Annotated in this window: 52 protein-coding genes and 1 pseudogene (1 of these 53 running past the window's edge); 19 read left to right on the top strand and 34 right to left on the bottom strand. The window is 70.9% G+C overall.

Going from position 1 to position 57671, the window contains the following annotated elements; genetic code table 11:
• The 5 genes from VG899_04880 to VG899_04860 all read right to left on the bottom strand — a co-directional run.
• A protein-coding gene (locus VG899_04880; protein ID HWA65686.1) for a hypothetical protein crosses the window boundary here: on the bottom strand, positions 1-471 show its 5' portion. Its footprint begins 465 nt before the window's first position; the window shows 471 of its 936 coding nt (coding positions 1-471); the start codon lies at positions 469-471; the stop codon falls past the left edge of the window.
• Between the two features lie 79 nt (positions 472-550).
• Positions 551-1015, bottom strand: coding sequence for a hypothetical protein (locus VG899_04875; protein ID HWA65685.1), 465 nt, complete (start codon positions 1013-1015; stop codon positions 551-553).
• Positions 1006-2895: a DUF4012 domain-containing protein gene (locus VG899_04870; GenBank protein HWA65684.1), complete on the bottom strand. Its 1890-nt coding sequence runs from the start codon at positions 2893-2895 to the stop codon at positions 1006-1008. Before VG899_04870 ends, VG899_04875 begins: the two co-directional genes overlap by 10 nt.
• Complete coding sequence (locus VG899_04865; GenBank protein ID HWA65683.1) at positions 2892-3407, bottom strand: FABP family protein; 516 nt, start codon at positions 3405-3407, stop codon at positions 2892-2894. Before VG899_04865 ends, VG899_04870 begins: the two co-directional genes overlap by 4 nt.
• Positions 3408-3417: 10 nt before the next feature.
• Positions 3418-4557 carry an acyl-CoA dehydrogenase family protein gene (locus tag VG899_04860; protein HWA65682.1) on the bottom strand — a complete coding sequence of 380 codons (1140 nt, stop codon included), beginning with the start codon at positions 4555-4557 and terminating at the stop codon, positions 3418-3420.
• 112 nt (positions 4558-4669) lie between these two features.
• Here VG899_04860 and VG899_04855 point away from each other — a divergent pair, with 112 nt between their 5' ends.
• The 3 genes from VG899_04855 to VG899_04845 are packed head-to-tail and all read left to right on the top strand — an operon-like array spanning position 4670 to position 7915.
• Positions 4670-5836, top strand: coding sequence for an acyltransferase (locus VG899_04855; protein ID HWA65681.1), 1167 nt, complete (start codon positions 4670-4672; stop codon positions 5834-5836).
• 1 nt (position 5837) lies between these two features.
• Entirely contained in the window at positions 5838-6824 is a 987-nt protein-coding gene (gene cysC / locus VG899_04850) for an adenylyl-sulfate kinase (GenBank protein HWA65680.1), read from the top strand.
• Entirely contained in the window at positions 6821-7915 is a 1095-nt protein-coding gene (locus VG899_04845; protein ID HWA65679.1) for an acyltransferase, read from the top strand. The genes cysC and VG899_04845 overlap by 4 nt, the downstream gene beginning before the upstream one ends.
• A 33-nt stretch (positions 7916-7948) precedes the next feature.
• Here VG899_04845 and VG899_04840 read toward each other — a convergent pair whose 3' ends face one another.
• From VG899_04840 to cysD, 4 genes and pseudogenes are all read right to left on the bottom strand, one after another.
• Positions 7949-8788, bottom strand: coding sequence for an SDR family NAD(P)-dependent oxidoreductase (locus tag VG899_04840; GenBank protein ID HWA65678.1), 840 nt, complete (start codon positions 8786-8788; stop codon positions 7949-7951).
• 6 nt (positions 8789-8794) lie between these two features.
• The gene (locus VG899_04835; GenBank protein HWA65677.1) at positions 8795-9556 is read right to left on the bottom strand and encodes a 3'(2'),5'-bisphosphate nucleotidase CysQ; all 762 of its coding nucleotides are present in this window, start codon (positions 9554-9556) and stop codon (positions 8795-8797) included.
• Positions 9557-9558: 2 nt separating this feature from the next.
• Positions 9559-10794, bottom strand: a pseudogene (locus VG899_04830) (GTP-binding protein).
• A 16-nt stretch (positions 10795-10810) separates the two neighbouring features.
• Entirely contained in the window at positions 10811-11722 is a 912-nt protein-coding gene (gene cysD / locus VG899_04825) for a sulfate adenylyltransferase subunit CysD (GenBank protein ID HWA65676.1), read from the bottom strand.
• Positions 11723-11794: 72 nt separating this feature from the next.
• Between cysD and VG899_04820 the strand changes: the two genes are divergently transcribed.
• Genes VG899_04820 through VG899_04795 form a run of 6 tightly spaced genes read left to right on the top strand, consistent with a single transcriptional unit; the run spans position 11795 to position 17736 of the window.
• Positions 11795-12694: a glycosyltransferase family 2 protein gene (locus VG899_04820; protein ID HWA65675.1), complete on the top strand. Its 900-nt coding sequence runs from the start codon at positions 11795-11797 to the stop codon at positions 12692-12694.
• A complete protein-coding gene (locus VG899_04815) occupies positions 12691-13893 on the top strand; it encodes a glycosyltransferase family 4 protein (GenBank protein HWA65674.1) in 1203 nt (400 codons plus the stop codon). Before VG899_04820 ends, VG899_04815 begins: the two co-directional genes overlap by 4 nt.
• Positions 13890-14927, top strand: coding sequence for a glycosyltransferase family A protein (locus tag VG899_04810; GenBank protein ID HWA65673.1), 1038 nt, complete (start codon positions 13890-13892; stop codon positions 14925-14927). Before VG899_04815 ends, VG899_04810 begins: the two co-directional genes overlap by 4 nt.
• A gap of 42 nt (positions 14928-14969) precedes the next feature.
• Positions 14970-15659, top strand: a complete 690-nt coding sequence (locus VG899_04805) for a sugar phosphate nucleotidyltransferase (protein ID HWA65672.1) — start codon at positions 14970-14972, stop codon at positions 15657-15659.
• Positions 15647-16633, top strand: a complete 987-nt coding sequence (locus VG899_04800) for a GDP-mannose 4,6-dehydratase (GenBank protein HWA65671.1) — start codon at positions 15647-15649, stop codon at positions 16631-16633. Before VG899_04805 ends, VG899_04800 begins: the two co-directional genes overlap by 13 nt.
• A gap of 11 nt (positions 16634-16644) precedes the next feature.
• Positions 16645-17736 (top strand): glycosyltransferase family 4 protein, encoded by a 1092-nt coding sequence (locus VG899_04795; GenBank protein HWA65670.1) that lies wholly within the window; start codon positions 16645-16647, stop codon positions 17734-17736.
• 66 nt (positions 17737-17802) lie between these two features.
• Here VG899_04795 and VG899_04790 read toward each other — a convergent pair whose 3' ends face one another.
• From VG899_04790 to VG899_04770, 5 genes are read right to left on the bottom strand one after another with little or no spacing between them, the layout of a single operon-like run.
• On the bottom strand, positions 17803-19311 hold the full coding sequence (locus VG899_04790) for a glycosyltransferase (protein ID HWA65669.1): 1509 nt from the start codon (positions 19309-19311) through the stop codon (positions 17803-17805).
• Positions 19308-20600, bottom strand: coding sequence for a sulfotransferase (locus tag VG899_04785; protein HWA65668.1), 1293 nt, complete (start codon positions 20598-20600; stop codon positions 19308-19310). Before VG899_04785 ends, VG899_04790 begins: the two co-directional genes overlap by 4 nt.
• On the bottom strand, positions 20597-21787 hold the full coding sequence (locus VG899_04780) for an ABC transporter ATP-binding protein (protein HWA65667.1): 1191 nt from the start codon (positions 21785-21787) through the stop codon (positions 20597-20599). Before VG899_04780 ends, VG899_04785 begins: the two co-directional genes overlap by 4 nt.
• On the bottom strand, positions 21784-22722 hold the full coding sequence (locus tag VG899_04775) for an ABC transporter permease (GenBank protein ID HWA65666.1): 939 nt from the start codon (positions 22720-22722) through the stop codon (positions 21784-21786). Before VG899_04775 ends, VG899_04780 begins: the two co-directional genes overlap by 4 nt.
• Before the next feature lie 48 nt (positions 22723-22770).
• Positions 22771-23925 (bottom strand): methyltransferase domain-containing protein, encoded by a 1155-nt coding sequence (locus VG899_04770; GenBank protein ID HWA65665.1) that lies wholly within the window; start codon positions 23923-23925, stop codon positions 22771-22773.
• Between VG899_04770 and VG899_04765 the strand changes: the two genes are divergently transcribed.
• The gene (locus VG899_04765) at positions 23912-25000 is read left to right on the top strand and encodes a glycosyltransferase (protein ID HWA65664.1); all 1089 of its coding nucleotides are present in this window, start codon (positions 23912-23914) and stop codon (positions 24998-25000) included. The two genes, VG899_04770 and VG899_04765, sit on opposite strands and share 14 nt — an antisense overlap.
• Here VG899_04765 and VG899_04760 read toward each other — a convergent pair.
• Both VG899_04760 and VG899_04755 read right to left on the bottom strand, forming a co-directional pair.
• The gene (locus VG899_04760; protein HWA65663.1) at positions 24973-25929 is read right to left on the bottom strand and encodes a glycosyltransferase; all 957 of its coding nucleotides are present in this window, start codon (positions 25927-25929) and stop codon (positions 24973-24975) included. The genes VG899_04765 and VG899_04760 overlap by 28 nt on opposite strands.
• Positions 25926-26876: a glycosyltransferase gene (locus tag VG899_04755; protein ID HWA65662.1), complete on the bottom strand. Its 951-nt coding sequence runs from the start codon at positions 26874-26876 to the stop codon at positions 25926-25928. Before VG899_04755 ends, VG899_04760 begins: the two co-directional genes overlap by 4 nt.
• A gap of 49 nt (positions 26877-26925) precedes the next feature.
• Here VG899_04755 and VG899_04750 point away from each other — a divergent pair, with 49 nt between their 5' ends.
• Together VG899_04750 and VG899_04745 are read left to right on the top strand one after the other, a co-directional pair.
• Positions 26926-27561 carry a hypothetical protein gene (locus tag VG899_04750; protein HWA65661.1) on the top strand — a complete coding sequence of 212 codons (636 nt, stop codon included), beginning with the start codon at positions 26926-26928 and terminating at the stop codon, positions 27559-27561.
• Between the two features lie 26 nt (positions 27562-27587).
• On the top strand, positions 27588-29459 hold the full coding sequence (locus tag VG899_04745; protein ID HWA65660.1) for an O-antigen ligase family protein: 1872 nt from the start codon (positions 27588-27590) through the stop codon (positions 29457-29459).
• Here the strand turns inward: VG899_04745 and VG899_04740 are convergent.
• Complete coding sequence (locus VG899_04740) at positions 29446-30489, bottom strand: glycosyltransferase (GenBank protein HWA65659.1); 1044 nt, start codon at positions 30487-30489, stop codon at positions 29446-29448. The genes VG899_04745 and VG899_04740 overlap by 14 nt on opposite strands.
• Positions 30486-31676, bottom strand: a complete 1191-nt coding sequence (locus VG899_04735) for a glycosyltransferase (protein ID HWA65658.1) — start codon at positions 31674-31676, stop codon at positions 30486-30488. Before VG899_04735 ends, VG899_04740 begins: the two co-directional genes overlap by 4 nt.
• Positions 31677-31794: 118 nt before the next feature.
• Here VG899_04735 and VG899_04730 point away from each other — a divergent pair, with 118 nt between their 5' ends.
• On the top strand, positions 31795-32688 hold the full coding sequence (locus tag VG899_04730; GenBank protein ID HWA65657.1) for a glycosyltransferase: 894 nt from the start codon (positions 31795-31797) through the stop codon (positions 32686-32688).
• Positions 32685-33731 carry a glycosyltransferase family 1 protein gene (locus VG899_04725; GenBank protein ID HWA65656.1) on the top strand — a complete coding sequence of 349 codons (1047 nt, stop codon included), beginning with the start codon at positions 32685-32687 and terminating at the stop codon, positions 33729-33731. Before VG899_04730 ends, VG899_04725 begins: the two co-directional genes overlap by 4 nt.
• Here VG899_04725 and VG899_04720 read toward each other — a convergent pair.
• Genes VG899_04720 through VG899_04705 form a run of 4 tightly spaced genes read right to left on the bottom strand, consistent with a single transcriptional unit; the run spans position 33634 to position 38603 of the window.
• Positions 33634-34869 (bottom strand): glycosyltransferase, encoded by a 1236-nt coding sequence (locus tag VG899_04720; GenBank protein HWA65655.1) that lies wholly within the window; start codon positions 34867-34869, stop codon positions 33634-33636. The genes VG899_04725 and VG899_04720 overlap by 98 nt on opposite strands.
• Positions 34870-34873: 4 nt before the next feature.
• Positions 34874-35800, bottom strand: a complete 927-nt coding sequence (locus VG899_04715; GenBank protein ID HWA65654.1) for a glycosyltransferase — start codon at positions 35798-35800, stop codon at positions 34874-34876.
• The gene (locus VG899_04710) at positions 35793-36887 is read right to left on the bottom strand and encodes a glycosyltransferase family 4 protein (protein HWA65653.1); all 1095 of its coding nucleotides are present in this window, start codon (positions 36885-36887) and stop codon (positions 35793-35795) included. The genes VG899_04715 and VG899_04710 overlap by 8 nt, the downstream gene beginning before the upstream one ends.
• A gap of 18 nt (positions 36888-36905) precedes the next feature.
• The gene (locus tag VG899_04705) at positions 36906-38603 is read right to left on the bottom strand and encodes a glycoside hydrolase family 5 protein (protein HWA65652.1); all 1698 of its coding nucleotides are present in this window, start codon (positions 38601-38603) and stop codon (positions 36906-36908) included.
• A gap of 53 nt (positions 38604-38656) precedes the next feature.
• Between VG899_04705 and VG899_04700 the strand changes: the two genes are divergently transcribed.
• Positions 38657-39433 carry an SDR family NAD(P)-dependent oxidoreductase gene (locus VG899_04700; protein ID HWA65651.1) on the top strand — a complete coding sequence of 259 codons (777 nt, stop codon included), beginning with the start codon at positions 38657-38659 and terminating at the stop codon, positions 39431-39433.
• 23 nt (positions 39434-39456) lie between these two features.
• Here the strand turns inward: VG899_04700 and VG899_04695 are convergent, their stop codons facing one another.
• From VG899_04695 to VG899_04685, 3 genes are all read right to left on the bottom strand, one after another.
• Complete coding sequence (locus VG899_04695) at positions 39457-39909, bottom strand: GtrA family protein (protein HWA65650.1); 453 nt, start codon at positions 39907-39909, stop codon at positions 39457-39459.
• Positions 39910-39990: 81 nt separating this feature from the next.
• Positions 39991-40290: a DUF1416 domain-containing protein gene (locus tag VG899_04690; GenBank protein ID HWA65649.1), complete on the bottom strand. Its 300-nt coding sequence runs from the start codon at positions 40288-40290 to the stop codon at positions 39991-39993.
• A 3-nt stretch (positions 40291-40293) separates the two neighbouring features.
• A complete protein-coding gene (locus tag VG899_04685) occupies positions 40294-41127 on the bottom strand; it encodes a sulfurtransferase (GenBank protein ID HWA65648.1) in 834 nt (277 codons plus the stop codon).
• 255 nt (positions 41128-41382) lie between these two features.
• Here VG899_04685 and VG899_04680 point away from each other — a divergent pair, with 255 nt between their 5' ends.
• Entirely contained in the window at positions 41383-43158 is a 1776-nt protein-coding gene (locus VG899_04680) for an MFS transporter (protein ID HWA65647.1), read from the top strand.
• A 7-nt stretch (positions 43159-43165) separates the two neighbouring features.
• Here VG899_04680 and VG899_04675 read toward each other — a convergent pair whose 3' ends face one another.
• Genes VG899_04675 through VG899_04665 form a run of 3 tightly spaced genes read right to left on the bottom strand, consistent with a single transcriptional unit; the run spans position 43166 to position 46740 of the window.
• A complete protein-coding gene (locus VG899_04675; protein HWA65646.1) occupies positions 43166-45220 on the bottom strand; it encodes a hypothetical protein in 2055 nt (684 codons plus the stop codon).
• Between the two features lie 35 nt (positions 45221-45255).
• Complete coding sequence (locus VG899_04670; protein HWA65645.1) at positions 45256-45933, bottom strand: DUF2993 domain-containing protein; 678 nt, start codon at positions 45931-45933, stop codon at positions 45256-45258.
• A gap of 9 nt (positions 45934-45942) precedes the next feature.
• Positions 45943-46740, bottom strand: coding sequence for an alpha/beta fold hydrolase (locus VG899_04665; protein HWA65644.1), 798 nt, complete (start codon positions 46738-46740; stop codon positions 45943-45945).
• A gap of 113 nt (positions 46741-46853) precedes the next feature.
• Between VG899_04665 and VG899_04660 the strand changes: the two genes are divergently transcribed.
• Positions 46854-47594 (top strand): response regulator transcription factor, encoded by a 741-nt coding sequence (locus tag VG899_04660; GenBank protein ID HWA65643.1) that lies wholly within the window; start codon positions 46854-46856, stop codon positions 47592-47594.
• Positions 47595-47625: 31 nt separating this feature from the next.
• Entirely contained in the window at positions 47626-48525 is a 900-nt protein-coding gene (gene mshD / locus VG899_04655) for a mycothiol synthase (protein HWA65642.1), read from the top strand.
• A 65-nt stretch (positions 48526-48590) separates the two neighbouring features.
• Here the strand turns inward: mshD and VG899_04650 are convergent, their stop codons facing one another.
• From VG899_04650 to VG899_04640, 3 genes are all read right to left on the bottom strand, one after another.
• The gene (locus VG899_04650) at positions 48591-48953 is read right to left on the bottom strand and encodes a hypothetical protein (GenBank protein HWA65641.1); all 363 of its coding nucleotides are present in this window, start codon (positions 48951-48953) and stop codon (positions 48591-48593) included.
• Positions 48954-48979: 26 nt separating this feature from the next.
• Positions 48980-49540, bottom strand: a complete 561-nt coding sequence (locus VG899_04645) for a hypothetical protein (GenBank protein HWA65640.1) — start codon at positions 49538-49540, stop codon at positions 48980-48982.
• 76 nt (positions 49541-49616) lie between these two features.
• Complete coding sequence (locus VG899_04640; protein ID HWA65639.1) at positions 49617-50741, bottom strand: C40 family peptidase; 1125 nt, start codon at positions 50739-50741, stop codon at positions 49617-49619.
• 273 nt (positions 50742-51014) lie between these two features.
• Between VG899_04640 and VG899_04635 the strand changes: the two genes are divergently transcribed.
• The gene (locus VG899_04635; GenBank protein HWA65638.1) at positions 51015-52271 is read left to right on the top strand and encodes a cytochrome P450; all 1257 of its coding nucleotides are present in this window, start codon (positions 51015-51017) and stop codon (positions 52269-52271) included.
• A 158-nt stretch (positions 52272-52429) separates the two neighbouring features.
• Here VG899_04635 and VG899_04630 read toward each other — a convergent pair whose 3' ends face one another.
• The 3 genes from VG899_04630 to VG899_04620 all read right to left on the bottom strand — a co-directional run.
• Positions 52430-54271, bottom strand: a complete 1842-nt coding sequence (locus VG899_04630) for a substrate-binding domain-containing protein (protein HWA65637.1) — start codon at positions 54269-54271, stop codon at positions 52430-52432.
• Between the two features lie 41 nt (positions 54272-54312).
• Entirely contained in the window at positions 54313-55290 is a 978-nt protein-coding gene (locus tag VG899_04625; protein ID HWA65636.1) for a sortase, read from the bottom strand.
• Positions 55287-57671: hypothetical protein (locus tag VG899_04620; protein HWA65635.1), on the bottom strand; the 2385-nt coding region annotated here is incomplete at its 5' end. The genes VG899_04620 and VG899_04625, both read right to left, overlap by 4 nt.

Here is a 57671-nt window from a genome sequence, read left to right as displayed (position 1 = left end):
GGTGGCGGCGCAGGTCTTCGTCGGCGTGGGCGTCGGCGACGCCGAGTGGCACTTGGTCGGGTCCGGCGGCGCGCTGTAGGTGACCTGCGAGGTGGCGGGCTTTCCCGTCGCGTCGGTTCCGGTGGCGACGATCGTCTGGCTGACCGTGCTGCGGCAGGCGCTCGAGACGGGGATCGTCGTACAGCCCGCACCGGTCGCGTCCGTGTGGATCGTCTTGCTGACCCCGGTCAGCCGGTTGACCACGACGACGTCGCTGTTCGGCGCGTAGTTCGAGACGCAGTAGGTCACCGAGCCGGCGCTGGTCGCCTCGATGGTCGACGTCGGTACGCCCGGGGTGGCACTCGTGTCGCTCGCGGCTGCGGGCAGCGAAGTCGCGAAGGCGACGGCTGGGGCACCCGTCATCACGGCAAGTGCCGCCAGCACCGAAACCACGAGATAGCGCCGTGCTCCGCGGCGCACCCGAGCGCCCATCTTGCTCTCCGTCCGGACCGTCGTCCCCCTGGCAAAGTGTCGCATGTCACAACAGCTCGCGCATTGGGCTGAACGGAGGTCAGCCCTCGGCGGCTCGGCGACGCCGCAGCAGGAGGGCGAGCGCGAGCCCCCCGGCGACCACCACGGCCGCCACCACGATCAGCACGGTGCTCGCCGTCGACAACCCGCCCCCGGCGGCGGCGTGGGCGCTCGGGGTCGGTGCGCACGTCGCCGGCCGCGCCAGCGTCGCGGGCGTCGCCGAGGAGGTGGCCGGGTTCCCGTCCGCGCCCACGCCGGTCGCCACCACCGCACGTCCGGCTCCGCCGCACACCACGTCGTAGGGAAGCACCGTGCAAGCCGCGCCCACGTTGTTGGTGTGGATCGAGACGGTGTCGCCGTTCGGCTCGGCAACGCTCACCGGCGAGCTCGGCGCGTAGCTCCGCACGCAATACCGAAGCTGGGTCGGGCCGAGCACGTGCGTCGTCGAGCGGGGTACGCCGGGCGTCTGAGCGTGACGGGCGGCGTCGAGATCATTCACGCGCATTTGGGCACATCCAGGGTCGTCTGCTGCGGGCGAGCAAGCGGCTGCACCTGAGTCGTCGCCGCTCCCGACGTCGTCGGCTCGGACAGGTGCAGCACGATTGTGCGAGGTAGGTCGGGACTCAGTTTCACCGACACGAAGTAGACCGGATGCCCGCGCTCGACACCTTCACCCACCGCGACCGGGTGGCCGTCGAGGGTGGCTCGTTCCAGCGCCGCGCCGTCGGTGGCGTGGATGAACACGAACAGCGTGTTGTTCGGGACCTGCTCGACCGCGGGCTCCCCGCCGGGGAGGGTGATGCTCCGAACGTACTCGGGCAGCCCGTGGCGAGGCGCGGTGTTGTCGAGAGTCACCGTGATCGTCGACTCGCGTCGTGACGAGCCGCAGCCGCCGGCCTGGTAGGTGAGCGACCGGTCGAGGTAGTAGTCGAGCTTGGACGACGTCGCGTTGTCGACGCTCAGCGACGCGAACGGCGCCGTCGTCGCCGGAAGTGCTCCCGCAAGCGGGGTGCCGACGATCTGCCCTTCCTCGCTGTCGTTCATCGACCACAGCGACAGGTGGCCGCCGCCGGCGGCGCTGCCCAGCGCCGAGGCGATCGCCTGCGCATCGCCGGCACCCGAGAGCATCTTCTTGATCACCGCGTCACCGACGTCACCGAGGAAGTTCTTGCGCCGGGTGTTGTCCAGACCGGGAAACGCGACGTACTCCGTCGACTCGATGAACGTCGCGAGGTTCGACCCGCTGAACTCGCCCGGGTACCCGTGGACGGTCACCGGGCCGACCGCGCCGAGGATCTGCGCCAGCCCGACCGGGTCGACGCCGAAGGTGCCGTCGATGTGCTCGCCGGTCTGCTCCTCCCACAGATGCGCCCAGATGTCGGCGGCCACCGGAAAGTCCGGTGACACGTTGCTGGTGATCCAGCGCTGCGCCGGTTCGTAGTTGCCGTACTCGTGCGCATAGTCGGCGTCGAGCGGGATCACCGGCTTCGCGGCGGTGAACGCCTGGAGCTTTCCGTCGTTGCCGTGCTCCACGACGTGGATGCGGCCGTGGTCGGCGGTGACGACGGCGTACGCCGCGACCAGCCCGCCGGTCGCTCGGGCCTCTGCGTTGTTCTGGATGCCGACGAAGTAGCGCCGCGGGCCGTGCAACCCGAGCATGTCCGGTCCGGCCGTCGCGAACCGGGCCACGTCGTCGACCGAACCGGCCAGAGAGGTCAGCTCGGTGAGCACTTTGCTGCGAGCGGTCGAGATCAACCCGATCCACCCGCTGGGCAGGCTCGCCACCTCGGTGCGGGCGAGGATCGCCGCCGCCGCTGCCTGGCGCATCGTCGGCGCGGCGGCGACCAGCGGCGCCAGGGCGATGTGGTTCGGCCCGATCCGAAGCTCGCCCGGACTCAACCGGCTGCCCACCTGCACGACGTCGGGCAGCGCCTGAGTGGCGAGGGTGTCGAGTGCCGTGGTGATGCCCCGCACGGTCTTCACCGGCGGCAGCCAGGAGGCGGCGTCCCAGATCAGGTCGTGGGTGTCACTGTGTGCGGCCAGCGCGTCGTGCTGCGCGGCGAGCATGTCCGCCTCCGCGCTGCGCCCGGCGAGCAAGTCGGCCCGCACCCGATCGATGTCGGTGCGGGCGTCGGCCAACCGGCCCGTGGCGTCGAGGGCGTGGATGAACATCCACACCGCGGCGGCCAGCACCACCACCACGGCGATCACGCCGAGCTGCAGGCAGATCGCGACGGCGCGCCCGAACCGCGCGCGGCGGGAACGACGCCGCCGCCGGCGCCGGTATGCGTTGTACCGAGGGAGCCTGTGCTCCTTCTGGATCTGCTCGGTCTCGCGCAGATACTTCTCGGTCGCGCGGCGGGACCGATCGTCCCCGTAGGTCACGTCGTGACGGGATCGAGCGCGGCCGCGAGATGGGGCACCAACCCGGCCTCACCCGTCGCCATGTCGATCGCGTACATCAGCTTGCCGCCGCGCACCGCGTACATCCGCCGGTCGGCGGCGACCGCCGGGGCACTCGGCGTACGCGCTACGACGTCACTGGCCACCTCGAGGTGTACGCCGTTGGCACCGTCGACGAGCTCGCCGACCAGCACCTCGACGACGCCGGTGGCGTGTGCCAGGACCATCTCGACGGCGATCTTGCCGTCCTCGTCAGCCGGCTTCGGGCGCCACCAGCCGAGCTCGGTGTGCATCGGACGGCCGGTCTCCGGGTTGCTGGTGCGGCTGGCGTACTCGATCCAGGGCATGCCGTTGCACCGCAGGGTGAGCTCCTCGCGATACGGGAAGTCCGGCGCGAGCCCGCCCGGCACCGCACCGGCGCCCTCGCCGTGCCACGTCCCCAGGAACTCCGCGAGCGGGCGAACCGCCTCCGGGAGGTCATCGCGCTGTGTCATGCCGGTCCGCTCAGTCGCCCAGCAGCAGCCGGCTGATGATGAGCTTCTGGATCTCGGAGGTGCCGCCGCCGATCGTCGCGAGCTTCGCGTCCCGCAGGCTGCGCTCGACGTTGAAGTCACGCAGGTAGCCATAGCCGCCGTGGATCTGGATCGCGTCGAGCGCGTTCTGCACGCTGTACTCGCCGATGAGGTACTTCGCGATCGACGCCTCCATCTGGTGCTCGACGCCGGTCTGCTTGAGGTACGCCGCGCGGTAGACCGCGGTGCGGCACGCCTCCAGCCGGATCTTCATCTCGGCCAGCTTGTGGGCGATCGCCTGGAAGGACGCGATCGGCCGGCCGAACTGCTTGCGCTCCTTGGCATAGGCGATGCAGGTGTTGAGCGTGCCCTGCATGCCGCCGATGCCGCTGGCGATCATGACGGTCCGCTCCCAGTCGAAGCACTCGAACGCCACTCGCCACAACGCCTGGTCGACCTCGCCGAGGACGCTGTCGCCGGGAACCCGGCAGTCGACCAGGGCGATCTCGGCGGTCGGGGACGACCGGCAGCCCATCTTGTCCAGCTCCTTGCCGACCTGGAACCCAGGGTTCGTCGTGTCGACGATGAACGCGGTCGCGCCCTTCTCGCTGGTGCGCGCCAGCACGTTGCAGACGCCGGCGATCGGACCATTGGTGATGAAGATCTTGTTGCCGTTGAGGATCCAGTCCTCGCCGTCACGGACCGCTTTGGTCTGCAGACCCGCCGCGTCGGACCCGGCCTCGGGCTCGGTCGATGCCCACGCGCCGACCATCGAGCCGTCGCACAGACCGGGCAGCCAGCGCCGCTTCTGCTCCTCGGTGCCGTGCAGCCAGATCGGCACCGCGCCGATCACCCAGTGGGCGCCCATCGACAGGTTGAAGCCGCCGTCGTGACCGCCTTCGGCGATCGCCTCGTTGGCGATGACGCAGTCCATGACCGAGGCGCCGGCACCGCCGTACTCCTCGGCCACCGGCAGACCGGCCAGGCCCTGCGCGCCGAGGGACTTCCAGATCTCGGGATCCCAGCGACCCTCTCGGTCGCGCAGCGCGGCCTCCGGCGCAAGCGTTGCCGCGGCCCAGTCGTGCGCGCTCGCGCGAAACGCCTTCTGCTCTTCGGTCAGCGAGAAGTCCACGCGACCGAGTCTGCCCCAAAGACCGCGTGATCGTGACGCCTGTCGCTCGTTGATGCTGCTAGAGAAGACAGACCCCTACAGTTCGAAGATCGACGAAACGAAGGATCGGCTCATGGGACGGCGCCGCGACCTCGACGGGATTCGTGGGATCGGCATGATCGGCGTCCTCGGCCTGCACGGCGGCAAGATCCCCGGTGGCGACTTCGGGCTCATCGCGTTCTTCGTGCTGTCGGGCTACCTGATCACGACGTTGCTGCTCAGGGAGCGTGACAAGACCGGCCGCATCGACGGCGGGCACTTCTACCTTCGACGTGCGGCGCGGTTGCTCCCCGCGCTCGTGCTCGCCCTCGGCGGCTTCATCGCGGTCTCCGGCCGGCTCGGCCAGTCCATGGGCTCGGCGCTCGGCAACGCCGCGGTCGCGATGTTCTACGGGATGGACATCAAGGTCGCCTACGTCGCGCACGCGTCGAACCCGGTGTCGTGGGCGTGGTCGTTGTCGGTCGAGGAGCAGTTCTATTTGCTGTGGCCGTTGATCCTCGGCGTCGCGCTGTGGCGCAAGCGGGTCGGTGTCGCAGCGGCGATCGCCGGCGTCGGCGTGATCGAGCCGATCGTGTACCGCATCGCGACCGCGCCGAAGACGAGCTACGTCCTGCTCGACCCGAACGGGTTGCGCTGGACCTACCGCACGTACTTCGGCGTCGACACCCGCATGGACGCGCTGTTCGTGGGCTGCCTGCTCGCGCTCGCCCTGTGGCGCTGGCCGCATCTGCTCAATCGCGCGGTCGGGATCGTCCTGGGGACCGCGGGCCTGACGATCCTCGGGTTCGCCTACGCCGACACCAACGTCTTCACGCGCTCGACCTACACGGTCTGGTTCCCCGTCACGGCCTTCGCCTCGGCGGGCCTCATCTACGGGCTGCTCGGGGCGCCGCGCTGGATCGTGTCGCGGCTGCTCGCCTGGCGACCGATCTCCTACCTGGGCGAGATCTCCTACGGCGTCTACCTGTGGAACAGCACGCTCGGACTGTTGGCCGGCACGCTCGTCAGCCGCAACCATCAGTTCGAGCGGGGGACGCTGTGGCTGGCGATGACGGCGTTCGCCGCCGTGACCAGCTTCCATCTCGTCGAGCGGCCGATCCTCGACCGGGTCTCCCGCCGCGTCACGCTGCCACCGAGCCCCGCCGAGATCGGGCGGCAGCGCGACGGGCGAGCGCTCGACCCCGCCATGAGGGCCGCCATCACCGGCCAGCCGTTCGACGACAGGCAGTTAGTGTCCTGACGTGCCTGTAGTCACTCTCGACGACGCCGGACTCGCTCAGCTCGACCAGGTGTTGCTGGGGCTGCTCCCACCGGATGCGCTTCCCGGTAGCGACGGAGACGACTACCTCGACGAGGAGGGCACGCCGGTCGCGCGCCACGACGGCGGCGCCGTCGTCGGGCTGCGGGCCCCGCGCTGGCAGCGGCCGGAGGATGTGTTCAGCGCCGCACCCGTCGTCGTCGCGGTTCCCGAGGCGGTGCCGGCCGGACCGCTGCCCGACGGCGCGATCCTGCTGCTCGCGTCGGCCGGCGTCCGAAGCGACGACGCTCGCCACCGCGCATGGGCGGGCGCATGGCGGTCGGCCGCGACAGCGACGGTCGAGGTCCCGCTCGCCCCGGCGGACGCGGCCACGCGCGGCCGGGAGATCGCCTCGAAGTACAGCTCCGGGGAGCAGCTGTCGGTCGACACGGTTCCCCAGCCGGCGAACGGCGGCCGGACCGTCTTGTTGAGCGGGCTGTCCGGGTCGGGCAAGTCGACGATCGCACGAGCGCTCGTCGACGAGCTCGCCACCCGACGCGCCGTGACGCTGCTCGACGGCGACGTCGTGCGCACCCACCTGTCGCGCGGCCTCGGGTTCTCCAAGGTGGACCGCGACATCAACATCCGCCGGATCGGCTGGGTCGCCGCAGAGGTGACCAAGCACGGCGGGGTGGCGGTGTGTGCGCCGATCGCGCCGTACGACGCGACCCGCCGCTGGGTGCGCGGCATCGTCGAGGCGGCCGGCGGTCCTGGCGCGTTCGTCCTCGTCTGGGTGTCGACACCCATCGAGGAGTGCGAGCGGCGCGACGTCAAAGGGCTGTACGCGAAGGCGCGGGCCGGCGAGATCAAGGGCTTCACAGGCATCGACGACCCGTACGAGGCACCGACCGACGCCGAGCTGGTCATCGACACGACCGAGGTCGCCGTCCCCGACGCCGTTGCCCGCATCCTGGCGCTGCTCGACCAGTGACCAGCCCGCCGGAGCAGAAGCTCGGCTACCGACCCGAGCTCGACGGGGTCCGAGCGCTCGCCGTGCTTGCGATCCTGCTCTACCACCTGACCTTCCTCGTCCCGTGGCTCACGCACGTCGGGCGCGGCGGGTTCCTGTCGGTGGACCTGTTCTTCGTGCTGTCCGGGATGCTGATCACCGACATCCTCGTTGCCGACGCGCAGCGGCGCGGGCGCATCGACCTGTGGGGCTTCTACCGGCGCCGGGCGCGCCGCCTGCTCCCTGCGCTGTTCACCTTCATCGTGCTCGCGCTCGGCTACTACCAGCTCGCCCACAGCGACGGGAAAGCGCAGGCGCACGGCCTGGCTCGCGTCCTCACCTACACGCTCTACGGGAAGCCGCACGCGTCGAACTTCCCGTTCGGGCTCTCCCAGGTCTGGACCCTGGTGGTCGAGTGGGAGTTCTACATCGCGTGGTCGATCGCGCTGCTGCTCCTGTTGTGGCTCGACGTGCCGAAGCAGGTGATCGGCTGGCTCGCGGTGCTGGGCGTTGCCGGGTGCTCGCTCGGCCGCATCTGGCTGCTGCACCACAACGGCAACGTGGTGCTCAACTACCACCTCGGCCTGTTGCGCTTCCAGGACATGCTGGCCGGCTGCGCGATCGCGCTGCTGCCGATGTCACGCCGGATCCCGAACCTGGTCCGCTCCGCGGGCGTGGTGTTCCTGATCGTCGCGACCATCCGCGCGAGCTACCTCGCGTCGTGGGTCTATCAGTACGGTTTGCTGCTGACGGCGCTGTCGACCGCCGTCATGATCGCGCCGCGGAACCGTCCGTGGTGGTTCGACCGGTTCCTCGCCAGCAAGCCGATCGTGTGGGTCGGCGTGATCTCGTACTCGCTGTACCTGTGGAGCGTGTTCGCGGTCAGCGAGGTGGGCGGGCACACCCGGTCGTGGCCGCTCGCGCTGCGCGCGCTCGCCGTCCTCGCGGTGGCCTTCGCACTCGCGTCGCTGTCGTACTACCAGGTCGAGCGACGCTTCCGCGCCCGTTCGCGCCGCGCCGAGCCGGGCGGCGCGCACCTCGAGGAGAAGGCCGAGGCCAACACGGCGCCGTAACACCCGACCCCCGCGTGAGCCGAGGAGCCGAAGCTAGCTGCGGTGCTTGATTCCCGAGTGGCTGCGAATGACCGCGTCCAGCACGCGGGTGGGGAGCAGCCGGGACGTCCGGTACTGCAACCGCGGCATCGCGCCGACGATGTAACGAGGTCGCGGCTTGCGCTCGGTGAGCGCCCGGAAGATGCAGTCCGCGACGTCGGCGGCCGGCGTCGCGAGCTTCTGTGACTTCGGGATGGCTCTGCGAAATCCCTCGATGTGCTGGGCGTAGAGCTCTCGCTGGTGCTGCGGCACCGCGGCCACCGACTCCTCGAGCTGGTCGTCGGCGTGGCGCCACATGTCCGTGTCGGTCTGCGCCGGCTCGACCACTGAGACCTCGATGCGCCAGGGCCACAGCTCCATCCGCATCGCGTCGGCGATCGCCTCCAGGGCGAACTTCGAGGCGTTGTAGGCGCCGGTCATCGGCGTCACGATGCGCCCCGATACCGAGGACACGAACACGATCCGGCCGCGTGAGCGCCGCAGCCGGGGGAGGACCAGCTGGGTCACTGCGACCTGACCGACGAGGTTGACCTCGAGCTGGCGGCGCAGCTCGTCGAGGGCCACGGCCTCGACCGGGCCGCCGACGACGATGCCCGCGTTGTTGACGACCGCGTCGAGCGCCTCGGGCAGGCGGCTGTCCAGCGACGCCAGCTGTTTCGGGTCGGCGATGTCGAGCAACACCGGCTGGACCCGCACGCCGAACTCGTCGACCAGCGACGAGGCGTCGCTGTCCCGCCGTACGGCGGCGACGACGGTCCTGCCTTCCCGGACCAGCCGCTCGACGGTCGCGCGCCCGATGCCGCGCGACGCCCCGGTGACGAGAACGGTTGGCATCGCGAGCTAGTAGAGCTTGGCTCCGGCCGAGGCCGAGATGAGCGCCTCGCTGAGCGACGGGTGGCAGATCAGCAGCTGCTCGGTGAGCCGTGACGGCTTGTTGAACTCCAGCGGCGAGCCATCGAGCTGGCTGGTGTGCAGACCGGCGGCGGCGGCGACCACCACAGGCGCCGCGGAGTCCCACTCCTTCATCCGGCCGCTGTGCAGGTAGCAGTCGGTCTCGCCCAACACCACCGACATCGCCTTCATCCCGGCGCTGCCGATCGGGGTGAGCGCGCCGGACACTTTCTCCGCGACGTCGACCACCCACGGCGGACGGCGGGTGCGGCTGACCGCGAGCCGCGGCTCGCGCGCCGGGTCGCCTCGCGTCGGCAGCGGGTCCGCCGTCGACAGCGTGATGCCGCGCGCGGGCAGCGCGACGGCGCCGTCGGTCAGCCCTTGGCCGCGCTGCCACAGCGCGACGTGAACCGCCCAGTCGGTGCGGTCCGGCTCGCCGAACTCCGTCGTGCCGTCGAGCGGGTCGATGATCCAGACCCGATCCGCCTCGAGGCGGCGCTGGTCGTCGGCCGACTCCTCGGACAGCACGATGTCGTCGGGCCGCGCCTCGGCCAGCAGCTCGAGCAGGTGCACGTTCGAGTCGTGGTCGCCGGCGTCCCGCAGCTTCCACGGGTCGCTGAAGCCACGGTCGGCGCGCAGCTTGAGCAGCAGCTTCCCGGCGCTGGTGGCCAGGTCGCGCGCGAGCTCGGAGTCCGTGCGGGAGTCGCTCACAGGACGAGCCCGGCGCCGACGGTGGCGCCCGACGACTCGTCGATGACGAGGAAGGACCCGGTGGTCCGGTTGCGGCGGTACTCGTCGGCGAACAGCGGCACCGTCGTACGCAGCTTGACGCGACCGATCTCGTTGAGCGACAACGAGTCCGCGCTCTCGTCGCGGTGCAACGTGTTGACGTCGATCCGGTAGTCCAGGCCCCGCACCTGTGCCCGCGCCGCGCGGGTCGTGTGCTTGATGGCGTACATGCCGCGCTCGCGCATCGGCTCGTCGGCGAGCCAGCAGATCGTGGCGTCGATGTCCTGGCTGACGGTGGGCTGGTTGTGCGGCCGGCAGATCATGTCGCCGCGGGACACGTCGATGTCGTCGGTCAACCGCACGGTCACCGACATCGGCGGGAACGCCTCGGCGACCTCACCCTGCGCGGTGTCGATCCCGGCGATGGTGGCCTTCATGCCGCTGGGCAGCACGACGACCTCGTCACCCGGCTTCATCACGCCGCCCGCGACCTGGCCGGCGTAGCCGCGGTAGTCGTGGTAGGCCGTCGACTGCGGACGGATGACGTACTGGACCGGGAACCGTACGTCGATCAGGTTGCGGTCACTGGCGATGTGGACGTCTTCGAGGTGGTGCAGCAGGGAGCTGCCGTCGTACCACGGCATGTTCTCCGACCGATGGACGACGTTGTCGCCGTGCAGCGCGCTGATGGGGATGAAGGACAGGTCGCCGATGTCCAGCTTCGCGGCGAAGGAGCGGAACTCGTCCTTGATCCGGTTGAACACGCGCTCGTCGTAGTCGACGAGATCCATCTTGTTGATGCAGACCACCAGGTGGGGCACTCGCAGCAACGAGGTGATGAACGCGTGCCGGCGCGACTGCTCGACGATGCCGTTGCGCGCATCGACCAGCACCAGCGCAAGGCTCGCGGTCGAGGCGCCGGTCACCATGTTGCGGGTGTACTGGATGTGGCCGGGGGTGTCGGCGATGATGAACGACCGCTTGGGAGTCGCGAAGTAGCGGTAGGCGACGTCGATGGTGATGCCCTGCTCGCGCTCGGCGCGAAGCCCGTCGGTCAGCAACGCCAGGTTCACGTGCTCGTCGCCACGGGCGCGGGAAGTCCGCTCGACCGCCTCGAGCTGGTCTTCGAAGATCGACTTGGTGTCGTAGAGGAGCCGGCCGATCAGCGTCGACTTGCCGTCGTCGACGCTTCCGGCGGTCGCGAATCGCAAGAGCTCCATCAGTGGTTCGTCCGCATCAGAAGTAGCCCTCGCGCTTGCGGTCTTCCATCGCCGCCTCGGTCAGCCGGTCGTCGGCGCGGGTAGCCCCACGCTCGGTGATGCGGGTCGCCGAGACCTCGGCGATGACCTCTTCGTAGGTCCTCGCGGTCGACTCGACGGCGCCCGTCACGGGGATGTCGCCGACGGTGCGATAGCGAACCGTGAGGGTGACGACCTCTTCGCCCTCGCGCGGCCTGGTCAGGTGACTGACCGGCAACCACATGCCGTCGCGCTGGAACACCTCGCGCTCATGGGCGAAGTAGATGCTCGGCAGCTCGACGTTCTCGCTGGCGAGGTAGCTCCAGATGTCGAGCTCGGTCCAGTTCGACAGCGGGAAGACCCGGATGTGCTCACCCTTGTGGTGCCGCCCGTTGTACAGCGACCAGAGCTCGGGCCGCTGGTTCTTCGGATCCCACTGACCGAACTCGTCGCGGAAGCTGAAGACGCGCTCCTTGGCGCGGGCTTTCTCCTCGTCGCGCCGGGCGCCGCCGAAGACCGCGTCGTACTGGCCCTCGTTGATCGCGTCGAGCAGGGTCACGGTCTGTAGCGGGTTGCGGATCCCGTCCGGCCGCTCGCGGACGCGGCCCTTCGCGATCGACTCCTCCACGCTGCCGACGACCAGGCGCAGCCCGAGCCGCTCGACGGTGCGGTCCCGGAAGTCGAGGACCTCCGGGAAGTTGTGCCCGGTGTCGATGTGCATGACGGGGAACGGGATCGGCGCCGGCCAGAACGCCTTCGACGCGATGTGGAGCATGACCACGGAGTCCTTGCCGCCCGAAAACAGCAGAACCGGACGCTCGAACTCCGCGGCGACCTCACGGAAGATGTGGATCGACTCGGCTTCGAGTGCCTGTTGCGAGCTCAGCTCGTACGTCGAAGGCATGCTCATGACCGCAGACAGGATAGACGGCTGCGCCGGGTCGCGGCCGTCCGGAGGTCCAGCGGCGCTTAGATAGGCCCCATGCCGGTCACCGGGCCTGCGGTCGACGTCGCAATGGTGACCTGGAACACCCGCGACACGACGCTGGCTGCGCTCGCCGAGCTCTTCGCCGCCACGCCGACTGGGATCCGGGTGCTGGTGCGCGACAACGGGTCCGGCGACGGTACGGCGCAAGCGGTCGCCGCGGCGTACCCGCAGGTGGAGCTCGACGCCGGCGGAGACAACCTCGGGTTCGCCGGCGGGGTCAACACGATCTTGCGTCGGTCGAGCGCGCCGTGGGTGCTGCTGCTCAACTCTGACGCGTGGCCCGAGCCCGGCGCACTCGACCGGATGGTGTCCTGCGCGCAACGCCATCCGCGGGCGGCGGCGGTCACCCCGACGCTGCGCCGCCCCGACGGGACGCGGGAGGCGAGCGCGTGGCCGTTCCCGTCCATCCGGGTGACCCTCGCCAGCAACCGCCCGGGCTACGACGCGCTGCGCGGACACGAGGTGGAGCGCCAGGTGGACTGGGCGGTGGGAGCCGCAGTGCTGCTGCGCCGCGCGGCGGTCGACGAGCTCGGCGGGCTCGACGAGTCGCTGTTCATGTACGGCGAGGACCTCGAGTGGTGCTGGCGAGCCCGCGAAGCGGGCTGGGAGGTTTGGCTCGCGCCCGACGCCGTCGTACGCCACATCGGCAACGCTTCCGGGGCGCAGCGCTACGGCACCCGCTCCCCCGCGGCGTGGATCCCCAACAGCGTCGTGGTCTACCGGCGCCACCACACCGCGGCCGCGACCCGGTTGTGGCAGGCGACGAACGCGCTGGCGTGCCGTCGCGTCGCGCGATCGGCGAGACGCCGCGGCGACGTGACCCGCGCCGAGATGTTCGATCTGCAGGCGCAAGCCTGGGCTCACCCCGATCGGTTCGCGGAGCGTCAGCCGTGAAAGTCCTCGTCCTGATCAACTTGTACCCGCCGCACGCGGTCGGTGGGTACGAGCTGTCCTGCCGCGACACCGTCGAGTCGTGGCGGGCGAACGGCCACGACGTCACCGTGCTGACCACGACCACGACGTTCCACGATCCGGCGCAGGACGAGGCCGAGGCGCACGTCCGCCGCCTCCTGGAGTGGTACTGGCACGACCATCAGCTGCGCCGGCCGCCGCCGCGCGAGCGACTGCGGATCGAGCGCGAGAACCAGCGCCACCTGCAAGAGGTGCTGGCGGAGGTCGAGCCCGACGTCGTGTCGCTGTGGGCGATGGGCGGCATGTCGGTCGGCCTCGTCTGGACGTGCGTCGAGCGTTCGTACCCGATCGTCGCGGTCATGGAGGACGACTGGCTGGTCTACGCGCCGAACGTCGACGCGTGGACCGCCGCGTGGGGCAGGCGCCCTCGCTGGCTCGGCTCGCTGGTCACCCAGCTGACCGGGCTCCCGACGGCGGCGCCGAAGCTGCCGCCGACCGCGATCGTCGCGTTCGCCAGCGACTACCTGCGACGGCGGGCCAAGGCCGAGGCGACGATCACCTTCTCGAAGTCGCAGATCGTGCCGCTCGGCACCGACCCGGCGGACTTCCCTGCCCGCCGACCGACGCCGCGACCGTGGACCGGCAAGCTGCTGATGGTCGGGCGCGTCGAGCCACGAAAGGGCTTCGACATCGCCGTACACGCCCTCAGCGACCTGCCTGACGCGACCCTGCACATCGTCGGCGCGGGCGACGGCCGCCACCGCGAGGAGCTGTTGGTGCTGGCCCGCCACCTCGGCGTCAACGACCGGCTGACCTGCGTCGACTTCGTCGCCCGCAACGAGCTCGCGGGCGTGTACGCCGCGGCCGACGCGCTCCTGTTCCTGTCGCGGTGGGAGGAGCCGTTCGGCCTCGTGCCGCTCGAGGCGATGACGCAGGGCACGCCCGTCGTCGCGACCCGGCGCGGCGGCTCGGCGGAGTTCTTGACCGACGGGTTGAACTGCCTGGAGGTCCCGATCGACGCACCGGACGCCGTCGCGGCGGCGGTGCGAGCGCTCGGCTCCGACGAGGCGCTGCGGCGGCGGCTCATCAACGGCGGCCTCGCCACCGCCGCGAACTACCGCGTCGACCGCTTCGCGAACACCTTGGAGGACATCCACCTCGCCGCTGCGGGGACGTCGTGACCGAACCCCGGATGGCGAGCGCCGTACCGATCGCCACCGCGGAGAGCCCCAGCTTCGCCGGCGCGGCGCCCGCGGTGTCCGTCGTCGTCTCCAGTCACAGCAGGGCGAGCCTGCTCGCCGGCCTGCTCGATGCGCTCGCGGCGCAGGACCACCCCGACTTCGAGGTGGTGGTGTCCGACAACGGCTCCGAGGACGGCACGTGGCAGGTGCTGACCGAACGCTGCGCGCAGGACGCGTTGCGGTTGCGGGCGCTGCGGCTGGCGTTCCACGACGGACCCGCCGTCCCGCGGAACACCGCGATCGCGCAGTCCCGGGCGCCGCTCATCGCGTTCACCGACGACGACTGCCTGCCGACCCCTGGATGGCTCACCGGGCTGGTCGGCGCCTTCGACGACTCGATCGACATCGTGCAAGGCCGGACCAGCCCGGAGCCCGGCGGCTGGGCCGGGCCGTGGGGGCGCAGCCTCGACGTGCCGAACCCGTCCGGCTTGTACGAGACGGCCAACCTCGCCCTCCGGCGTGACGCGTTCGTGCGGGCGGGCGGTTTCGGGGCGAAGCGGCTGCTGTCCGGACGGGCGTTCGGTGAGGACGTCGTCCTCGGCGCCACGGTCGCGGCGACGGGTGGCTTCCGCTTCGCGCCGGACGCGCAGATGCATCACCGCGTGATGCCGGGCACGTACGCGAGCTTCGTGTCCGAGCGGCGACGGCTTGCCGGGTTCCCGCAGCTGCTGCGCCTGGTGCCGCAGCTGCGCTCGCGGGCCTACCTCGGTGTGTTCCTCGGCAAGCGGCGGGCGATCACCGACCTCGGGGTGGCCGGCTTCCTCGTCGCGGTCGGGCTCGCTGCCGCTCAGCTGTGGGTCGGGCTGGTCGCCCTGCTGCTCATGCTGCCGTGGGGACGGACGCTGTGGCGCGAGGCTGTCGGCTACCCCGGCGCCCCTCGTCCGGTGCGGGCGATGCAGCTGCTGGTGGCGGACGTGGTCGGCTGCGCGGCGCTCGTCAGTGGAAGCGTGAGAGCCCGCCGCCTCCTCCTATAGGGCGATACGGATGTGCCATCCGCTCTTCCCTATTCTCAGCGGGTGCGCGTGCTCATCCTGTGCGGCGGGCGAGGGGTCCGCGCGTGGCCGGCTACCGCCGACGTGCCCAAGCCGATGCTCCAGGTCGGCGACCGTCCCGTGCTGCACCACGTGATGGACATCTACGCCCGTCACGGCTTCACCGACTTCGTCCTCGCCGCCGGCTACCGCCACGACGTGATCGAGTCCTACCGCGGGTGGCCGACCGAGTGGACGGTCGACGTCGTCGACACCGGCGACGAGGCCGACACCGGCGACCGGGTCGTGGCCTGCCTCGACCGCGTCGGTGACGAGTTCTTCGCGACGTACGGCGACGGCGTCGGAAACGTCGACATCGCCGGGCTCGCCGCGCGCCACACGGCACACGGCGGCGGCGCGACGGTCACCGTGGTCCCGCTCCCCTCCCAGTACGGGACGCTGGTCGTCGACGAGGCGGGTCAGGTCACCGACTTCCGCGAGAAGCCGGTGCTGACCGACCACCTCATCAACGCCGGGTTCTTCGTGTTCGACCGAGACGCCGTACGGGACTGCGCGGGAGGCAGCCTCGAGCGCGACATCCTGCCGTCGCTCGGGGCCCGTGGTGCGCTGTTCGTCTACCGTCACGATGGCTTCTGGAAGTCGATGGACACCCAAAAGGACGTGAGCGACCTCGACGCTCTCGCCCGAAGAGAGGAACCACCGTGGCTGGCGTAGACAGCGCACTCGCGGGCAAGCGGGTGCTGGTGACCGGTGCGTCCGGCTTCATCGGTTCGCACCTGACCCGCCGCCTCGTCGCCGACGGCGCGATCGTGCACGCGCTGACGAGCACCGTGTCCTCGGTCTACCCCGCGCGGCTGCTGGACATCCGCGAGTCGCTGTCGATGCACGAGGCCTCACTCGACGACCGCGGCGCGATGGAGCTGCTCGCCGACGAGGTCCGCCCGGAGTACGTCTTCCATCTCGGCGCCTACACCCACGTCGGCAAGTCGTGGAACCGCGTCGACGAGTGCATCCAGACCAACATCCAGGGCACGGTCAACCTGCTGATGGCGGTCGAGCGGGTCGGCTTCACCCGCTTCCTCAACACCGGTACGTCGGAGATCTACGGCGACATCGACGTGCCGTTCCGCGAGGACGCGACCGTCCACCCGATCTCGCCGTACTCGGTGTCCAAGCACGCCGCGGAGGAGTACTGCCGCCTGTTCGCCGACGCCCGGGACCTGCCGCTGGTCCGAGTTCGGCCGTTCAACGCCTACGGACCGATGCAGTCGCCGGACCGAGTGATCCCCGAGATCATCTCCCGGGCGGTGCAAGGCCAGCCGCTGAAGATGACCCAGGGCAGACAGACCCGCGAGTTCAACTACGTCGAGGACCTCGCCGACGGGTTCGTGGCACTCGCGACGGCTCCGGGCATCGACGGCGACCTGTTCAACCTCGGCTGCGGCCGCGAGGTGTCGATGCGCGAGATCGCCACGACGATCCTGGAGCTGATGGGCAACCCGATCGAGGCGGAGTTCGGCGCCCTGCCCGAACGCCCGATCGAGATCTACCGCATGCACGCGGACGTGACGAAGACCCGCGAGCGGGTGGGCTGGACCTCGACGGTCTCACTCGAAGACGGGCTCGAGCGCACGATCAACTGGTACCGGGACGCGCTGGCCTCCGGCACCTCGCCGTTCGCCAGCTAGCCGGGTCCGCCTTGCGGATCGCGGTCGTCCACCCGTTCACGTGGGCCGACGTCCGTCGCGGCGGTGAGCGCTACGCCCACGACCTGGCGTGGTGGCTGGCCGCGCAGGGACACGCCGTCGACTACGTGACCGGCGGACCGGCGCACGGAGTCACGACCGACGGCGGGGTGCGGATGGTGCGGCTGCACCACCGCCACGGTGACCGGCTCACCGGCTGGGGCCTGGACAAGACGCAGACGTTCGGGGTCACCGTGCTGCCGTGGCTCGCCCGACACCGCTACGACGTGGTCCACGCGTTCGTGCCGTCCGCCGCGGTCGCCTCCCGCATGGCGCGCCAGCGGACGGTGTTCACGGCGATCGGTCACCCCACCCCTCACAACGTCGGCTCCGCGCGCCGGCTGCTGGTCGCGGCGAGCCGGGCGGCGCACGTGACGACGGCCCTTTCCCAGTCGGCCGCCGACGGCCTGGCCGCAGTGGTGGGGCGTACGCCGCTCGTCCTGCCGCCCGGCGTACGCGCGGACGTCTTCACTCCCAACATCGCACCGCGCCTCGGCCCCGCCCGTCTGCTGTTCGCGGCACAGGCGGGCGCGCCTCACAAGCGCCTGACCGACCTGCTCGCCGCGATGCCACAGGTGCTGGCCGCCCAACCGCAGACCCGACTGGTCATCGGCGGGGGCGGCGCCGTACCCGGCGGGCTGCCCGCCGAGGTGGCTGCCGCCGTCGACGACATCGGGACCGGCAGTCTCGACGACGTGCCGCAGCGCTACCGCGACGCGACCGTGACGGTCCTGCCGTCACAGGACGAGGCGTTCGGGCTGGTGCTGGTCGAGTCACTCGCCTGCGGTACGCCGGTCGTCGCGGCGCGGTCCGGCGGGATGCCCGAGATCGTCGGCACAGGTGCCGGGGTCGGGGCGCTGACACCGGTGGGCGACCCGGCCGCCCTGGCCGACGCGATCCTCGCCACGATCGGCCTCGCCGCCGATCCCGAGACGCCGGTGCGATGTGTCCGGCACGCCGAGCAGTGGAGCTGGGACCAGGTCGGCCCCCGGCACGTGGCCGCCTACGACACGGCCCTCACGACCCCCTCCGCCCGTTCGAAGTAGCACACAGAGTCGGTGGATCTGCGGGGGTTCCGCACTTCCTGTCCGTATCGCGGGGGGCTTTGTGTGCTACTTCGGAACGAGGCGGCGCAGCCGTCCGAGCGCCCGGCGGGCCGGATCGGTGCCGTGCGAGTGGTAGATCACGAAGTGGCTGCGGCCGTAGTGCTTCGAGTAGTGCACCAGCCCCTTGCGGGTGACGTAGTCGAGCAGTCGCTCGATCGGCAGCGGCTTGTGCACGTGGACGTCGTTCGGCGACGGTTCGAGGAAGTTGATCGCGACCAGGTCGGCGGTGGCCTCGAGCGAGGCGAGAAAGCCGAACGGGTCCTCGACGTGCTCGATCACGTCGAAGCAGTAGGCCAGCTCGAAGCCGCCACGCACCTCGCCGTCGACGTCGTGCACCGCGGCGTCGATCCCGCGCTGCGCCAGCCGCCAGCGCAGGTACGCCGTGCTCGGGTTGGCGAAGTCGGCGAACTCGACGCGATAGCCCGCCGCCAGGAACCGCAGCCCGTCGCTGCCGATGCCGCAGCCGTAGTCGAGCAGCCGTGACCCGCGCCCGATGCGCCGCATGATGGCCTCGCGATAGGGACGCTTCGTTCCCGACATCGCAAAGACGGTGAGGTCGTACAGGTACGCCGTCGAGGTGCGGTAGAAGGTCAGCTCGTCGGCGGCAGCCTCCTCCTCGGCGTCGACCGCCTGCTGGTGTCCCCGCAGCTTCGCCTCGTCGTAGTCGTCGCCGAGATAGGCCTTCAGCTCGGCGAGCTCCTGCTCGGCCTCGAACGCGTCGAGGTAGACCGGCGCGAACCGGGCGAGCCAACGGGCGACCGAGCGCCGCGGCCGGCCCTCGACGGCACGGAACTTGTTCGCGTAGTACGGCGCGAAGTCCGGGTGCTTCACCGTCAGCTGGAACTCGCCCTTGGCGATGCCGCGCAGCCTCGCGGCGTACGACGCCTCGTCGTAGGAGTGCAGGTGCTCGGCCCGCGCCTTCGGCTCGTAGCGCAGCGACATGCCGGCGTCACGCAGCCGGTAGGCGAGATCGAGGTCTTCGTAGTAGTAGGAGAACGCCGGGTCGAAGCCGTCCGCCGCGTCGAACAGCGCGCGCGGCAACGACACGTTGCAGGAGTAGAACCGGCCCCACCCCGCGTCGTCGGCGATCCCGGCGAGCTCGAACTGCATCCCGGCCCGGTCGATCCACTCCAGCAGCGAGGTACGCGGGACCTGCGGGTGCCAGTCCACGCTGCCGAGGACCGCGACCGTCGGCCCGCCCTCGGTGCGATGCCGGTCGAGATGACTCTCGACCAGCCGCCGCGTCGGGATCATGTCGTCGCCGAGGAACAGAACCAGCGGCGTCGCGGAGGCCGCCACGCCGGCGTTGCGGGCGACACCCGGGCCGCCGTGCGCGACCTGGATCACCCGCACCCAGTCGGGCAACGGCGGGACGACCTGGTCGTCGCCGTCGACGACGACGACGGCCGAGAACCCCTGCACGCTCTGGGCGGCGAGCGCGCGCAACGTCCGGGCGAGGATGTCCCAGCGGTCCCGGGTGGGGATGACGACGGTCAGCTCCTCGGGCGCGGTCATGAGTCGGCCTCGTCGTAACCGAGCTCGCGCAGCAGCGGGCCGGCGAGACTGTCCAGTGCCGCGCGCTCGGCCGCCGGCAACGACCGCCACTTCCCGCTGCCGATCTCGCCGCTCGCCGGCAACGGCGTGACGCGCTGCGTGGCGCGCGAGCGCAGCTCCGCCAGCGCCGCTTCCGAGCTCGGTACGCCGAGCCAGGACCACAAGCCGGTCGTGACCGCCGACGGGTCGGCCAACAGGTCCTCGTAGCGGACCTGGGTGAAGCGCCGCAACCCGCCCGCGGCCAATCGGATCGCCGACACGGCTTCGACCCACTCCTGCGCGGCGCCGGCCAGGTCAGCGCCGTCTCCGCGCGTCAGCGACAACGACAGCGCCGCGTCGCGGCCGTCACGCACGATGTGCACGTAGCGCGCGTCCGGATAGAGCCTTGCCAACACGGGCAGCTGCCACGCTGTCGTCGGGGTCTTCTCGCAGACGTGGGTCGCGCCGGGTGCGACCCGGTCACGCATCGCGACGAGCAGGTCGTCGCAGAACGCCCGCATCGCCGACAGCGTGACGTTGTCGCCGGCAAGGGCCCGGATCTGGTCCGCCCACACCGGCGCGATGTCGGGGAACAACCAGGTCTCGCCGGTCTCCGTGCCGGCGATCAACGGGCTCGCGCACAGCAGCCGGTGCAGCCATGTCGTCCCGCTGCGTGCCGCTCCGAGGACGACGACGAGCCGGTCGCGCAGCGCGCTGTCCGAGACGCGGGCGCGGCGGCTCCCGACGCGGCGCGGCCACAACCGGGCCCATCGCGGCGGCGCCTCGATGCGCTCGGCAGCGACCGCGGCCACCCGCGCCGCGACCGCGCGCGGGTCCTTGGTCACGTCGCGGTCGGTGACCACCAGGTCCGGCGACGCGGCGGCAACCCGGTCGCTGGGTACGCCGTGCGCCACCGCGACCACGACCGCATCCGGCCACACCAGCCGGACGTACGGGCCGAGCAGCTCCGCGTCGGCGACCACGTCCACGAACACCGACGAACCCGGCCGCAACGCAGCGGCCACCAGCGAGTCCGCCAGCCGGCGCAGCGCGTGCATCAGGTGCTCGTGGTCGACCAGCGCGGACACGCCGGCTTCGCCCTGGCCGGATTCGTGCCCCCAGAACAGCCGGGCGAGCCGGCTCGGCAGGTCGACCCCGGTCGGCGCCGACCAGCCGGACATCCGGCCCAGTGCCGCCCGCAGCTGCTCGCCCGACTCCGCGCTCTCCGCCAGAACGAAGACCGGCAGGTGGGGGGCGCCCGGTTCGCTCACGAGTCCGCGCGGTGGAAGGTACCGCCGAGATCCGCGACCCCCGACGCGAGACCGCGCCCCGACACGTAGAAGGTCACCGGCACGGCGCGGCCGAGCACGACGCTGTTGCCGCCGTCGGCGCTGTGCAGGGAAGCCGTCGCGTAGTACCCACCGCTCGGCAGCGTCAGCGCAAGGCGGGTCTCGTACGTCGCGACCTCGTTCGCCGCCAGCGGCGGGAACGGGGTCATCAGGTTCGTGTCGGAGTACACGACGGTCCCGGCCTCGGTCGTGATCGTCATGCCCATCACCGGGTGAGCGATCGCGGTGGTCGCCCGCACCCGCAACCGCAGCACGACGTCGTCACCGCTGTCGAAGTGCAGCACCGGCTCGCCGGTCGCGGCGTTGTGCAGGCTCAGCGACTCGATGTCCGCGCCGTGTGTGGCGAGCTCACCGGTCGACGGATCGGCCATCGCCTCGCTGCCCACCACGTTGTAGAACTCCGAGATCGCCTCGAAGGTCGGCCCGTCGAAGATCTTGTGGCCGTGGCTCATCACCAGGGCTCGGTCGCAGAACCCGCGTACGACGTTGAGGTTGTGGCTGACCACCACGATCGTGGTCCCGTTGGCGCGGATCTCCTGCATCCGCGCGAAGCACTTCAGCTGGAAGGCGAAGTCACCGACCGCGAGGACTTCGTCGACGAGCAGGACGTCGGGGTCTGCGGCAACCGCGACGGAGAAGCCGAGCCGCACGAACATCCCGGACGAGTAGAACTTCACCGGGGTGTCGATGAAGCTCTCCACCTCGGCGAAGTCGACGATGCCGTCGAGACGACGGTCGATCTCGGCGTTGCTCATCCCGAGGATCGTCCCGTTGACGTAGATGTTCTCCCGGCCGGTCAGCTCGGGGTGGAAGCCCACACCGACCGAGATCAGCGGCGCGACCTTGCCGCGGACCTTGACGACGCCGCTCGACGGCGCGGTGACCCCGCACAGCAGCTGGAGCAGCGTCGACTTGCCGGCGCCGTTGCGCCCCAGCACGCCGAGGCTCTCACCGGCGTGGACGTCGAGATCGACGTTCTCGAGTGCGAGCAGGCTGCTGCGGCGGCTGCGCGCGCGCAACCGCAGCGCGTTCGCGAGCATGGGCTGGTCGTCGTACTTGACGTAGCGCTTGCTCACCTCGCGCAGCGAGATGACGGGCTGGCCGGTCACAGCAGATCGACGAACACTCGGTCGCGGCGGCACTGCAGCCAGAACCCGATCCCGCCGAACACCACGCACCAGCAACCGCACGCGACGACGGCCAACGTCAGCGCGGAGTCGGCGCCGACGGTTGCGGCCCGGAAGATCTCGATCGGTCCGGCGGCGGGCCCCATCGCGATCAGGGTGCGCAGCACGTGGTGATGTGCCGACAGCCGCGACAGCGGATAGATGATCGGCGTCAGATAGAAGCCGACCGACAGCACCGCCATGACGATGTAGCGGATGTCGCGGAAGTACACGTGCAGCGCCGACAGGCACAACCCGACGCAGACGACGAGCAGCACCGCCAGCGCGGCCCCGGGGAAGACGAGCAGGAACGACACCCCGATCCCGCTGCCCACGACGAGTGACATCAGCAGCAGCAGCATGATGCCGATCGCGAACGGATACATCGCGGAGGCCGCCGTGACGAGGACCGGGAGGGCGCGCGGGAAGTAGATCTTGCCGGCCAGCGCGACGTTGTCGACGATCGCCGTCGCCGCGGACGGCCCGGCGTTGGCGAGGTAGTTCCAGGGGACGAGCGCCGAGTAGAGGAACACGGCGTATGCCTGCTGCGACGAGGCGTAGCTGCGACCGATTCCGACGACGTGGGTGAACACGACGGAGAGCACGACAGCTTGCACGAGCGGCACGCCGACCGCCCAGATGACGCCGAGCACGGTACGGCGGTACCGCACGTAGAAGTCCTTGCGAGCCAGGATGACCAGCAGCTGGCGCGCGGCCCAGAGCTCCCGAAGCATGACGCCGGGTGGGGTGGCAGGCCCACGCAGCTCGAAGCCCGGCTCGGGCTCACCCGCGGCCGAGCCGGCCGCGGTCGCCAGCGTCGCGATGTGACCCTCCTCCGTCGAGCTGCGCCTTGTGACTCCCGGCCAACATCGTTTCACGAGTGCCGCGCCCGCACCCGGTCGCGAACGTCCGGGCCGACGCCCGGCTCAGTCGGAGAACGGGCCGGGCCAGATGCCCGGCGGCGGCGGCGTGCTGGCACTGCCGGTCCGGCGGGCGACCATCAGCAGGTGGCAGCCGAGCCGGTTGACCAGCGGCAGCGCCCCACAGACCGCCTCGATGGCGTCGGCGAGGCGCTGACCGCGCTCCCCCTGGCGGTCGAGCCAGCGCGCGGTGCGGCTCTGCGGCGGCGGGAACTCGAAGCTGCCGGCCGCGATGGTGTCCAGCCCCGCCGCCGCGAACATCCGGCGGGTCTCGGCCTGCTTGTGCCAGGTGTGCGGCACCCACGCCGCAGCCACGCCCTCCTCGAGCAGGGCCGGGCTGACCGGCTCCGGCCACACCCACGGCCGGTGCGAGATCAGCCGGTCGCGGCGGAAGCCGAACGCCTTCTCGGCGTAGGCGAACGGATCCGACAGCGGGAAGCGCAACGGCATCTCCGAGGCGTTGTTCGTCGTCATCACGAGCACGCCTCCCGGCTTGAGCACCCGCGCGATCTCCCAGACGGCGAGCTCGGGACGCAGCAGGTGCTCGATGACCTCGGTGAAGACGACGACGTCCACGCTCGCGTCGGCGAGCGGCAGGTGCTCGCCGTCGCCGCGGACGAAAGACCTGCGTAGCGGCGCGTCGCGGTCGGCGTGACGCTTGGCTGCCGCCTCGATGTGGTGGCCGCCGAAGTCGAGCCCCACGTAGCGCGCGGCGACGTCGAGCAGCTGGTCGGCCGCCAGCGCCGACCCGCACCCCACGTCGAGCACCACGCCTCCGGGCGGGAGGTGCCGGCGCGCCGCCGTACCGACCAGCGTGTACCGCATCTCGTGGCGATGCCCGTGGTAGTCACTCCACAGGTCGAGCTCCTCCTCGACCGTGGGAACCGACTCGTTGTAGTGGCGGGAGAAGATCTCCGGCGTCGCCGTACGCAGCAGCTCCCACTCGTGTGCGGTCGCGGCGAGGCCGCGGCGGCGGTAACGCGAGTACGTCAGCGACCACACGCCGACGAGGGCGACCAGGAAGACGATCCGCAACCACCAGGGGTCCATCGGCAGCGCGGCCGCCACGATCAGGACCACCGGAAGGCCCAGTCGAGCCAGCCTCCCGGCAGACGCGTCCATCACGTCATTCTGCCGTTGTGCGAGGGTGACGACCGTCATGAAGGTGGCGCACTACATCGACCGCTGGCTCGACCTGTCCGCCGGGTTCGTCGCGGCGCACGTCCGGAACTCGCGCCATCGGTCGGTCGTCATCAGCCGGCAGGGGTGGTGGCACCTAGAGGCCTACGACCTGCGCCCGCGCTACACGCTGTGCCATCTGCGCGACCGCGTCCCCGACCGCTACAAGTACGCCGCGCTGCGGGCGCAGCTCGGACCGCTGCTCGCGCTCACCCGTAGCGAACTGCTCCACGTCCACTTCGGCTACGCCGCCCCGGACGTGCTCGACAGCGTCGGCAGCCGCCCGTACGTGCTCTCGCTGCACGGCCAGGACGTCACCGGCCTGGTCACCGAGAAACCCGGCTACTACGACCGGGTCGTCGGCCGGGTGGACGCCGCGATCGTCCCGTCCCGGTTCCTCGCCGCCGCCGCCAAGGCCGTCGGGTTCACCGACGAGCAGATCCGGGTCATTCCCAGCGGCGTCGACACCGAGTTCTTCTCGCCCGCGCCGCTGCCCGACGGACCGCCGACAGTCACCTACGTCGGGCGCCTGGTCGAGAAGAAGGGACTGGACGTCCTGCTCGCGGCCTGGCCCGAGGTGCTCGCGGACGTGCCCGACGCCCGGCTGCGGGTGCTGGGTGACGGTGATCTCGCGCCGCTGCTCGCCGATCCGCCGCCGTCGGTGACGCATCTGCGGCCGCAGGTGGCGCGCCGTCACGACCAGGTCCGCGACGAGCTGCGGCGGGCGAGCGTCGTCGTCACGCCGAGCCGGACCGGCCGGACCGGGGACGCGGAGAGCCTGCTGCTGGTCAACCTGGAGGCCGGCGCGACCGGGCGGCCGGTGGTGTCGACCCGTCACGGCGGCATCCCGGAGTACGTCGAGGACGGGCGTACCGGGCTGCTGGTCCCCGAAGCGGACCCGTCGGCCCTCGCGGCCGCGCTCATCCGGCTGCTGCGTGACCGTGACCTCGCCAGCCGGCTCGGGGCGGCGGCGATCGACCACGTGGCGCAGTGGGACGTGCGCCGCTGCACCGCCCGGGTCGACGCCCTCTACGAAGAGCTGCCGCGCCGACGGTGAGCCGCGGGGCGGAAGTGGCCGCCCTCGACGGGTACGACGAGCGCGGTCACCATTCCCCGGACCATGCCGCCGAGCCTCAGCACGGAACCCGCCGCTCGCAGCCAGTCGCGCTTGCCGAGCTCGCGGCCGATCGAGGCGAGCCCCCAGCGCCACAGGTCGTCGGCGGCGACCACCCGGAACCGGCGGCGGTCGGTGCGCGCCAGCTTCGCCAGCCGGGCACCGGCGCCGCGGCCGTAGCTGTGCTGGAGCGCGATGTACTGGCGGGCCCGCCGCCAGTGCTCGTGGTAGGCCGCGGCGGCGGGCTCGTACCAGCCGTGCGCGCCGGTCGCCAGCACCCGGTCGAGCAGGTCGGGGTCCTCGCCCGCCGGCCAGCGGGTGCCCGGCCCCATCGCCTCGTCGAACCCGCCGACCTGCGCGAGCACGGCGCGATGCATCCCGAGGTTCGCGCTGTGACCGAGCGCCCCGCCGGAGCTCGCGTCGTACTCCTGGGGTGACGGGTCGTCCTTGACCGTCAGCGACAGCGTCCCCTGGCCCTCGGGCAGGTCGATCCGGCCGGCGACGAACGCCGCACCCGGGTGGGAGGCGAGCGCGCGTGCCATCGCATCGGCCCATCCGGGGCGCACCCGCACGTCGTCGTCGACGAAGGCGACGAGGTCGTGGGCCGCCTTTCGCCACCCGAGGTTGCGGGCCCGCGACACTCCTCGCTCGTCGGCGACGAGCAGGGTGGCGCCGTGCCGGCGGGCGACCTGCCACACCGGCTCCGGTTCGGCCGAGCCCGACTCGACGACGACGAGCTCGTCGGAGTCCGCCAGCGCCGCGCGCAGGCTGACCAGTGCCGCGTCGAGCAGCTCGGGTCGCCCGCAGGTCGCCACGACCACCGACAAGGCCGGTCGCGGCCGGCGTGTCAGGTCGACGCCGCTGGTGCTCACTCGCGCGCCCGGTAGTGGCCGTCGTCGATGGGGACGAACAGCGCCCGCAGCAGCCCGACCGGCATCGCGACCAGCCGGAGGAACGTCCCGAGAGCCGGGTAGCCCTGGCCGGCCCGCAGCTCGCGCATCAGCTCGCGCCCGCTTCCACCGAAGTAGTCAGCGGTCACCAACCGGGCGCGTCGCCGGTCCAGCCGCCACAGCTTGGCCAGCCGGGCGCCGGCGCCGTACCCGTAGCGGAGGTCGAGCAGCAGCAGCCGGCGAGGCCCGCGCCACTGCGCGTGCCAGGCGAGTGCCTTCGGCTCGTAGCGGCCGGCGTAGCCGGCCGCAAAGCAACGGTCGAACAGGTCGTGCTCCGGCGCGGCACCGAACCGCCCGCCGGTGCCCATCGACTCGTCCCATCCGCCGATGCGGTCGAGGACCGGCCGCCGGATCGCCAGGCTCGCGCCGTGGCCGAGGTTGCCGACGCTCGTCGCGTCGTAGGTTGCCGGGAGGTCGTCGCGTTTGATCGCGACATCGCGTGAGGGCTGCTCGCCGTCCGGCGGCAACACCCGTCCGGTGACGAAGCCGATGTCCTCGCCCGCCGTCACGGCGGCGGCGAGGGCGTCGCGCCAGCCGGCGTCGACGACCACGTCGTCGTCGGTGAACAGGACGACCGAGTGGCGGCCGGCCCGCCAGCCGGCGTTGCGCGCCCGGTTGACGCCGGGAAGCGGGCATCGAACGACGCGCGCCGCAGCGCCCGTCGCGACCGCGGCCACGGCGTCGCCGTCCGTGGAGGCGCTGTCGACCACGACGAGCTCGTCGCCGGGGCGCAGCGCGCCGCGAACCGACGCGAGACACGCCGCCAGCTGCTGCGGGCGGTCGCGGGTCGGCACCACGACGGTCACCGCGGCGACCCCGCTCTCCTGCACCGCCGCAGACTGCCACACGCACCCGAGACGGACGCCCACGGAGCGGACCTCGGCACGTCCAACGGCCGCTCCCGGTAGCGTGGCGCGCGTGCTGGCCGACGAGGTGAGGACCGCTCCGCGTCCCCGCAGGCGCCTCCCGATCGAGGTCAGCGCCCTGACCGTCATCCTCGCGCTGGTGCTCTCGCTGCTGGCCGGAGCCGGCGCGGCGCTCTACCAGCGGTCGAAGCCGACCCACTACATCAGCTACTCGATCATGCTGATCGACCAGCCGCTGCAGGTGCTCCAGGACACCGGCGACGCGACTCTCGCCAAGCTCCAGCGGCTGCGCTTCTACTACGCCGGCCTGCTCCAGACGCAGGTCATCTCGGCCCCGGTCGCGCAGCAGGTCGGCCTCCCGGTCGGCGAGATCGAGGGAGCACTGAGCTCGCTGATGTCGCCGTCGACGTTCACGATCGACCTGTTCGCCCAGGGCCAGAACCCGCAGCAGGCGGAGACGATCGCCCAGGCCGCAACCAACGAGCTGATCACCTACGTCCGCCAGCAGCAGTCGAAGCTCGGCATCCCGTCACCCGATCGGGTGACGCTCACCGAGGTCAGCAACCCCGGGCTCGGTATCAAGGTGGCCGTGTCGACGAAGAAGGAGCTGGTCTCGGCAGGGGTCGCCTTCGTCGTGGTGTGCGCAGCGTTCCTGATCGTCGCGGACCTGCTGCGCCGTCGCTGGTAGCCGGCGAAAGCCGCGGGGCGTAACCAATGGGCGTACTGCTGATCGACGGCGGCACGCTGCTCGGCGTACTGATCTGCCTGTACTCCCGCCCGACGGCGGTGGTCGGGCTGCTCGTGGCCTCCACGATGCTCGTCCCCGCGACGCTCGTCGCGCCGCACATGCTCACCTCCTACGCGACCGTCAACCACGTCCTGATCGGCGCGGCGGCGGTGCGCCTGGCGACGATGGGCAAGCAGGGCGGCTGGAACCGGCTGTTCCGGTCCACCCCGCTGCATCTGGCGCTGGCGCTGCTCGTCGTGACATGGACGACCAACGGGCTGGCGTTCGCACCCCCCGGCGGCATCCCCACGGTCGGTTTGCAGCGCTTGATCAACCTGGCGTTCGTCGCCGGCTTCTACGTCGTGATGCTCGCGTTGTGCCGATGGGTCGACAACCCGCGGTTCGTCGTGAAGACGGTGCTGGTCAGCTTCGGTGTGTCGGCGGCGATCGCGATCCTCGAGCACTTCACCAGGCAGTCCTACGGCGAGCACCTGTTCAACCTCGCCGGCGAGTCCGGGTCTACGACGGCCGCGCACGTGCTGGAGACCCGCGCCGGGCACCTGCGGGTGCGCTCGAGCGCCGAGTTCGCCCTGGGCTATGCGTGGGTGGCGATCATGGTGCTGCCGCTCGCCACCATCTACCTGCTGCGGGCCAAGCGCTTGGTGACGTGGAGCATCCCGCTGATGCTCCTGACGTTCGCCGCGATCTACTGGACCTACGCCCGCAGCGCCGCGGCCGCGATCCCGGTCGTCTTCATCCTGCTGGCGATCCTGCTCATGGAACGCCGCGCCGTGCTGCTCGCCTCGTCGAGCGTGCTGGTGGCGGTCGGGTTGTTCTTCTTTGACGGAGCGATCCGGCATCACCTGTCGCTGAAGACCGACCAGGGATCGGTCGGCGTCCGCTTCCAGCGGCTGCCGCCGATCCTCGACGCGGTCTCCCACCACGCCTACCTCGGCCTCGGCATCGGCGGGTTGCAGACGATCGGCGTACCGACGACCGACAACTTCTACCTCTACGCCTACGGGGACACCGGCGCGGTCGGCGCGGCCATCCTGCTCGTCGTGTGCGTCACCGCACTCTTCCAGTCCTGCCGCGGCATCCGGCTGCTCGACAAGACCCGGCGCACCATCGTCGTGGGCTGCGCACTCGGCTTCCTCGCGTTCTTGTTCAGCGGCCTGGTCGACGACGCGCTGTTGCTGAGCCAGCCGGCCGAGCTCGCGATGCTCATGGTGGCGCTCGCCACCGCGACCGCGGAGCCGGAGCTCGGCCGGGCGCTGATGCCGAAATGGTCGTTCCGGCGGATCGTGACGTTCTCCTCGGCCGGCGCGCTCGTCGGCCTGGCGGCGATGCTGCTCGCCCCGGTCACGGTTTCCCAGGAGCGGCAGTTCTCGACGGTGACGCCGCAGCGCAACACCGGCGTCTACGACGCGGTCACCTCGGGTCGGCTGCTGATCGCCACGGTCTGCCAGGTGGCCGACGACCTCCAGCAGTCGATGGGGGTGCACATCTCATGTCTGGACGACTACGGCGCGGCCGGTGTCGGCACGATGCGGATCAGCTCACCGAGCGCCGATCGGACCCTCGCGGCGTACTCCCACCTGACCGCGACGCTGCGCCAGGCCTCCTACCTCGACGCGTTCCAGACCCTCGTCTACACCCCACCGGTGAAGTCCCGGGCCACCTTCTGGCGGACCGCACCGGCGTCGGGCGCCGCGGTGGGTCTCGCGATCGGGTTCATCGCCCCGCTGCCGTATCGGCGCCGGCGGCGGCCGCTGCCCGAGCCGTCGGCGTTCAGCGACGACCTGTTCGACCTGCATCTGGTCGACGACCCGGTCCCCGTGGGGGCTAGAGGCGGCTGATCAGCGCCAGCCGCGCGGCCGCCGCCTGTTGCGGCGTGTGATGGGCGAGTACGGCGGCGCGACCAGCGGCTGCCATCTCGGCGCGCCGCGCCGGGTCGCCGAGCACGTCGATCAGCGCCGACGCGAAGCCCGCGTCGTCGGCGACGGCGACCGCCGGCTCCGCGACCTGGATGCCCTCGACCCCGGCGCGGGTCGTGACGACCGGCAGCCCCCAGGCGAGCGCGTCGAGCACCTTCATCTTCGGGCCACTCGTCGGCGGGCACGGGAAGGCGAGCACGGCGGCCCGCCGCAGCGCGTCGCTCGGCGTGGCCACCTCACCGACGACCTCGACGCCCGGGGGAACCGCCCGGTCGCTCATGCCGCGTCCGGCGATCAGCAGCTTGGCGTCGGGCAGCGCCTCACGCACGGTCTGCCAGTGGGTGAACAGCCGGTGCGAAGCCGCCTGGTTCGGCTGCCACGCCCAGTCGGCGATCATGACCGCGACCGGCTCGGCCACCGGGTCGAGCGGCGCGACCGGGATCGGCAGCGTCACCGGACACAGCTCGCCTATCCCGGTCACACGCGCCACCCGCGCGGAGAACGTGATCGCGACGTCGGCGTGACGCACGACGTGGCGCTCGGCCCGCATCGACTGCATGACGGCGGGTCGCGGGCGGCGCAGCGCCACCGCGTCGAGCCGCTCCGAGTGATAGATCGTGACGCCGCGCTTGGCGGCCTGGGCGATCGCGGCGTAGGACTCCGGTTCCTCGGCCCACGCCACCGCGTCGGCGCTCGGCTGCCAGCCGACCGAGGCCAGCCCGGCACGCGGACGCACCAGCGTCGCCGGCTTGCGGCGCCAGCCGCCCGGGTCGTGATACGGCGAGCAGCGCACCCACGGCGGCGGCGTCAGGCCGTCGGGCGGGCTACCCCAGCACCAGGCGGTCACGTCGTGGCCCTGCTGCCGGACGGCGTCCCAGATCGCGAACACGTGGCGGCCGGTCGCGGTCCCGTCGGGGTGAGGCAGATGCCACGTGACGACCTCGATCTTCACGACGCCGCTCTCACGTCGGCGACCCGCGCCCACAGTCGCTCGAGCGCTCGCGCGTTGTCGTCCCAGCTGAAGTCGGCGACAACGCGCTCACGCGCGGCCGTCCCCGCCGTACGCAGTGCCGCCGGGTCGCGCAGCAGCGCAACGATCGCGGCAGCCGCCGCGTCGAGGTCGGGGGCCACCGTCAGGCCGTCGCCCGCGCCGATGCCCTGAGCTCCGGCGGCGGAGGCAACCACCGGCCGGGCAGCCGCCATCGCCTCGAGGACCTTGTTCTTGATCCCGGCGCCGGAAGTCATCCAGTCGACGTGCACGCTCATGTCGAGGAGGGCGTCACGGATGTCGTCGACGTCCGCGCGAACCTCGACGGCCGGTCCCGCCAAGTCGCGTACGAGGCTCGGTGGCCGCCGGCCGGCGAGCAGCACGCGGACGCCGGGCACGCTCGCCCGGACCCGCGGCAGGATCTCGGTGACCAGCGACACCGCCGCCGCGACGTTGGCCTGGCTGTCGAACACGCCGTGAAAGCCGATCACCGGCGGGTCCGCAGCAGGGTCGGTCGGGTCCGGGCCTGGCTCGACGCCGTTGGGGATGACCTCGACGGTGGTCGGCGCGGCGACCGGACGAAGCGCTTCGGCGTCGGCCTCGGTGACGACGACGACTGCGGCGGCAGCCGGGTAGTGCCGTTGCTCGTGGCGCGCCACCCGGGCCGGCTGGTTGCGATCCAGGCACCGTCGCAGCGGGGAGGTCCGGCGGTTGGCGAAGTTGAGCGCCCACGGGTCGACCGCGACGTGCACCGCGGGGACGGCGCCCGCTCGCTCGGCCAGCCGGGCGGTGCCCCAGCCGTGCAGATGGACCACGTCGGCGCCGCGCTCGATCGCGTCGTCGAAGGCCGCGAGCAACCCAGCCCGTTCGACGAAGCGGACGTGCGCCGGCTCGCCGTGCCGGGCCGACCAGCCGAGCCGGAACAGGTAGTCGGCCAGCGGTGAGACCTCGGGGCCGAACCAGCTCACGCTCGCCTCGGCGTACCGGCCGGCGGCCTCCGGCACCGGCGACACCTCGGGCACCGGAGCGCCGGCGGCGAGCAACGTGATCTCGTGGCGCCCGGCGAGGCGGCGCAGCTGGTGGTCGAGGATGAAGGCGGCGCCGTCCGTCGTACGCCAGGGCTCCCAGGCGCTGACCACCACGACCCGCACGCGAGGACGCTACCCGCGTGAGCGGATGGCACATAGCTACTGCCGTAGCGGTACGCAGGTGCCACCGGTATCGCCGGAGCAGTACCTATGTGCCGTTCGCTCACGGGAGAATGGGGAGGTGGTGACCGTTGCGGTGGTGGTGTGCTCCCGCGACCGGCCGCAGCGGTTGCGCGAATGCCTGCCGGCCCTGATCGCCCAGCAGGCCGACGAGCTCCTGGTGGTCGACTCCGCATCGACCGGCGAGGCCACCCGAACGGTCGCCGCCGACCACGGGCTGCGCTCGACGCGGGTGGACCGGGCCGGGTTGGCCCGGGCTCGCAACGCCGCGTTCCGCGCGACGACAGCGGACGTCGTCGCGTTCACCGACGACGACTGCACCCCTCAGCCCGACTGGGCGGCAACCATCCGCGACCGGTTCGCCACGGCCGCGCTCGACGGCGAGCGGCTCGGGTTCGTCACGGGGCAGGTGGTGGCCGCCGGCCGAGGTCAGCCGGTCTCGGTGCTGCTGGACGCGGTCCCTCGCAGGTACGCCGGAGGCGACGACGCGAGCCACATCGGGCACGGCGCCAACCTCGCCGTGAGCCGGGCGTGCTGGACCGAGCTCGGCGGGTTCGACGAGCTGCTCGGGGTCGGCGCCCCCCTGCGAAGCGCCGAAGACACCGACCTGATGTGGCGGGCGATGCGCGAGGGCTGGGTCGGCCGCTACGAGCCCGCCGCCGTCGTGTCGCACACCCAGTGGCGCAGCCGGCGGGACGCGCTGCGCGCGTCGTTCGGGTACGGCGTCGGCGCCGGCGCGCTTCGGCACAAGGTGGCCAAGCTCGCCGGCCACCAAGCCGGTCGCCGACTGACCGACGCGAGCCTGCGCAGCACCGCACGGCAGGCCGCGACCGACGCCCGCAACGGTTACGAGTTCGGCGTCGCGGTGAACGTCGCACGCGGACTCGGCATCGCGGTCGGCCGGGCCCGGGCCGCCAGGCTGGCGATCGTCGACGGGCAGCTGGTCGCGCGATGACCGGTCTCGTGGTCGACGGCCGGTTCCTGACCGCACGACCGACCGGACTGCATCGCGTCGCCCGTGGCTTCCTGGTCGCGGCGCGTGACGCGGGCGTCGAGTTCGAAGTGTGGACTCCGGGCCGCGTCGACGACCCGCTCGCCGACCGGGCGTTGCCGGTGCCGAACGGCCGGATCGGCGGTCGGTTGTGGGAGCAGGTCGTGCTCCCGGCGGCGGCGCGCGGCAGCACCATCTGGTCGCTGACCAACACCGCGCCGGTCGCCCGCCCGGGCGTCGTCGTCGTCCACGACCTCGCCGCCGCCGTCGGACCGCACTGGTTCGCCGGATCGATGCGGCTCTACGCGCGCACGGTGCTGGTCGCGGCGCGACGGGCACGTCAGGTCATCACGGTGTCCGCCGCCGTCGGCGACGAGCTCGCCGCGCACGGCGTGGCCCGCGACCGCATCACGGTGGTGCCGCCGGCCGTCGACGAACGGTTCCGGCCTGCCTCGCCGGCCGAGGTTGCCCGGGTCCGCGACAGCTTCGGACTCACCGAGGACTATGCGTTGCTGGTCGGCTGGGCCGACCCGCGCAAGGACGCGGCGACGGCGGTCGCGGCCCACCGAGCCGTCGTCGACGAGCTGCAGCACGACCTGGTGCTGGTCGGCTCGGGCCACCCGACGTTCGCGCCGGTGCACCTGCCCGACGCCCCGCGGGTGCGCACGATCGGCCATGCCGGCGACGACGACCTGGTCGCGCTGCTCACCGGCGCGAAGGTGCTGCTCTACCCGAGCCGGTACGAGGGGTTCGGGCTGCCGCCGCTGGAGGCGATGTCGTGCGGCACTCCGGCGCTCGTCAGCGACATCCCCGCGCTGCGGGAGAGCACGGCCGGCACCGCCAGAGTGGTACCGCCGGGTGACGTGGCCGCGTGGGCGGCGGCGCTGCGGGATGGGCTGCTCGACCGGCTCAGCCCCGCGACTCCTCCGAAGCGGTCTTGGCAAGACGTGGGGCGGCAACTGGCAGCTTCGCTACCGGCAGGATCGGCCGGGCCACGCCGCCGTTGAGGACGACCTCCTCCATGACGTCGTCGAGCCGGCGTACGAAGGCCTCTGCGGCGAACTGCTGAGCGCGACGGCGCGTCGCGCGACGCGAGACCAGCCGCCCGTTCGGCCCGTCGGCGGCAACGATGCTCATCTGCTCCGCGAAGGCCCACGGCGTGGGCGGCAGCAGCCAGCCGGTGACGTTGTGGATCACGCTCTCGCGCGGCCCACCGGCGTCGACGGCGAGCACCGGCGCACCCGAGGCCATCGCCTCGAGCGGCACGATCCCCCAGTCCTCGTTGGGCGCGGTGAACACGACCGCCATGCACCGGGCGTAGAGCGAGGCGAGCTCTTCGTCGCTCGGGTGGATCAGGAACTCGACCGGCAGGCCCGCCGCGTGCTGGCGCAACGTCTGCAGGTACGGCCGGCTCTTGCTGTCGACGCCGCCGGCCACCACCATCGAGGCGTCCATGCCGTTCTGACGCGCGACGCGCAGCGCCTGGATCGCCAGCTCGATGCGCTTCTCCCACATGATGCGGCCGGCGACGAGGAAGAAGTTCTCGCGCGGCAGCGTCGGGTGCAGCGTGAACTGCTCCAGGTCGACGCCCGGGTGCAGCACCTCGATCTCCTCGGCGGGCAGCCCGGCCCGCTCGATGCGGTGCGCGGTCTCCTGGCTGTTGGCGAGCACGTAGGAGTAGCGCTTCCACATCCGCCGGTCGACCGCCTTGAAGCCGGGCGCGAGCGCGAGCAGCGCGGCGTACTTGCGCAGGCTGCGCGAGCGCAGCGCCTGGCGGGTGACCGGGTCGTGCAGGATCTTCAGCGGCGTGTGGCAGTAGCAGACGGTCGGCAGGTCGTTGCGGGCGACGACGAAGTCGCCGAGACCTTCGGAGGAGACCAGCAGGCCCTGCTCGTCGTGCAGCGGCAGCTCGGTGCGGCTGATCCGGTACGCCGCTTGCGCGAGCGCCGGAAGTGCCCGGCGGACCGAGACCTGCGGCTCGAGGACGACGATGCGGGCGTCGCGCAAGCCCGGGAAGGTGCCCGCCGAGTCGTAGTGGTGGGTGTAGAGCGTCCAGTCGTGGCGGCTGCGGCTGGCGATCTCGTGAAGCGTGCGTTCGATCCCGCCCGTGACGTAGATCCACGGGTGGTAGAGCGCCAACTTCACCGCGTCATACCTCTCGCTCGCCCCGATCCGCCTGTCCGCGACGTCCCGCTCGTCCTACCCACGCCCCGCCCGTGCCCACCACCAGGCCCAGCAACGTACCCAGGGTACGGGTTGCGACCGTGATCGCGCCGAACTCGTAGCCGTGCCGGAGATCATCTAACACCGGCCTCAGCCCCTGTTCGATGACCGCCTCGCGCAACAGTCGCCTCGCTCGCGGGCGGTCCCAGCGCGCCAGTCTGGCGATGCGCACGCCCATTCCCTTCCCATAACGCCAGTCGAGCTGGATCAGTTGCGGGCGGGATCGCCACTGGTCGTGCTCGGCAAGCGCGTCCGGTTCGAACAAACCAGCGAATCCGCACCGGAACAGCCGGTCGAACAGGTCGAGGTCCTCGGCGCTGCACGCCCAGGTCCCCGGCCCGAGGGTCTCGTCGAACCCGCCGACCCGCTCCAGCGCGGACCGGCGTACGGCGAGGTTCGCGCTCGCGCCGAGGTCGCCGGCCAGACCGGGGTGCAGCCGCTCCCGGGAGGTCCGGCTGCTGACCGCAACCGGCCGCTCGGCGGCCGCCTGGGCGTCGGGTACGACGACCCGACCGGTCACGAAGGCGACCGAGTCGTCGGAGAACGCCGCGACGAGCCCGGCCGCCCAGCCCGCCCGCACGCGCACGTCGTCGTCGACGAAGCCGACCAGGTCATGTGCGGCAGCCCGCCACCCGGCGTTGCGGGCGAGGCTCGCGCCGGCCCGGTCACTGCGCACCAGCCGGGCACCCGCCCGAGCCGCCGCAGCAGCCACGGCCGCAGCGTCGGCGGAGGCGGAGTCGACGACGACGATCTCGTCGGCGTCGGTCAGCTCAGCCCGCAATGCGGCCAGGCAGCGGTCGAGCATGGCCGGGCGGTCCCGGGTGGGGACGACGACGGACAGCGGTTCACGCACGGCGACGCGGCCCCTCGGCGAGCGCCTGCCGGTAGACCTCACGGGTGCGTTCGGCCACGGCCTCGACGGAATGGGCGCGCGCCGCGGCCGCCGCCGCGTCGGCGTACCGCGCCACGGCCGCGTCGTCGGCGAGCAGCGCACGCAACGCCTCTGCCAGCGCACCCACGTCGCCCGCCGGTACGACGGGCCCGGCGCCGAGCGCCCGCACGACTTCGGCGACGGCCGGGTCGTCGCAGCCCACGACCGCCCGGCGATGCCGGGCTGCCTCCACTGCGGCCAGCGACGACCCTTCCGGGCGCCGGCGGGGCACCGAGGCCACGACGACGGCGCGTACCCGGCCGAGCAGCCCGGACAGCTCGGTCTCGTCGAGCCAGCCGAGGAACTCGACCCGGCTGCCGAGCGGCCGGGCTCGTCGGCGCAGCGCCGCTTCGTCCGGACCGGCGCCGGCAATCAGCAGGCGGCTGGCCGCCGCAGCCTCGCCGAGGCGGGCGAACGCGTCGACGATCACGTCCACACCCTTGTCCGGCGCCAGGCGGGCCGTCACCAGCAGGTCGCGGCACTGCGCCGCCGGAACCAGCACGCCGACCGGATCAGCGGCCGGCACCCCGACTGTCGACACGGCAGGCAGCTCGGCGTCACGGGCGAGTCTCGACACTTCCTCGCTGACGCCGATGGTGGCGCTGAGGCCGCGGCGGGCCGCGCGCAGCACAGCGCGCGCACCGAGCGCCTCGACGACCCGCTTGGGGGAAGCCGGCGAGTGCTCGCGCGCGCCGAAGAGCCGACGGTCGTGCAGCGTCATGACCTCGGGTACGCCGCAGACGCCCACCACGCTCGCGGACAGCTCGCGGCTGACGTTGTGATGGTGGACGAGATCGGGCTGGAAGGTCCGCACCCGGCCGGCGACCAGGCGGCGCGCCACGGGATCCCAGACGTCGAGGGTCTTCGCCAGACCGCGATGACGGCGCTCACCGGCGAGGACCTCCACCGTGTCACCGGCTGCCCGAAGCCCCGCGGCGAGCCGGCGTACGTAGGCCTCGGCGCCGTACCCGGCGTCGACGGGTTCGTCGTGGACGAGCAGCACCCTCACCCGCTCACCGCCACGGCGTCACGGTTGTGCCGGCCAGTTCAGGGCGTAGGCGGCGACCAGGGGCATGCCGGCGGCGTTGGGCTCGATGGTCGTGCCGTCGGAGGCCGGGCGGCTCTGCACCAGGTCGAACAGCCCGTCCGTGCCGCCGTCCCACGCGAACGCGCTCCAGCCCAGGTCGTGCGCCGTGGCGTAGCCGACGAGGTTGGCGTTGTAGACGCTGTTGTCGCCGTTGGGGAACCCGAACTCGCTGATGATCAGCGGGTGGTCCTTCGCCAGCGGCAGCCAGCGGTCGAGGATCGGGGACGGGTCGTACGGGTCGGCGGCGTAGGCCTTGGTGCAGTGCGGCGGGGGCGCCTGCGGGCAGGTGTAGGCGTGGACGCCGTAGGCGAGGTTGACGCCGTCGACGAACGCGGTCGGCGCTTCGCTGGCGTAGTTCAGCCCGCTGACGACGATCAGGTTCTTGGCCCCGGTGTTGCGCACCGCGTCGTAGAGCTGCTGCATTCCCGCAGCGGCGACACCATGACCGTCGAAGGTGAAGGCGCCGCCGTTGAGCCAGATCGACTGCGGCACGTACGGCTCGTTGAACAGGTCGAACGCGACGAGCGGGTTGCTCTGGTAGCGGGTCGCGACCTCCTGCCAGAACGTCAGCGAGCCCGGCGAGTCGGCCATCGGGGTCAGCGTCGGAGGCCGGCAGTCGCCCGCGGTGGAGAAGTGCAGGTTGATCAGCGCGACCATGCCGCGCGAGGTCACCCAGTTGACGACCTTGTCGACCTCCTGCGGGTAGTCGGCCTGGTAGTAGCAGGACGTCTGGAGCCACAGCTGCTCGCCGAGGGAGATCCGGACCTCGTTGGCTCCCCACATCGACAGCTGCGCGATCTCGGCCTCGGTCGGCAGCGGGTTCTTCGAGCCGCCTTCGAGACCGAACCGCTGCATGCCCCGCAGGATCAGCGGCTGCCCGTTGCCGTCGAGGATCTGGTTGCCGCGCGTGGTCAGCGGGCCGACGACGCGCGCGTGGCCGCCGGGCGTCTCGGCGAGGGTCGCCTGGTCGACGTACTGGTCCGACGCCGCGGTCGAGGCAGGGAAGGACACGCCGAGCTCGACGTGGGTCGTTCCCTTCGGCGAGATCGCGGCGACCACCGGTGGCTGGCCCCATCGCTCGGTGTCGCGCACCGGCTCGCCGTACTCGGTGTCGGTGACGTTGCCCGCCGCGTCGATGAACCGCATCTCGAGCTGCACGATGCTGTCCCCGGACGCGGTCTTGACGTAGGCGTTGCCCACGAACCGGTCGCCGGCGGAGGCGTCCTGCTCGGGCGACCAGGCGGTCAGCGCGGGTACGTCGAGGTCGCTGCCGTCCGCGGGGCTGGCGGTGTCCGTGGGTGCCGTGGTGGGCGACGTGCCGCCCGCCGGCGCCACCGACAACGACCCGGAGCTCTGGTAGCCGCCCGCGGCAAGGGTCAGCGACGCCGCGTCGGCGATCCAGTCGCCGGTGCCGCCCTCGAAGTCCGACGCGGCGCCTTTGAGCAGCTCGGCCGGGCGAAGCGAGGCGCCGACCGGCAGGGCTTGCGGCGGGCTGGTCGTCGTGGGAACAGCGCTTGACGGGCTCGACCCGCCACGACTCGCGATCAGCGCACCGACGGCGATCAGCACGGTCACCACGATGGCGATGGCGATGGTGCCGGCTCGCTCCTGCCACTGCTCGCGAACGCTGCCTGGCACGACGAGCAGGCTAGTGCGGCGACCTGAAACGGACGCCCGATAGGTTTCCCGGCATGGATCTGAACCAGACCTCGGCCGTTGTCACCGGTGGCGCCTCCGGGCTCGGCGCCGCGACGTCTCGCCTGCTCGCTCAGCAGGGGGTGGGCGTCGTGGTCGCGGACGTCCAGGACGACAAGGGCGAGACGCTCGCCAAGGAGATCGGCGGCGTGTTCGTCCACACCGACGTGACCAACACCGACCAGATCATCGAAGCGGTCGACACCGCGGTCGGCATGGCGCCGTTGCGCTCTCTGGTGTGCTGCGCGGGGATCGGGTCGGCACAGCGCACCGTGGGCAAGGACGGCGAGTACGCCTCGGCGTTCAACCTCGACATGTACAAGCTCGTGATCGCGATCAACCTGACCGGCAGCTTCGACTGCGTCCGGATCGCGGCCACCGCGATGAGCCGCAACGCGCCCGACGCCGACGGCGGTCGCGGCGCGATCGTGCTCACCGCGTCCGTCGCGGCCGAGGACGGGCAGATCGGCCAGGCGGCGTACTCGTCGTCCAAGGGCGGCATCGTCGGCATGACGCTGCCGGTGGCACGCGACCTGTCGGCGATCGGCGTACGGGTCAACACGATCCTGCCCGGCCTGATCGACACCCCGATCTACGGCGAGGGTCCGGGGGCCGAGGAGTTCAAGGCGAACCTCGGCAAGCAGGTGCTGTTCCCGAAGCGGCTCGGCCAGGCCGAGGAGTACGCGACGCTGGCGCTGGAGATGCTGCGCAACAGCTACTTCAACGCGGAGTCAGTACGGCTGGACGCCGGCATCCGCATGCAACCCCGCTGACCGAGCGGACGGGCATTCGCTCGCTAGTACTTGAACACCCAGTAGCGGGCGCTCACGAAGTTGAGTACGGCGTTGACGGCCACCGCCACCAGCTTGCTGACGAGGTAGTAGAGCCCGAGGTGGGTCAGCCCACGCACGATCAGCAGCGTGGATCCCACGTTGACGGCGACCATCAGCAAGTACGGCCCGACCACGGAGCCGTGCGACGCGGTCGCCTGGAACGTCCAGTTGCGGTTGAGCGTGTAGTTGACGATCACCGCGGCCAGGGACCCGACGACCGTGGCCAGAGTGAGGGACGTGCCGGCGCCGGAGTGCAGGCCGTACAGGAACGCGAAGTCCGCCCCGAGGCTGCACACGCCGGTGACGAGGAAGCGCACCAGCGATTCCTTCAGCGACGGACGCTGTCCCCCGGCGTGACCTTCGGCGACGAGCGTCGCCACCGGGCTGGCCGCGGGCGCCACCCGGTCGTCGGACACCCGCACATTGTTACCGACCAACGACGAAGGCCGCCCGTCCGGCAAACCGGATGAGCGGCCAACGCCGAGAAGCCACGGTCCTCAGACCGAGATCCGCACCTCGCTGATCTCGCCCTCGGACACGTCCACCTTGGCGTCGCCGCCCTCGTGGCCGCCGCCGGGGATGACGCGCACGTTCCACGTCCCCGGCTTGACGAAGAAGCGGAACTGGCCGGTCGCCGACGTGATCACCTCAGCGGTGAACTCGCCGCCCGCCTCGAGCAGCCGGACGTAGCCGCCGGAGACCGGCGCGTCGCCCTGGTAGACGATACCCTGGATCACGGTCTCGCCGCTCGGGATTCCTTCGCGACTGATCGTCGCCTGGTCAGGTGCTCCACACATGTCTCAGACGTCCTTCTCGATCGGCACACCGACGAGCGACCCGTACTCGGTCCACGAGCCGTCGTAGTTCTTCACGCCGCTCTGGTCGAGCAGCTCGTGCAGCACGAACCAGGTGTGCGCGCTGCGCTCACCGATCCGGCAGTAGGCGATGGTCTCCTTGCCGAAGTCGACCCCTTCGCTCTTGTAGAGCTCAGTCAGCTCGTCGTCGGAGCGGAACGTGCCGTCCTCGTTGGCCGCCTTGCTCCACGGGATGTTGACCGCGCTGGCCACGTGGCCCGCGCGCTGCGACTGCTCCTGCGGCAGGTGCGCCGGCGCGAGGAGCTTCCCGGAGAACTCGTCGGGCGAGCGGACGTCGACGAGGTTCTTGACCCCGATCGCGGCGACGACCTCGTCGCGGAAGGCGCGGATGTCGTTGTTCGGCTCCGAGGCGCGGTACGACGTGGCCGGGCGGTTCGGCTGCTCGGCGACCAGCTCACGGCTGTCGAGCTCCCACTTCTTGCGGCCGCCGTCCATCAGCTTGACGTCGGAGTGGCCGTAGAGCTTGAAGTACCAGTACGCGTACGACGCGAACCAGTTGTTGTTCCCGCCGTACAGGACGACCGTGTCGTCGTTGGCGATGCCGCGCTCCGACAGCAGCGCCTCGAACTGCTCCTTGCTGACGAAGTCGCGACGGACCGGGTCCTGCAGGTCGCGCTTCCAGTCGATCCGCACTGCGTTGCGGATGTGGTTCTTGTCGTACGCCGCGGTGTCCTCGTCGACCTCGACCAGGACGACCTTGGGGTCGTCGAGGTGCGCCTCGACCCAGTCCGCGTCGACGAGTACGTCGTTGCGAGCCATGTAGCCAACACTCCTTTGAAAGGTTGAAAGGGGAAACGTGCACGAAAGAGGGGTCGCCCCGCGTACCGCGGGTGACGAAGTGGCCGGATTCGTCAGGCCAGACAGAGGCAGGCGGCGACCCGGCACAGGTCAACCGTGCGCCGGCTCCACAGCGCGGGACGAACCCGCGGGGTGCTCATGGCTGCCACGGCCGTCAGGCTACTGTGCAATAATAGTTTCGTAGGCTAAATATCAGCCCGACTCCGAGGACTCCTGTTGTCCAGCACCGCTGCACCCGCCACCGGACGCATCCCGTACAAGTGGATCGCGCTGTCGAACACGACGCTCGGCATCCTCATGGCGACGATCAACAGTTCGATCCTGATGATCGCCCTGCCCGACATCTTCCGCGGCATCAAGCTCAACCCGCTCGCCCCCGGCAACACGCCGTACTTCCTGTGGATCCTGATGGGGTTCCTGCTGGTCACGAGCGTGCTGGTGGTGAGCCTCGGTCGCGTCGGCGACATCTACGGGCGCGTCAAGATGTTCAACCTCGGCTTCGCGATCTTCACCGCGTTCTCGATCCTGCTGTCGGTCACCTGGATGACGGGCACGCACGCGGCGCTGTGGATCGTGCTGATGCGACTCGGTCAGGGCGTCGGCGGCGCGTGCATCCTCGCGAACTCCTCGGCGATCGTCACCGACGCGTTCGCCGAGAAGGAGCGCGGGCTCGCGCTGTCGATCAACGGTGTCGCCGCGATCAGCGGCTCGTTCATCGGCCTCGTGCTCGGCGGTCTGCTGGCGCCGGTCACCTGGCGCCTGGTGTTCATCATCTCGGTGCCCCTGGGGCTGTTCGGGACCGTCTGGTCCTACCTGAAGCTGCGTGACAACGGGGTGCGCACCCCGGCCAAGATCGACTGGGTCGGCAACATCCTGTTCGCGGCCGGACTCGTGGGCGTGCTGCTGTCGATCGTGTACGGCCTCGAGCCGTACGGCGGTCACACCATGGGCTGGACCAAGCCGTTCGTGCTGGCGTGCGCGTTCGGCGGTCTGGCGATCCTTGCCGTGTTCATCGTCGTGGAGAACCACGTCAAGGACCCGATGTTCCGGCTGCACCTGTTCCGGAGCCGGACGTTCACGATGGGCAACGTCACCGGTCTGCTCGCGGGTCTGTCGCGCGGCGGGTTGATGTTCACGCTGATCATCTGGCTACAGGGGATCTGGCTGCCCCAGCACGGCTACTCCTTCGAGCGCACGCCGCTGTGGGCGGGCATCTACATGGTCCCGCTCACGGTCGGCTTCCTGATCTCCGGACCGGTGTCCGGGCGGTTGACCGACCGGTTCGGCGCGAAGCCGTTCGCCACCGCGGGCATGGCGCTGTCCGGCGTGTGCTTCCTGTTCTTCGACCTGATGCCGATGAACTTCAGCTACGTGTGGTTCGCGCTGCTGCTGCTCGTGATGGGGCTGTCCCTCGGGCTGTTCTTCGCGCCGAACATCGCCAGCGTCATGAACTCCGTGCCCGCGTCGCAGCGGGGCGCCGGGGCCGGGATGCTCAACACGTTCCAGAACAGCGCGCAGGTGCTCTCGATCGGCGTGTTCTTCACGGTGATCACGCTCGGGCTCGCGTCGCGCCTGCCCCATGCGCTGGAGAGCGGTCTGGTCGGCCAGGGGATGCCGGCGGGACAGGCGCACACCATCGCCCACCTGCCACCGATCGGCATCCTGTTCGCGGCGTTCCTCGGCTACAACCCGATCCAGCAGCTGATCGGCTCCGCCGCTCACGCCCACGTCACCGCCGCGCACTACCACTACCTGACCGGGCGCAGCTTCTTCCCGTCGCTGATCACCGGACCGTTCGGACACGGCCTGCACCTGGCCATGCTCATGGCCGCCGGGGTGAGCTTCGTCGGCGCCATCTGCTCCGGGTTGCGCGGATCGGACACGGTCGAGGGCCGCATTCAGGGCACCGCGGAGTCCGTCGAGGCCGGCATCGCCGGCGCGGGGGACGAGGTCATGGCCGAGATCGGCGCCGGCGTCGCGGTCGAGTCCTGACCGGCCGCTACTCGGAGGCGAGACACCCGTCTGCCGGGATGGTGGCGGGCAGCCGATAGACGTGGCCGATGTAGCCGGGGAAGATCTCGCTCACCCCGGGAATCCCCGACAGCCAACGGTCGATGCGGTCGGTGTGCTCGACCGGCAGCGGCTCCACCACGGCGTAGTCGTCGTGCTGCTCGGCGAGCACGCGTAGCAGCTCCTGGCAGGACGTCGGCCCGTCGAAGGCGTGGCTCGGCGCGCTCACCCCGATGTAGTTCACGACGTTGGTGAAGTCGCGACCGTAGAGCGGGTACTCCAGGCCGTGGCCGGCGACCCCGATTCGTACGTCGCGGAACCCGCCGACCAGCCGGAACAGCTTGTCCTCCGGCGTGTTCGCGGCGTACCGGTCCTGCACGTAGTGCCGCTGCACCGCCGCGACCCCACCCACGACCGCCACCACCGCAATCGCCGACGCCATCACCGCCGGCAGCGCCGCGCGGCTGTGCTGGCGCAGGTCGCAGGCGCCGAGCAACAGCAGGACGAGCACGATCGCGATCGCGATCCCGACGGCGTAGTCGATCTGCTGCGGCAGCTTCTGCTGGTCGATCAGCACGACGGTCAGCACGGTGAAGCCGAGGGTCAGCACCGGCGCGAGCCGGCGTAGCCGAGGCGAGGACGCGAGCAGCACGATGGCGAGCACGATCGACGGCAGCGCGTAGCGGGTGTTCGTGGCGAACAAGACGGGGGCGTTGGGATCGCCGATCGCCGTGGTCGGCGTCACCGCATAGGCGACGAAGCCGATCGCCACGACGATCGCGAGCAGGCGGCGCAGCCACGACCGGTCGAACAGCGAGACCACGACGCCGAGGACGATCAGGACGCCGACGACGCGCCACTGTCCGGTCCACACTGCGCGCAGGCCGGGCTCGAACCAGTTGCGGATGACGGTGCCGTTGTCGAGGTAGTGCGCGACCGTGTAGGCGTACGGCTTCACCTCCGGGTACGGCACGACGTGGAAGCCGTGTCCCGCGACGGTCAGGTTCAGGTCCGGCACCGGCGAACCGACCGCGATCCAGTCGCGGACGTACCAGAAACCCCCGGTCAGCACCGACGGAGCAACCAGCGCGAGGACGGCCACCCGGCGGTCCGACGTGGCAAGCACGACCACCACGACGGCAACCAGGATCACCACGGGCAGCGCGTTCAGCTTGGTGCCGGCGGCCAGCCCGAGCGCCGCGCCGGCCACGGCGAGCTCGGCCCCCCACGCCCGGCGGTCACGCGATCCGCGGGGCAGGCCGACGCCGGCGACGAGCGCGACGGCGCTGAGCACGAACGCCATGGCCGGGATGTCGTTGAGGCCCGGGCCTGAGCTCGCCCGGGAGACGATGGGCAGCGCCAGCACCGCCGCCCCGGCGGCGAGCGCGGGAGCGCCGCGCGACCACCTCGCTCCGATCACCCAGCACGCGAGCAGAGCGAGCCAGCCGAACAGCAGGTTCAGCCCGAAGATCGCGATGTCCGGGCGCGGCCCGAGCATGCCGACCGCGTCGAGCAGCTCCGCGTCGTACGGGTAGTAGACGGTGCCGTCCGACGACGCGGTGTGGTGCAGGTGGTCGATGTTGTGGACCTGGACCATCTGCGCGGCCTGGCTGAGGTGGTAGTGCAGGCTGTCGAGGTCGAGCGGGCCGGTGCCGACGACGGCGGCGTCGCGGCCGAGCAGCGACGCGGAGGTCGCGATCACGCACACCCCGACGCAGGCCAGCATCAACCGTGCCGCGTGCGAGCGCGGCAGCCGCAGCCGCAGGGCACGTGAGGGATCGGGCCCGCGGCCGACGTACGCCACCCCGGCCGCCACGGCGGCGCTCACGACCGCGAACGGCCACCGCCGCAACCCGTCGACCACTCCGACCAGCTCAGCAACGACGACGACGCCGCTGATCCCGATGATGGAGGCGGCGAGTGCGGCGACCGCGCCCTCGCGGTCGGGCAGCAGGCGCCTGGCAAGTCGTTGTGAGGCGATGACCCACGGCACCAGGCCGAGCGTGAGGGCAGCGCTGCCGAGCAGATAGTCGGCGACGTCCACGCGGCGACCTTATGCGAGCCGCACGGCTTTGCGGCTCAGCTGCCCAGCACCACGTGCTGCGCCGTGCCGGTGCCGACGATCCCGTCGTCCGAGACCGTCACCGACGTCACGGTGATGCGAAACGGCAGGCCGCCCAGCGGGATCGGGATCTTGACCACCTTGGCACCGCCCTGACCCAGCCCGACCGACAGGGTCAGCACGGTATTGGCGACCGAGATCGTGGCGGTTCCGGTCAGCACCCTCGGCAGGCCGCTGATCCTGCTCGCCGTGCCGGTCAGGTCGACGGCGCCGTTCGGCGCGGCAGCAAGCTTCAGCGTGATGCCGTGCGACGCGAGGTAGGCCTCGAGGTCCACGAACGACACCGACACCGTCCCGCTGACCCGATCGACGGGGACCGTCTTCACCGACCCGTCGATGACATCGGACAGCGGTATGTGCACGCCCATCAGGTGCACGGTCATCGTGTCGAGCTGAACGTGGTCCTTGGTGACGTAGTCGTGGCTGGTCACCTTGACGTCGCTGTAGTGCCCGTGAACGGCCTGCGTCAGGAACGGGATGCCGCTGATCGTGACCGATGGACGGCTCGGCAAATGCTCGTCGGTCTCCAGCTTGCCCGCCAGCACGTGCGCGGCGACGTGAGCACCGACCCGGTCGGCCGCGATGACCAGTACGACGACCAGCGCCACGAACGCGATCAGCAGCTTGCGGAGCATTGGGACTGTCTACCGGCCCGGACCACGACTGACCAGGACGGTCAGGTGCCGGCCGATCCGGTCGAGCAGCTGCGGGCTCGCCCCGTTCTCGGCGTGGCTGAACCCTCGCTCGATCCACAGCTCTTTGGGCTCGTTCGCCGCGTCGTAGAGCGCCTCAGGATGCTCCACGGGAAAGTAGTGGTCCTCGTCGCCGTGCACGATCAACACCGGGATCGGCGCGATCCGGCCGATGACCTCGACCGGCGCCTCCGGCAGTGCGTCGAGATCCCAGCCGTCCGGCGTGATGCGCGTGTTGAGCCCGCGCCGCAGGATCAGCCGGCCGAGCCGCGACTCGATCGCCCAATGGATCCGGCGCATCGGTTTGGTGTCCCGGTAGAACCAGCGCGACACCGCCGACACCGTCACCACCGCCGCCACGTCGCCGAGAAGTGCGGCGTGACGAAGCACGATGCTGCCGCCCATCGACCAGCCGCAGGTGACGACGTCGGCGTACCCGAGCCGGCGCGCGTAGCGGACGGCGGCCTCGACGTCGTGGATCTCGTCGCGGCCGACCGTCGACCAGCCGCTCGACCCGCCGTGGCCGCGCAAATCGATCCCGATGACGCCGACGTGTGCCGACAGCGCGGTCATCACCGAGCGCGGGCCGGCGTGTGCCGTCGACTGGGTGAACCCGTGCGCCACCACGACCGCGATCGGTCTGGCCGGATCGGGGCCTTCGAGGTGTACGGCGACCAGCCGCTCGCCGTCCGTCGTCGTCAGCGTGTCGGTCGTCACCCGACGGCCCGGCGCGGGCGGGGGCTGGCTCACTCCGCTATCCTTCACCAGTCGGGTTCGGGCAGCGCCGCCTTCCCAATCGGAGTCCTGGAAAAGACCCCGGGTGCGGCACGCCGGGCCCGTTTTCGTTTGGAGGGAACGTCACGATGGCGAGCTTGCTGCTCCTGACGCCCAACGCCTCGGCCGGATCCGCGCAGGTGCTGCCCAGCCTCGGGTTGCTCGGTCACGCGGTTCGCGTGATGCCACTCGACGCGGCTCCGCTGCTCGACGCGCCGCCCAACGACCTGATCGTCGTCGACGCCCGCCGTGAGATGGCCGCTGCCCGGCAGACCTGCCGGCTGCTCCAGGCCACGGGCACGTCCTCGCCCGTGCTCGCCGTCGTGACCGAGGGTGGCCTCGTGGCGGTCACCGCTGACTGGGGACTCGACGACGTCGTACTCGACACCGCCGGACCCGGCGAGGTCGAGGCGCGAGTGCGGCTCGCGCTCGGCAAGGCGGCCAGCTCGCGTGACGCCGCCGGCGGCGAGGAGATCCGCTCCGGCGACCTCTCCATCGACGAAGCGACCTATCAGGCGAAGCTCGGCGGCCGACCGCTCGACCTGACCTTCAAGGAGTTCGAGCTGCTGAAGTTCCTGGCGCAGCATCCCGGGCGGGTGTTCAGCCGGGCGCAGCTGCTCCAGGAGGTCTGGGGTTACGACTACTTCGGCGGCACGCGCACGGTCGACGTCCATGTCCGCCGGCTTCGCGCCAAGCTCGGTCCCGAGCACGAGGCGCTGATCGGCACGGTCCGCAACGTCGGCTACAAGTTCGTGGCCCAGCCGCCGGCCGGCCGCGATGCGCTCGACGGGCTGGCCGCCGCGGTCGACGAGGCGTACGCCGACCTCTGAGTGGCCGCGGTCACTCACTAGCCTCGGCGCCGTGGAGTCGCTGTCCGCCGAGGAAGCCGACGCGGTCCTGCGGCTGCGCGACACGGTCATGGCCGCCGACGGCTTCAGCCCGCTGTCCGATCCGGTCGTGGCCTCGCTGCGTCGCCGGGAGCCGGGCACCCATCTGACCCAGCACCGCGCGGGTCAGCTGGTCGGGTACGCGCACATCGACCGTTCCGGCGAGCATCCGGCCGCCGAGCTCGTGGTGGCGCCTGGAGTCGACCCTCGGGGCCTGCTCTCGGTCGTGGTCGACACCGCTGGTCCCGGCGTACGGATCTGGACCAAGGGCGAGGCCGCGCCGCTCAACGACGTACTGCCCTCACTCGGTTTCACACTCGAGCGAACGCTGCTGAAGCTGCACCGGTCGCTCGACGATCCGCTGCCCGCGCCGGTCTGGGCGCCGGGGGTGAGCGTGCGCACCTTCGTCGTCGGCACGGACGAGGCGGCCTGGTTGGCGGTCAACAACGCGGCGTTCGTCGGCCACCCGGAGCAGGCGGACTGGACGCTGGCCGACATCGAAGGACGCGAGCAGGAGCCGTGGTTCGACCCCGCCGGGTTCTTCCTGGCTGAGCTCGATGGGTCGCTCGCGGGCTTCCACTGGACGAAGGTGCACGCGGGATCGAAGCCGTACGGCGAGGTCTACGTGATCGGGGTCGCGCCCGGCATGCAGGGCAAGCGGCTCGGCGAGGCGCTGCTGCTGCACGGCCTGCGACATCTCCGCGACCAGGGCCTGCGTACCGTCGTGCTCTACGTGGAAGCCGACAACTCCGCCGCGATCGCCCTCTACGAACGCCTCGGCTTCACCCGGTGGAGCGCCGACCGCCTCTTCGCGAGCCCGCCTGCCCCCACCCCCACCAAACCCGCCAAACCCGCCACCGCCGGTTCGAAGTAGCACACAACCACCGCGGCAAACCGGACACCGCAGGGCAATCGCGGCATTTTGCAGCGGGTTGTGTGCTACTTCGTGCGGAGGCGGCGCAGCCAGCGGGCCTTCGGTACGGGCGCCGGCAACCGTGAGGTCCTGGCCCTGGTCGGGTTGGCGGGCGGTGACGGCGGGAGCGGCGCGTCGTAGTCGGTCGCCGCGATGATCGCGGTGATCGCCTCCGCGTCGAGGTTCTCGGTGTCGGGGATCTGCGGTACGAAGCCGACGAGTACGCCGTCGCGCAGCACCATGGCCTCGAGCCCGGGCGTCTCGTCGTTGTCCCAGATCGCCTCGCGGCCGTCAGGGAGCACCACGCGCAGCCCGACGTTGTAGACGCCGACGCGACGGTTGACGCTGGCGAAGATGCGGTGGGCGCGCAGGCGTTCGACGACCTCCACCGCGACTGACTCCTCCAAGCGAGCGCCTAGTACTTCCAGCCGAGCTCGGCGTGCTTGCCGCCCGGTCCGTAGAGGAACGTGCCGTGGGTGCTGGACACGTCGAAAGTCATGATGTTGCTGACCCCCTGGCCGCTCTCCAGCTCCGTCGTGTCGAGCTGGCGATGGGCACCCGAGAACGGCGCCGCGCCGTCGTTGTTGTTGAGGTCTCCCTCGCCCGGCACCTTCACCCAGAAGTCGAGCCGGTTGACCACCAACGGGTTCTTGCCATCGTTGTAGATCTTGATCGGGAAGGTCACGAAGTAGCCGTGCTCGGGATCGTCGGCGTACGACGACAGCCGGTGGGTCGAGACGCTGGGCTTGCCGATCTTGATGAGCTCGGCCGCGTCGCTGCCCGCGGCGCCGATCTGCGCCACCTGGCCGGTCCGCAGCGTCTTGAAGGTGTGGATCACCACCACCTTCGTGTGGTGCTTGACCGTCGTCGTCGTGACGGTGGGACCGGGCTCGTTCTTCGTCGAGTGGCACGCCGCAAGTGACGTCGTCAGCGTCGCCGCGATCGCGACGACGCGGGCCACCCGGTGCGTTTGCATGACGATCAAGGGTACGGGAGAAGGCTGAGCGGATTCGGGTACGGCGTTCAGGTACGCCGCGGGCAAATCGGGCCAGCTACGGGCGTACCGCACCGATGTAGTCGGAGCGGAACGCCGGATCGACCCGTACGTCGACGCCGGTGTAGGGAGCGTCGATCATGTTGCCGTTGCCGACGTAGATGCCGACGTGGTGGATCGTCGACGGGTCTGAGGTGTTGTAGGCGAAGAAGACCAGATCGCCGGGTTCGAGCTGGTCCTGCGACACGTGGACCCCTTCGTTCCACTGGTCACCGGTGTAGTGGCCGAGGTAGACGCCCGCCTTGCCCCAGACGTACTGCGTCAGCCCCGAGCAGTCGAAGGAGTCCGGCCCGGCTGCGGCCCACACGTACGGCTTGCCGATCTCGGCGTACGCCCACTGCACGGCGACCGCCGCACCGCCCGACCCGGAGATCACCGGCGGCGGCGTCGGCGAGACCGGGTCGTCGATCGCCTCGACGCCCTGCTGCGTCGCCTGGCTCTCCGCCTCCAGCCGAGCCTGCTCCCGCTCCGCGGCGAGCTTTGCGGCGCGGGCCTTCGCCGCCTTGATGATGGCGGCTTCCTTCGCCTCGAGCCCCGACAGGATCTGCTGCTCCTTGGCGGCCGCGGCCTGGATCTTCTGGCGAGACGCGTCGATGAGGTCGGTCGCGGCCTGCTGCTTCGCCAACGCCGCCTGCGCAGTCGCCTGCGCGGCCGACTCGACGCGCTGGGCTGCCTCGACGTCGGACAGCGTCCGCGCCTCGCTGACCGAGATCGCCTGCATGGACGACAGCTGGTCGATGTAGCGTCCGGTGGAGCCGTCGCTGACCAGGCCGAGCACGGAGTTCGTACCACCACCGCGGTACGCCGCGACGGCGAAGGCGGTCACCGACGACTGCAGCGCAGCGAGTCGCTGCTGCGCCGAGGTCACCGCCTTGGCTGCGCTGGCCGCGGCAGTGTGCGCAGCGGCGAGCTTGATGCGCGCGGCATCGTAGGCCTCGCTGGCGGCCTCCGCCTGACTGTCGAGCGATCGCAGCTGCTGCTGTGCGTCCGCGATCTGCTGCTTGACGGTCTCGGCGGCCGCAGGCGATGTCGCGACCACTCCGCCGGCCAGCGACGCGACACACAGTGCCAGCGCCAGCAGCGCGCGGGGTCGAACAAGATGGCGGTGGGGAATCGCCGTCAAGTTGTCCAGGACCTACCTTTCGGCGGCACCGCAACGCCGCTCGGCCAGGGGGTGCCGGCTAGTCACGTCGTGGTTGAAATGCACGTTAACGGCGAATGCGCCGCGGTCTCAAGGGACCACACGGCGCATTTACCGGTCATCGCTAGTGCATTCGGGTTGTTCTTCGTCGCCCGTCCGTCCAACGAACCCGGCGCAGTCGCGATACGGCCTCGGCCTGTCCCCGTCAGGCGAGGTGAGGTTTGATGCCTGTGGAGTCGATCGAAGGAGCCGGCCGTGGATGCGACACAGCGCGCGGAGGTCGCGGGTGAGCTCCTGGCCCTGCCGCAGTCGTGGGCGGACATGACGCGCTGGCACACGCTGATGGGCGAGGTACGCCGATCCGCGCCGGTCGTCCCGGTCGAGGTGCCCGGGATGCTGCCGTTCCTCGCCGTACTCCGCTACGCGGAGGCGTCCGCCATCGAGCGCGACAGCGAGCTGTGGCACAACACGACGTACTCCGTCCTGCAGCTCGAGGAGGACAAGCAGCGACTGATCGAATCGGGCCTGCCGGAGCCACGCACGCTGGTCCACCTCGACGGCGTCGACCACCGCGACCACCGGCAAGTGGCCAACGACTGGTTCAAGCCGGGATCGGTGAAGAAGCGCCAGCCGCGGATCGAGCATCTGGCCGACACCTACATCGAGAAGATGCGTGCGCTCGGCGGTGCGTGCGACTTCGCCAAGGACATCGCTCAACCGTTCACTTTGCGCGTGATCATGGAGATCTTCGGCGTACCGGAGACCGACGAAGCGCTGATGCTCGAGCTGACGCAAGGCATGTTCGGTGCCGCCGACCCGGAGTTCATGGGCAGTGGAGCCGACCCTGGCGAGGTGCTGCTGAACTCCGTGATGAAGTTCATCGCGTACTTCGACGAGATCACCAACGACCGGCGTGCCAGGCCGACCGACGATCTCGCCACGGTCATCGCGCTCGGTGAGCCGGGTGGCTGCCCGATGGGTGACGCCGAACGGCTCTGGTACTACATGATCATCGCCACCGCCGGGCACGACACCACGTCGTACGCGCTCGCCGGCAGCGTCGAGGCGTTGCTGCACGACCTCGACCAGCTCTGGTCGTTGCGCGGTGACGAGGATGCCGCGGCGAATGCCGCCGAGGAGGCGGTCCGCTACACCGCGCCGGTGCGCCATTTCATGCGGTACGCCACTCGTGACACGGAGGTGGCGGGCGTAGCGGTCGCGCAAGGGGAGCGGGTGCTGTTGTCCTACCCGAGCATCAACCGCGACGAGCTCGTCTTCGACGACCCGGACGTGTTCGACGTACGCCGGACCAACGCGGATCGGCTGCTCGCCTTCGGAGGCGGCACGCACTACTGCTTGGGATCGCAGTTCGCGCGTCGGGAGGTGCGCACCATGCTGCGCAAGCTCGCGGAGCAGGTCGACCACATCGAGCAGTCCGGCGAGGCCGAGTGGACGCAGTCCAACTTCGTCTCCGGCGTGAAGCACCTGCCGGTGAGCTACCGCTTCGCCTGACCCCCGCCGCTTGTTCGAAGTAGCACACAACGCGCCTCCCGAACCGGACACCGCAGCGCATACCGCCACGACTACCGCGACGTTGTGTGCTACTTCGAACGCGAGGGGCCGTGGCTGATCGCCCCGGCCCCTCGTTGTCACGCGGACACGCGGTATCGCTACCCGGTGACCTTGACGCTCGCGGAAGACGACGAGGCGTTGGCGTACCCGGACTTGTGCGCCGTCACCGTGCAGTGAATCGTCTTGCCCTTGAGGGCCTTGGTCAGCTTCAAGGTCGGCTTCGTCGCGCCGGCGATCTTCACCCGACCCTTGAACCACTGGTAGGAGTACGTCGTCGCCCCCGGCGCCCAGCGGCCGTGAGAGCTGGTCTCCACCGAGCCCACCTTGTGCTTGCCGGACAGCACCGGCTTGGCAAGGTTGCTGAACTTCGACGGGCCGGTCGGACCGGCGACGAAGGTCTGCGTGAACTCGGCGTATGACGAGCCGTCCGCCGCGTGACCACCCGCGGAGCTCAACGCACCGAAGTTGGTCGGTAGGAAGGCCACGTCCACGACCTGGCTACCCGAGACGGTCGACGGCACCGTCACCGTCGCGGCACCGTTGGTCAGCGTCGCGGTCGTGCTGTACGACGCAGCCGCCGGAGTACCGCCGGCAACCGCCGGCGGCGCGATGACGACCTGCACCGAGCCGGTCGGGACGCTGCCGTCCGACGCGGCCACGGTCACGTGGATCGTGCCACTGCTGTAGAGCGCGGTGGTCGTCGTCGACGCGCCCTCACCCACGCCGTTGCTGGCGAACGGGTTGATGGTGTCGACGGTGTTGTTGTTCGCCACCCCGCACAGCTTGGAGCTCAGCGGCCACTCGTTGAGCGCCGCGATGTCCGCCTGCGCCGTCGAGTTGGTGCAGATCCAGCCGGTGTTCGAGAAGATGCCCTCGAGCACGTTGTTGTCGCTGCCGTAGAGGAACGGCGTGGTCGTGGCGCCGGCGATGGCCTTGCCGCGCACGACGTCGTACAGCTCGCGGTCCTCGGACCAGCCGCCCTCGATCCGCAGGATCTGCGACTTGGTGTTGGCCAGCTCGGCACGGGCGTAGGAGAACATCTCGATCGCGTCCGGGTCGGCCGCGATGATCGACGGGTCGTGCTCCTCGACGTTGGCCTTGCCGGTGTTCCAGTTCGAGTCGGTGATCGTGACGCCCGGGCCCTGCCAGGTCTGGTACGCCGCGCTGTGCGAGCTCGGGTCGTTGTCGGTGCCCGGCGCCTCGGTCACGCCGTCGAGCTGCGCGAGGAACGCCTCGGAGGCGTTCAGCGTGCCCGAACCGGCCTTGGGAAGGTACGGGTGGATCTCGGCGTCCTTGCCGCCGACCTGGTCCCAGTTGGTGTAGGTGCCGTTGTAGATGCGCAGCACCTGCAGGCCGGTCAGCGCCGCCGGCGCCGGACCGCTCGGGTTGGTCGCCGTGACGATCTTGTCGACCGCGAACGGCAGGCCGATCTCGCCGGCGGCGAGGTCGGTGGTGTTCAGCGGACCCGACGAGCGCGCGAAGGCGACGTCGTTGAACAGCGGGTCCGTGGGCGTACGCAGCAACGTACGACCCGACCCGGAGCTGTTCGGCATGACCGCTGCGGCGGGCGCCTTCGGGTCGATGACGGTTGCGGGACGCGCCACGCCGACCTTGGTGCCGGTGTTGTCAGCACCGCACGGGAAACCCGAGCCGTCCGGGTTGGAGCCGAGTCCGGTCGCGGTGGTGCCGGTCGCGCCGACGCACGCGTCGTAGTTGACCAGCTGCGGGCCGCTGGTGTGCGCCGCGTCGTAGTCGGTCGCCAGCTTGTCCAGGATGTACTGGGTGGTGTCGGAGCCGGCGCCGATGATGTCGGTGCCGAGTTTCGGCGAGGTCGACGGACCCCCATCGACCGCGCCTGCCGGCGCCGCCGCGGTTAGGGCCAAGCCGAACGCGGCCGCGGCGGCCACGCCCAGCTTGACGCTGTTCTTGCGAACGGACATCAGTTGCTCCCTGATTCTTCTCTTCTGTGCTCGATGTGGGTTCACATCAAGTTCGGTAGGAGGCGGGTGACCTGGTCGGTCACCGCCCATGCGAGGGCGATCACGGCGGGGGCCGAGACCAGCCACACGAGCGCGGTCCGGAAGTGGCGGCGCGCGACGCTGATCGCGAGGACGACGCCGGTCAGCACCGCGAGCAGCAGCGTCAGCATCGGCAGCGAGCTCGAGTCGCGTGCCATCAGCTGCTCGGCGGCCGGGACGGCTCCCGCGACCGGCCCGTCAGGAAGCGCCTTGTCGGTGCTCATGTCGACATAGACGGCCGACGAGGCGCGCAGGCCGGACAGGAAGCCGTGGCTGTCCGCCGTCGCCAGCGTCATCAGCCCGCTGGTCGACGCGACCGGCGCCGACGGTCCTCGATCCCCGGCGCGGCGTACGTCGAGGACGGTGTAGGTGACCTTGCCCTGGCCGGTCAGGACGGTGACCGGGTTACCCTTCGCCAGATCGGCGATCTTGCGGAACGGCGCGCCGTCGATGCTGCCGCGCCCGAACACCCACGACCAGCCCGCCTGGCCCGGAAGCGGGGTGTCGCGCAGGTGGCCGGGTCCCGCCGCGAGGTCACCGGAAGTGGTCCCGTCGACGACGACCTCGTGCAACCCGATGGCCGGAATGGTCAGCAGGGCGACCGGAGCGCCCTCCTTCACCGGCTTGCCGTTGTAGTCGAGCTCGCCGGTCGGCGCGGTCGCTTGTGCCAGCTCGGAGCGGAACCTCGAGTAGAGGAGGTGCTGGCTGCGGGTGTGCGCGAGACCGCCGAGGACGAGCAGCTGGAGCAGCATCCAGCCGCACACCAGCGCGAGCACCGCGCAGGCCGACGACACGACCAACAGCCGCTCACTTCGGGCGTCCGGGACCGCCTCGTGGCGGGTCGTCGCAGCCTCGTCCGAGCTCGCCGCCGTCACCGGGCGGTCGGCGTCCGGGGCGGGCGTGCCGAGCCCGACCCGGCGGGTCAGCGTGGCCAGGCTCATCGCACTGCCTGCCTGCGCAGCCAGAGCCGGCTTGCGCCGGTTGCGACGGCGGCGGTGACGCCGAGCAACAGCACGATCGGCAACAAGGAGCCGCCCACCGGCGAGGTGAGTGCGGCGGTGATGCTGCCGGGCTGGTCGGAGTACGCCGGCGAGTCGCCGCTCGGGGCGATCTCCGGCGCCGGCTGCGAGGTCGGCGCGCTGGCTCCGGTCACCGGCAGTGGCACACCGGCGCCGCCGGTGGGGACCGCGGACCCCGTCGTACCTGACGAGCCGGTCGCACCCGCCGACGCGTGTTGCGCGGCGATGACCTTCGCCACCTGCGCCGCCTGCGCGAACAGCCGCTTCGTGGCGCCCGACTTGGTGATCGGCAGGTAGCCGTCGGGCAGCTGGCCGTTGCCGCGGCCGGGGACCTGACCCTCGGTCGAGGAGACAGTGATGAACTGCGACACCTCTTGGGCGGTCGTCTTGTCCAGCCCGGAGGTCTTGGCGGCGGTGTAGACGATCGTCGTCCCGGGATAGGCGGCCTTGCTCTTGCGGATGGCCTGCTCCGAGAGCTCGAAGGGCTTGAGCTTCGGACCCGGCTTGATCAGGTCGATCGCCGCGGACAGACCCGCGTCGTCGGGAGCGACGAAGTGACCCGGCGACGCCTGCAGCTTCGCCAGTGTGAGGTCGTAGCGCCGGGCGTCGCCGAGCGTCACCAAGCCGAGCATGAACCGGTTGCCGATGCCCTCCGGCGCCGCCCGGGACAGCTGGAACGGCGAGGTCGTCGTACCGTTTCCGGTGCAGCCGGTCGTGACCATCGGCCAGCTGTAGAGCAGCGCCGTCGCGATGAGCCGGAGGCTGCTGACCGGGCTGGCGACCAGTGGCATGTACGCCGAGGGCGCCGCCTGCAGGCACGGGTTGTTGGTGGTCTTGTCGACCCAGGTGTCGAGCAGCGGCCAGGTGCTGACCGGCAGCTTCAAGTCCTTGTAGTACGGGTTGACCGTCATGCCCCACGGGTCAGGCTTGCCGTGCAGGAAGGCCATCGCCTGGGGGTCCGCCGCGATGTAGGACGTCAGCTGCGTCATGACCCCCGAGCTGGTCGACAGGTTCATGAGCGCGGCGGCGTTCTCGCTCCAGTGCGAAGTGTCGAGGCCGGGGTTGAGCTTGATGAACTCCGGATCGAGGTTCAGTGAGAGCGGGTTGTGCGAGAAGCCCGGGTGAGACGACCGGACGTCGACCGAGCCCGGGTAGGACTCGGTGAGGAGCTTCAAGATCAGCCGCGCGTCGAGGTTGATCGTGGTCTGCTGTCCGGCGTTGCCGGGCTTGTCGATGTCGAAGCCGATCCCCCACCCGGTGACGGCGGTCGGCGCGTAGGCGACGTCGTCGTCACTCGCCTGCCGGCTCGAGACTTCAGCCGCCGCCGCCTGCCCACTGTTCATCAGGGCGTCGGCCGCCTGGTCCGGCATGATGTTGTCCTGCCAGTTGAACCGCGACTTGTTCTCGCAGTACGCCGGGGTCCACTGCAGGGCCACCTGGCTGAGCAGCTCCGACCCGTAGAACGGCACCGGCTTTCCGGCCGCCGACGACGAGCACACGCCGGGCGGCGGCGCAAAGGTCAGCGGCACCGGGATGCGGCGGTCCCAGTTCGACGCCGACCACCAGAACGCCGGCGCGACGGCGTCCTGCGGCGCGGAACCCGGGTTGACCTGACCGACCGGCAGCTGACCGGTCGCGTTGCACTCCTGGCTCTTGTTGCCGGCGGCGCAGCTGATGCCGTCGATCGGGATCACCTCGAGGGTGCACGCCACCGCCGAGGAGCAGCCGAGCGAGGCGTTGTCCAGGTTGGTGCGCGGGTCGAAGTCGAAGTTGCCCTTGCCGTCGAGGCTGGTGAACGCGAACGCCTCCTGCGGGATGGTCACCGAGTTCACCGTGGCCTCGGGCGGCATCGACTCCGACGAGCAGCCGGGGTACGACGTCCCGTTCGCTGCCAGGAACGGCGTGATGTGGTAGTCGAAGGTGCTGCTGACGTTGCACTCGTCAGGGATCTTCGACGGGTCGATGCCCGCGATGTGAGCGCCGTCCGACGCGGATGCCGCGGCGTCCTGCTGCCACACGCCCTGGCCCGGATCTGCCGACGACGTGCGCTCGAAGTAGGTGTTGGTCCAGCACGTGTCTGGGCTGACCGCCTGATCGGCGGAGACCTTCGGGTCGTCCTTCGGGTCGACTCCACGGCACTGCATGAGGACGACCGGGTACTCCTGTTCCAGACCGGTCTCGCCGTAGGGGTTCAGGGCCCGGCCCGCGGTCGGATGCGCACCGGACCAGGTGACCGTGATCCGTTCGTGGTCTTGCAGGTTGGTGTGCTTGTTGACCGATACGTGGATGCAGTTCGTGGTGTC

Source organism: Mycobacteriales bacterium (assembly GCA_035550055.1).
Classification (GTDB): domain Bacteria; phylum Actinomycetota; class Actinomycetes; order JAFAQI01; family JAFAQI01; genus DASZTV01.
The sequence above is the reverse complement of the archived record's forward strand: the minus strand, read 5'-3'. Positions and strand labels throughout refer to the sequence as shown.

Bases quoted from the DNA above. Each gene is read 5' to 3' on its own strand.
- VG899_04875 (HWA65685.1), bottom strand. From the start codon at position 1,015: ATGCGCGTGAATGATCTCGACGCCGCCCGTCACGCTCAGACGCCCGGC.
- VG899_04865 (HWA65683.1), bottom strand. From the start codon at position 3,407: ATGACACAGCGCGATGACCTCCCGGAGGCGGTTCGCCCGCTCGCGGAG.
- VG899_04855 (HWA65681.1), top strand. From the start codon at position 4,670: ATGGGACGGCGCCGCGACCTCGACGGGATTCGTGGGATCGGCATGATC.
- VG899_04840 (HWA65678.1), bottom strand. From the start codon at position 8,788: ATGCCAACCGTTCTCGTCACCGGGGCGTCGCGCGGCATCGGGCGCGCG.
- cysD (HWA65676.1), bottom strand. From the start codon at position 11,722: ATGAGCATGCCTTCGACGTACGAGCTGAGCTCGCAACAGGCACTCGAA.
- VG899_04820 (HWA65675.1), top strand. From the start codon at position 11,795: ATGCCGGTCACCGGGCCTGCGGTCGACGTCGCAATGGTGACCTGGAAC.
- VG899_04790 (HWA65669.1), bottom strand. From the start codon at position 19,311: ATGACCGCGCCCGAGGAGCTGACCGTCGTCATCCCCACCCGGGACCGC.
- VG899_04770 (HWA65665.1), bottom strand. From the start codon at position 23,925: ATGACGGTCGTCACCCTCGCACAACGGCAGAATGACGTGATGGACGCG.
- VG899_04745 (HWA65660.1), top strand. From the start codon at position 27,588: ATGGGCGTACTGCTGATCGACGGCGGCACGCTGCTCGGCGTACTGATC.
- VG899_04725 (HWA65656.1), top strand. From the start codon at position 32,685: ATGACCGGTCTCGTGGTCGACGGCCGGTTCCTGACCGCACGACCGACC.
- VG899_04700 (HWA65651.1), top strand. From the start codon at position 38,657: ATGGATCTGAACCAGACCTCGGCCGTTGTCACCGGTGGCGCCTCCGGG.
- VG899_04690 (HWA65649.1), bottom strand. From the start codon at position 40,290: ATGTGTGGAGCACCTGACCAGGCGACGATCAGTCGCGAAGGAATCCCG.
- VG899_04685 (HWA65648.1), bottom strand. From the start codon at position 41,127: ATGGCTCGCAACGACGTACTCGTCGACGCGGACTGGGTCGAGGCGCAC.
- VG899_04670 (HWA65645.1), bottom strand. From the start codon at position 45,933: ATGCTCCGCAAGCTGCTGATCGCGTTCGTGGCGCTGGTCGTCGTACTG.
- VG899_04660 (HWA65643.1), top strand. From the start codon at position 46,854: ATGGCGAGCTTGCTGCTCCTGACGCCCAACGCCTCGGCCGGATCCGCG.
- VG899_04645 (HWA65640.1), bottom strand. From the start codon at position 49,540: ATGCAAACGCACCGGGTGGCCCGCGTCGTCGCGATCGCGGCGACGCTG.
- VG899_04630 (HWA65637.1), bottom strand. From the start codon at position 54,271: ATGTCCGTTCGCAAGAACAGCGTCAAGCTGGGCGTGGCCGCCGCGGCC.
- VG899_04625 (HWA65636.1), bottom strand. From the start codon at position 55,290: ATGAGCCTGGCCACGCTGACCCGCCGGGTCGGGCTCGGCACGCCCGCC.